Genomic DNA, 52,593 nt, shown 5'->3' with positions numbered 1-52,593 from the left:
AACCGCCTCTGACAAGGCCTGCCACCTCGTGCCGCCCTGCTGTGGTGCACAAAGACCCGCAGCATGCCCCGCCAGCACGGATTGATTAGATAAAAAGGCGAGGAAATTGCCGCGGCAGCCCACCCACTGAGGCGTTTTTCACCGCCATTCACACCGGCTTGCATCATTTCGGCGCCAACAACAAACCGTTCGTCGCACCACCGTGGATGCGGTATGCGCGCTGACCTAGGCTTCAGTCCGTGGCAGGACGCAGACAAAGACCACGCTAAAACAGCATCGAAAATCAGTTGAAGAAGGAGTTCGCCATGCGACTCAGGCAGATTGGGTTGGCCGCGCTATTGGCGGCAGGTGCCATGGCGGCAGGCGGCGCTTGGGCGCAGGCCAGCCGCGTGGAAGTGTTTGGCCAGGCAGCACTGGCCCAGCGGTTCGACGTGTACAGCGACGGCGCCCGCACCGGCCGTTTCGACACCTATACAGAAGGCGCGCGCAGCGGCCGCTTCGATCCGTACAGCGAAGGCATGCGCAGCGACCCCGCCGGCCGCTCCCGCGAGGGCGGCGGCACGGTCTACGGGTATCCAGTACCGAATTGAGGCCTTGATCGGCAGTACGACTTACGGGCCGGTCTCCAGGCATCCTCCGTTTTCCGCCTCTTGGCCCGCGTGCCCCGCCGGTGATGCGCCAGCGGGGCTTTTTCATGCGCGCTCGCTCAGATGAGCTTGTCGAGCGTGATCGGGAGTTCGCGCACACGCCGCCCGGTGGCGTGATAGACGGCGTTGGCAATCGCCGCCGGCACGCCCGTGATGCCGATCTCGCCGATACCCTTGGCGCCAAGGGGGTTGATGTGCGGGTCGGCCTCATCGAGCACGAGGATGTCGATGTCGGGCACGTCGGCGTTGACGGGGACGTGGTACTCCGCGAGGTTGTTGTTGACGATGCGACCGTAGCGCGGGTCGAGCAGGCTCGCTTCGAACAGGGCCATGCCCATGCCCCACACAATGCCGCCCAGTAGCTGGCTTCGCCCGGTCTTCGCGTTGAGCAGCCGCCCCACGCCATAGCTCGCCACGATGCGCGAGACGCGGATCACCCCCAGGTCCGCATCGACACGCACTTCGGCAAACACCGCACCGAACGAGTGCATCGAGAACTTCTGCTTCTCTTCGCCCGGCTGGACCTTGGCCGTCGCCTCGATGGGACGGCCGTGGCGCGCAACGACGGCCGCGACGGGCTCGCGCGCCCCGCTGCGGGCTGTGAGCATGCCGTCCGCCACGGTGATGTCGCCGGCGCCCAGCCCATGCAGCGGCGAGCTCGCATCGGCAATCGCCACGGCAATCAACGCATCGCGCGCCTGCTGGCCCGCTGCCTGCACGGCCGGCGCCACACTGGCCGCACTCTGCGAGCCGCCTGACACCGGCGCCTCCGGCATGCGCGTGTCGCCCAGATCGAAGTGCACGCGGTCGACGGGCAGCCCCATGGCATCGGCCGCCACCTGCGTCATCACCGTGTAGGTGCCGGTGCCGAGGTCCTGCGAGCCCGATTCGACCTGCGCCGTGCCGTCCGGCAAGTACCGCGCGGCGGCCCCGGCCGGACTGCGGTTGGCCGGGTACGTGGCGGTGGCCATGCCCCAGCCGATGCGCGTCTTGCCCTCGCGCATGCTGCCCGGCCGCGGATCGCGTCGCGCCCAGCCGAAACGTTCTGCACCGGAGCGGTAGCACGCCGCCAGCGATTTGCTCGACCACGGCAGGCGCTTTTCCGGATCTTGCCGGGCGTCGTTGCGCAGGCGCAGCTCAACAGGGTCGATGGCCAGCGCGTAGGCCATTTCGTCGAGCGCGACTTCGAGTGCAAACGTGCCGGTGGCCTCGCCGGGGGCGCGCTGGAACGTCGGCGTACCAATGTTCAGGCGCGCCAGCCGATGCGTGGTCCGCTGGTTGGGCGTCTCGTACAGCATGCGCGTGACGATGGCGCACGGCTCGGTCCAGTCTTCGATCATCGACGTGGTGGTCAGCGAATCGTGCGAGATGGCGGTGAAGCGGCCATCGCGGGCGGCGCCCAGTGCGATGCGCTGCTCGGTGCGCGGACGTCCGCCGACGGGGCCGAACATCTGCGGGCGCTCCAGCGCCACCTTGACCGGCCGTCCGACCTGCCGCGCCGCCATCGCCGCCAGCACCACATGCGACCACACCGAGCCCTTGCAGCCGAACCCGCCGCCCACGAACGGGCACACCACCCGCACCTTGTCGGGCGACATGCCCAGCGTCTTGGCGACGGTGCGGCGCACGCCCGAGACGTACTGCGTGCTGTCGTACAGCGTGAGCGCGTCGCCATCCCACACGGCGATCGTGGCGTGCGGCTCCATCGGGTTGTGCGTTTCCATGGGCGTGCCGTAGACGGCCTCGATGCGCTGCGCGGCCTGCGCCATGCCGGAGGCCATGTCGCCGCGCGTGGTGTCCGCCGATTGGTTCTGCACCTTGCCCGGCGAGTGCGCATCCGCGCGGGCCGTCTCGAAATCGAGCCGCGCCGGCTGCTGCGCGACCTCCACGCGCACCATGCGAGCCGCGGCCTGAGCGTGCTCGAGCGTGTCGCCCACCACCAGCGCGACCGGCTGGCCGTTGTAGTGCACCTGGTCGTCCTGCAGCAGCGACAGCACGCGGCCGGCCGGCGGCTCGAGCGCGGGCTTGCCGCCGTTGGGCAGGCGCGGCGCGTTCTCATGCGTCATCACCAGCAGCACGCCGGGCATGGCCTGCGCGACGTGCGTGTCGACCCGCGTGATGCGGCCGGCCGGTACGGTGCTCTGCACCAGGACCGCATGCACCAGGCGCGGCAACTGGAACTCCGCGGAGTAGCGCGCCTGCCCCGTCACCTTGAGCAGGCCATCGGTACGGTCCAGCGGTTGGCCGACGTTGCTCATGCCACACCTCCCGTCGGGTTGGCCGCGACAGCCAGCGCGCGCGCCACGGCGCGCCGGGCGAGCGGCACCTTGAAGCCGTTGTCGCGCAGCGGCTGCGCACCCTGCACCGCCAGCGCACCGGCCTGGGCAAACAGCTGCGGGTCGATGGCCTGCCCCGCCAGCATCTGCTCGGCCCCGTGCGCGCGCCACGGCTTGTGCGCCACGCCGCCCAAGGCGATGCGCGCCTCGCGGATCGTCCGCCCATCCGCCTGCAACGCCAGCGCCGCCGCCACCGACACCAGCGCAAACGCATAGCTCGCGCGGTCTCGCACCTTCAGGTAGTGCACATGCGTGCCGAACACCGGCGGCGGCAGATCGATGGCGACGATCAACTCGCCGGGTGCGAGCGTGGTGTCGGCTTCGGGGTGCGCTTCGGGCAGGCGATGGAAGGCCTCGATCGGAACGCGGCGCTCACCATGCGCACCGTGCACGACCACCGTGGCATCCAGGGCGGTCAACGCGACGGCCATGTCGGACGGATGTGTCGCGACGCACGCCTCGCTCGCGCCGAGGATGGCGTGCATGCGATTGAACCCTTCGCGCGCCGCGCAGCCGGAGCCCGGCTGCCGCTTGTTGCAAGCCGGATACGCAGTGTCGTAGAAGTAATGGCAGCGCGTGCGCTGCATCAGGTTGCCGCCGTTGGTCGCCATGTTGCGCAACTGGCCCGAGGCGCCGGAGACGATCGCCTCGGCCAGCAGCGGGTAATGCGTACGCACCAGCGGATGCGCCGCCGTGTCGGCGTTGCGCGCCATCGCGCCCAGGCGCAGGCTGCCGTCGGGCAACTGGCGGATGTCGGCCAGCGGCAGGCGGCTCACGTCCACCAGCCGCTGGGGCTGCTCGACGCCGCCCTTCATCAGGTCCAGCAGATTCGTCCCGCCGCCGATATAGCGCGCGCCGGGCTCACGGCCCAGGCGCACGGCGGCCTCGACGGAAGACGCACGGTCATAGGCAATCGATTGCATGGCGCCTCCTCAAACGGTGTTGCCCGGTTTGGCAGCCACCACGCGAATCGCCGCCACGATATTGGGGTACGCGCCGCAACGGCAGAGGTTACCGCTCATCCGTTCGCGGATCTCGTCCTCGGTGAGCGTCACCGGGCCTTGGTTGCCCAGCGCGACTGGCGACGTGACGGTGCTTGGCATGCCGCGCCGCGCCTCCTCCAGCACCGCCACCGCCGAGCAGATCTGCCCCGGCGTGCAATAGCCGCACTGGAAGGCGTCGTGCTCGAGGAACGCGGCCTGCATGGGATGCAGCGAGGCCCGGTCGACCGCCCCGTCATGCGCACGCGCCAGGCCTTCGATGGTGGTGACCGCGTCCCCTTCGTGCATGATCGCCAGCGTCAGGCAACTGTTGATGCGCCGGCCATTCACGAGGACGGTGCACGCGCCGCACTGGCCGCGGTCGCAACCCTTCTTGGTGCCGGTCAGGCCGAGCACTTCGCGCAGCGCGTCGAGCAGCGTCACGCGCGGCTCCAGGGACAGCGCATACGGCTTGCCGTTGATGTTGAGCGACACCGGCCGCGCCGGCGCAAGGGCGGCCGGCGCGCGGGCGGGCGCCGCCGCCGAGCGTTGTGCGCCAGGCGCATCGTGCGCCAGCGCCAGCGCCGTGGCCGCTACCGCAGCGCCTTGCAGAAAGCCACGCCGGCTCGGCCGCGTGGGTGATCCATCCGATTCATGGGCAGGGTCCGGCCGATGCTCTGTCATGTCGCGTGCTCCACCGGCGCGGGGGGCCGGAGTTGAAGACATGCGTCAGGGGAAAGCAAGCGGAATACCCGGCACCCGGGCAGTGGAAGCCACCGGACGGCGGCTTCGCGAGGGACGTGTACCGCGGCGCGTGTAAGGCTTACGCGCCGCGTTGCAGTGCGGTTACCTGGCGGCGCCGGTGCGGTCGCGCGACACGTCCATGATCATGCGGGTGAGCAGATACAGGCGCGGCACGATCGAATTGAGATCGACATATTCGGCATCGTTGGAGTGCGCGCCAAAGCTCGCCAGGCCGAAGCGCTCGATCACCGGCGCCTTGGTCTTCGACGCGGCAAACGCGGCATCGGTGCCGCCGCCTTCGGCCTTGTCGTCAATCTCGAGCGTCTTGCCCAGTTCGCCGTAGATCTTCTGCGCATGCTCGGCCAGCGCGCGCGACGCGGGCGTGGCTTCCAGCGGCGGGCGGCGGCGTTCGAAGCGGGCCGTCACCTGGGTGTCGGGGATCAGCTTGTTCTTGATGCGCTCGTTGATGGTCTCTTCCAGCTTGTCGGCGTCGGCCGCGCGCAGCAGGCGCACATCGGCCTGGGCGCTGGCCACAGCGGGGATCACGTTGCGGTTGGTGCCCGCCTGCGCCACCGTCCAGTTCACCTTCAGGCCGGTCTCGGGCCTGGAGAGATCGCGCATCTGCAGCACCTGGTGCGACAGTTCGTACAGTGCGTTGCGGCCCTGCTCCGGTGCGCCGCCAGCGTGCGAGGCCTTGCCCTTTACATCCAGCAGGATCGCGCCGATGCCGCTGGTCGCCAGCGACAGCTTGTCCGACGTCACGCGCGTGCCTTCGCACGAGAACACGGCGTCCTGCTCGGCGCCCAGCTTCGCCTGCATGGCGCGCGCGCCTGGCGAGCTGATCTCTTCGTCGCCGTTGATCAGCACCGTGAGCGTGCCGTACTGCTTGAAGTTGACGGCCTGCAGGATGGCGATGGTGTGCAGGATGACCGCCACGCCGTTCTTGTCATCGGCGATGCCCAGGCCGTAGGCGCGGTCGCCGTCGATGCGGAACGGCTGCTGCGCGAGCATGCCCTTCAGGTAGACGGTGTCCATGTGGGCGATCAGCATGATGTTGCGCTTGCCGTCGCCCTTGAAGCGCGCCAGCACCATCTTGCCGATCTTCTCGGGCGTGTCGGCCATGCGGTAAGCGTGGTCGCTCGGGTCGATCAGCTTGACCTCGCCGCCCAGGGCGCGCAAACGTTCCGCAATCACGCCGGCGATCTTGTCCAGGCCTTCGATGTCCTTGCTGCCGGATTCGATCGACACCAGCGTCTTCATGGTCTCGATGAGCGCGGGCTTTTCCTGCTGAGCCCGCTTGTAGATCTCGGCGGGCGGCACGGCTGCGGCCTGACCGGCCGCCAGCGCGCCGGCGGCCACCAGCACGGACAACATCAAGGGGCGCATTCGCTGCCCGAACGACGGAAGGTTCATGGCTGTTTCCTCACCTGTTCTTAGTTATGGTCTGCAACAAAACGGCGATTCTCGCACGCCGTCCTGAGCGTTGCCCGTGGGGTTATCCGCCCTTTCGGCAAGCACGATGACGCAGCGCAAGGGAATACCGCCAGACCTGCGCAAAACGAAAGCGAAGCGGCAACACTCTCGCTACAATTGTTGCCATGCAATACATCCATGTCGTCAACGGCGATGTTGCTGGCGCCACGCTCAAGCAGGCGCTCGCACAGGCTGGCCGCCCCGATTCCGTAGTCGTACTGCGCGACGATCTTGCCGTCGGGCCGCTGGCCGACGTCGACAGCGTGGCGATGGCGCGCTCGGGCTTCTGGCAGCGTGTGGCGCCGAGCAGCAACATCGACTTCGCTTCCGAGATGCGCGACGCCCTGGCGTCGCTGGCGGATCTGCGCGAAGCCGCCACCGAAGTCGCCATCTGGCACGGCCAGAGCGCCTCGGACCAGCTCATGCTGCGCCGCGTGGCGTTCCACCTGCATCAATCGCCCCAGCGCATCAATGAAGTCGGCATGGATGTGCGTGAACTTGAGGCGCCCAACGGCCAGGGGCCGCTCACGGCCATCGGCATGTATTCGGGGGCGCGGCTGGCGCGGCGGTTTTCGACCATCGCGCCGGTGTCGGTGCTGCGTATCGGGCGGCTGGCCTACGAATGGCAGCAGACCGTGCGCGAGAACGCCGACGTGCGCCTCTGGAAAGGCAACACGCTGGTGCCGGTGTCGTACGGCACCGTGGACGAGGTGATCCTTGAGCACGTGCCCACCGACTGGGCCAGCGCGCGCGACGTGGTCGGCAGCATCATGGGCGCCATCGACGGACTGCTCGCCAGCGACTGGTTCGTCTTCTGGCGCTGCCGGGAACTGATCGGCAACGGCCAGTTGCTGCTGCGCGGCGATGCGGACTCGCTTGCCACGTGCGAGCTGCGGCGCAATGTGAGCGTGGCGGTGTAGCGCGCCGCCCGATCGGCCCAAACAAAAAAGGAGCGCCGGGCCGCTCCTTTTTTTGTCTGGGCAGCCCCGCATCAGTCGTCCCGGCGGAGGCCCGCGCGCGCCGGGCAGTCGATCGGCGTGCCGGGCTCGCCGCCGTCGACTTCGTTGGCGAGGCCGGCGTCGGGCTGTGTGCTTTCCACCTCGCTGTGGACATCGCCCTCGCCCCACGGCATGCCGGATTCACGCAGGCGTTTGCGCTGCACGCGGTCGCGCTGGAACATCTCGGCCAGTTCATCGCGGCCCTGCTGGGCGAGCGAGACCAGCTTCTTCTGGTCGCGATACACGGGGTAGACCTGGTCTATCGAGTTGAGCGTATGGCGGCGGAAGGTCTGTGCGATGCGGTGCGCCTCGTACGGCGCCTTGCCCAGGCCCTCGAGCACACGACGCGCCAGCATGAGCGAGCCCTCGAACATCTCGCGCTCGATCACGTGCACGCCGCGGTCGCGCAGCTGATACACGTGCGACACGTTGCGCGCCCGCACGTACAGCTGCAGGTGCGGAAAGCGCTCGCGCACGCGGTCGACGACTTCCAGGCTGGTTTCCATGTCGTCGATGGCGACGACCATCATGCGGGCCCTGTCGGCACCGGCGGTTTCGAGCAGGTCCATGCGCGTGGCGTCGCCGTAGAACACCTTGAAGCCGAAGCGGCGCAGCATGTCGATCTGGTCGGGGTCGTGGTCGAGCACGGTCGCACTGTAGCCCTGGCTGTAGAGCATGCGGCCGACGATCTGGCCGAAGCGGCCGAAGCCGGCGATGATGACCTCGTTATCCTGCGGGCCGATGGCGTCGGGCGCGCGCTTCTTGCCGTCCATCAGCCGCGGCATCAGCACCTTGTCGTGGAGCAGCAGAAGCAGCGGCGTGGCGGCCATCGAGAGCGCCACGACCAGGTTCAGCGTGGCGGCCATCTCCTGGCCGAGCACATCGCCGGCGACGCCGGGGCCAAACACCACGAACGCAAACTCACCGCCCTGCGACAGCAGGAACGCGAACAGCCACGCCTGCCCGCGCGCAATACCGAAGCGCGTGGCGAGCACGCGCAGCGCACCGATCTTCACGACCAGGAACACCGCCACGAACACCGCCACCGCCAGCGGCTGGCGCATCAGCACGCCGAAGTCGATCGACATGCCGACGGCCAGGAAGAACAGCCCCAGCAGCAAACCCTTGAACGGCTCGATGTCGGTTTCCAGCGCGTGGCGGTATTCGGAATCGGCCAGGAGCACGCCGGCGATGAAGGCACCGAGCGCCATCGAGAGGCCCACGCTGTGCATCAGCAGCGCGATGCCCACCACCAGCAGCAGCGAGAAGGAGGTGAACATCTCGCGCATGTTGGTGCGCGCGATGGCACGCAGCACGGGCCGCAGCAGCGTGCGGCCACCAAAGATGACCGCTGCGACCACGCCCACCGCCTTGGCGGCGGCCATCCAGCTGTGTGCGCCCGAGGCGTCGCCCGTGTCGGGCGCCAGGAGCGGCAGCAGGGCGATCATGGGGATGGCCGCAATGTCCTGGAACAGCAGGATGCCGAAGCTGGCCGTGCCTGCCGGCGTGCGCATCAGGTTGCGTTCGGTGAGCGTGGCCAGCGCAATCGCCGTGGACGAGAGCGCGAGCCCCAGCCCCGCCACCACGGCCGCGCGCCACGGCTGTCCGACGGCCATCACCGCCAGGCCGACGGCCAGCGCGCATACCGCCAACTGCAGCCCGCCATAGCCGAAGATGCTGCGCCGAAGCGACCATAGCCGCGCCGGCTCGAGCTCCAGGCCGATCACGAACATCATCAGCACGACGCCGAATTCCGAAAAATCCAGGATCGACTGCACATTGGTGATGAGCCGCAGCCCCCACGGCCCGACGATGACGCCGGCCAGCAGGTAGCCGAGCACCGAACCCAACCCCAGCCGGCGCGCCAGCGGCACCGCGGCCACGGCCGCAGCCAGGTAGATGACGAAATTGACGAGCAGGTCGTGCGATTGCATGAGCGAAAAGGTCAGGGAGCGTCAGGCCCGGACGCTCGTGGCAGCGTGCCCTTCGGGCAGCCAAGGCTGCAGCGCGGCACGCACGCGGGCAATGTGGGCGTCGATGGCCTCGTCGGGCGCGTCGTCGGCGTCGTGCAGCACATGCGGAGGTTGCCAGTGCATGCCACACAGCGCGGCGGTCTGCTGCAGCGGCAGCAGGAACATGTCGAGCGCATGGCCATGGATGCCGTCCTGGCTGTACGCATGCGCCCGGCCACCGGCGGTGGCGAGCACCATCATGTGCTTGCCGCGCAGCGCCGTGCCGCCCGGCCCATAGGCCCAGCCCATCTCGAACACCACGTCGATCCACTCCTTGAGCAGCGACGGCGTGGCATACCACTGCACCGGAAACTGCAGGACGAGCACCTCGGCCGCCTCCAGTGCTTCCTGCTCGGTGCGCACATCGATATCGAAGTCGGGGTAATGCCAGTACAGGTCGTGCATGGCCACGCCGGGCAGGCCGGCCAGCATGCGCGCCAACGGCTTGTTGACGCGGGAGCGGCGCGGGGCAGGATGCGCGTAGACCACGAGAATGCGCGAAGAAGTCATGGAAAATCCGGAGACGGCGGCGGCTTGATGGCGCATCTTCGCACGGCTACTGTGGAGCGGCGTTGCGGGACCGGTCCCGCCGCTTGCAAAACGGAGAGGAAAACCTCGTCTGGAAAGCGCTCGCCGCTTCGCTTTTGCGCACCGCAGCATTGAGCGTTGCTTACACACAACATCTTGCGGGCCGGCACTCACCCGCGCTAGATCAAGGGGTGACGAGGCTTTCTCGGCAGGAAGCTGACACGAGGCTTACGGGAAATCCCTGATTGGCCTACAATCGCATGGTGCGTTGCACAACACGCGGGCGCATGCCGCTTGCGTGCCCCCAAGGCGGATGTTCCGCCTTCGGCTGATCACTTCGCGACCCCGCGTGGAGGGGCGCTCGGAATAGGAAACCCTGTCGTGAACCCGCTCGAATTGAGCAAGGCCATCGGCGTCGTCACCCAGGACGACATCGACAAGACCGAAGCGGCGCAAGGGGCGCCGCGCTCCACCGTGCTGGTGCGTGAGCTTGCCGCGCACCATCGGTCGCGCCTGCTCAAACACCTGCTGGCCCTGGGCGAAGAAGACCGCCTGCTGCGCTTTGGCCAGGTGGTGGGCAATCACGTGATCGAAGCGTACGTCGACAGCATCGACTTCGACCACGACAAGGTCTTTGGCGTGTATGACGACCGGCTGGAGCTGGTCGGCGTGGGCCACCTCGCGTATCTGCGCGACAACCCGCAGGGGCGCGTGGCCGAGTTTGGCGTGTCGGTGTCGGAATCGGCGCGCGGCAAGGGCGTGGGTAGCGCGCTGTTCCAGCGTGCCGCCATCCACGGCCGCAACACGAAGGTGCGCACGCTGTACATGCACTGCCTGTCGCGCAACGCGGCCATGATGCACATCGCCAAGAAAGCCGGCATGCGCGTGCAATACGCCTATGGCGAGGCCGATGCGTACCTGGAACTGCCGCCCGCCGACACGATGAGCGTACTGAGCGAGGCCATCGACGAACAGGTGGCCGACCTCGACTACCTGCTCAAGCGCAACCTGCGCAATGCACGCCGCTTCGGCCAGCGCTTCTGGCGCTCGCTGGTGCCGCAAAAGCGCACCGTCTGATCGATCCCGCCAAAGAAAACGCCCGGCTCTGACCGGGCGTTTTTGTTGGCGCGCCCAACTTCAGCCAGCGGCCTCGTCTTCCGGCGACGCGCCCACGTTTGCCGCCATCTTGCGCAGCACCGCACGAAACACGTCCAGATCGGCTTCGTCGATGCCGGCGCGCAGGCGCGCGTCGTATGCGATTGCCGCATCGCGCAGCTTGAAGAACAGGGCGCGGCCGGCGTCCGTGAGCGCCACCTGATGCACGCGGCGGTTCTCCGGCAGCGGGCTGCGGACCAGCAGGCCGCCCTTTTCCATGCCGTTGAGGTGGTGCGTCAGCGTCGGCCCCTGCACGCCGACCGTGGCGGCCAGCTCGGCCTGCGTGCGGTGTCCGCCCTGCATCAGCGCTTTCAGGATCAGCCAGACCGGGAGCGAGCCGCCGTGTGCCTGCAGCGCATCGTCAAATGCGCGGGCCGTGGTCTTGGCCGTCTGCGCGAGGAGGAATCCCACAGGAACGCTATGGGCTTGCATTGGCTTCATACCCGTCTATGATAGATATCGAACTATTCGATGTCAAAGAGTGGCACACCGGTCGGCGCGCTGTTCTGGCGTCAATCCATCACCTTCAAACGGGGAGTCGTCATGCAATTTGGATGGATTCTGCTGATTGCGCTTCACGCCATGGCCACGGTGTTCTGGGCCGGGTCCACTTTCATGCTCGCCCGCACCGGCGGCGCCAATGCCGCTGTCATGTTCCGCCCGCAGATGGGCGCGGCTACCGTGGCCGTGCTCACCGGCGTGGCGCTGGGCGCGTTCGTCCACGCCGGGCTGCTCGGCTGGCCGCGCACGGTGCTGATGATGGGCGCCCTGGCGGCCATCGTTGCGGTCGGCGTGCAAGGAGCGCTGCGCAAGCGGCCCGCATTGGCGCATCGCGTTGCGGCGCCGTTGCTGGCCGTGGCGCTGGTGTGCATGGTCATCGCTCGCTATGTCGGCTAACAGGAGATTCGCCATGATTGTGCTCGATCACACCATCTTGCGGGTGCGGGATACCGCCCGCTCCGTCGCCTTCTACACGCAGGTGCTCGGCTTCGCGCACGAGGGGCGCATGGGGCCATTCGATGTTGTGCGGGTGAATGACGACCTGACGCTGGATCTGCGGCAGGTCGACACGCTGGAGGTCGAACACCTCGCCTTCAGCCTCGACCGCGCGTCGTTCGATGCCATCCACGCACGGCTCATCGAGCGCGGCATCGTCTATGGCGGCTCGCCGTTCGACCGGCGCAACGGCCAGGTTGGACAAAGCCACGGCGCACGCGGCATGGCAACGGCCATCTACTTCGATGATCCGGATGGCCATGCGCTGGAGATCCGCGTCTATCCCGAGGCCATGGCCGCCTGAGACCGCGCGGCCGGGCGCCTGTGCCCGGCGCGCCCCGTCCCAAATGGACGGCCCTAGTGCAATTGCGCGCTTGTCAGCCGCACGGGTCGCTTCCCTACGATGAGGGCAAGGCACCTCTCGCCCTTCAAGGCGACCGCGCCGGTCGCCTGCGAGCCGATGCCAAGGCCAGAAGGAGACGACGATGAACACATCCTCCGTGCGATTGCCGCTGCTTGCTGCGGCCCTGCTGTACGCGGCCGCGTTGCCCGCCAACGCCCAGGACGCCGCCATGAGCAACATGGCGATGACAAACCCGTCCGCCATGAAGTGGGTCGACGCGCCGCCCGGTCTGCCCAAGGGCGCCAAGCTCGCAGTGCTGCAGGGCGACCCATCCAAGGAGGGGCCGTACGTCGTCCGCCTGAAGGCGCCCGGCGGCTACAAGGTGCCGCCGCACTGGCACTCGCAGACCGAGAACCTCACGGTGATCTCCGGCACGCTCTACCTCGGTGCCGGCGACACGATGGACATGGGCGCGGCGCACGCCCTCAAGGCAGGCGGCTACCACTACCTGCCCGGTGGCGCGCATCACTACGCGTTCACGAAGTCGACGACCGTGGTGCAGATCCACGGCACCGGCCCGCTGGATATCAAGTACGTCGATCCGAAGGACGATCCGACTGCCAGCCAGTAGCCGCTGAAGCGCCGACATCAACGCCCCTTAACCCTCCTGCGCCCCGCGCTGGCGACCCTGCCCCTCGACAGCAGAACTGCCAACGAGGGGCAGGGTCGTCCGCGCCCCCGCGTGCGGTGTAGAGTGAATGCCCCGCCCCACCGACACCCGCATCGCCATGACCGACGACGAACGCGCCATCCGCAACGTAGTGGACACCTGGCTCGCCGCCAGCAAGACCGGCGACGTCGCCACCGTGCTGAGCCTCATGACCGACGACGCGGTCTTCATGACGCCCGGCCAGCCGCCCTTCGGCAAGGAAGCCTTTGCCAAGATGTCCGGCGGTATGAAGGACGTGCAGGTCGACGGCACGAGCGACATTCAGGAGGTGCAGGTGTTTGGTGAGGTGGCGTATCTGCGGAACTTCCTGCGCATCAGCATGACGATGCCGGACGGAAAGACGGTGCGGCGGTCCGGCTATACGCTGACGATCCTGCGCAAGGGCGCGGATGGGAAGTGGCGGCTTTCGCGGGATGCGAATCTGGTACTGCAGTGATTCCCGGCATGATGGCAGGCGACGTGATCGTCGAGGGGGCACCGTCGAGCTACGGGGTATGGTGTCCGGCAACGTTCACAACAACGGCGGGAATCTTCAGACGGCGCCTACGGCCATGGTGCGCGGACAGATCATCCAGCGTTCCGCGCCAACGTGATTCGCCTCAAACCACCACCGGCAACGCCGTCGTATCCTTGATCCGTTCCAAAGCAAAACTGCTCTTCACATCGATCACCGCCGGGTGCGCGAGCAGCTGGTCGCGGATGAAGCGCGCGAAGTGCTCCATGTCTTCCACGAACACTTTGAGCAGGTAATCCATCTCGCCGGTCATGGCGTAGCACGTGACCACCTCGGGCCACGTCGCGACGGCCGCTCGGAACAGGTCGGACGGCCCCTTTCCCTTGGGCGCGCCGCCCTGCTTTTCCAGCCGCACGTTGATATACGCCGACAGGCCCAGGCCGATCTTGGCCGGGTCGAGCAGCGCGGCGTACTGCCGGATCACGCCGCTCTCCTCCAGACGGCGAATGCGTCGCAAGCACGGGCTGGGCGACAGATTGACCCGCTCGGCGACCTCCAGGTTGGTGAGGCGGCCGTTGTGCTGGAGAACCTCAAGGATCTTGCGGTCGATCTTGTCGAGCTCGACTTTATTCATTTTGTTGCTCCGCACCAATCAATTCGGCAATTTTCTTGCGCAAATTTAGCAAGGTGGGCACAACTTCGCAATTTTTGCTTTCCCTGACACTCCTACACTGCGAGGATCGTCAAAGCGCCAGCACCCCACACGTGCGGCCCCCGCAGGAGACATCGCCATGCAATTCACGCCTTGGGAAAACCCGATGGGCACCGCCGGCTTCGAATTCATCGAATACGCCGCGCCGGACCCCGTTGCCATGGGCAAGCTGTTCGAGAACATGGGCTTCACCGCCATCGCGAAGCACCGCCACAAGAACGTGACGCTGTATCGCCAGGGCGAGATCAACTTCATCATCAACGCCGAGCCGGATTCGTTCGCGCAGCGCTTTGCGCGCCTGCACGGCCCGTCGATCTGCGCGATCGCGTTCCGCGTGCAGGACGCCGCGTTCGCCTACAAGCGCGCGCTGGAACTCGGCGCCTGGGGCTTCGACACCCACAGCGGCCCGATGGAGCTGAACATTCCGGCCATCAAGGGTATCGGCGATTCGCTGATCTACCTGGTCGACCGCTGGACGGGCAAGAACGGCGCCAAGGCGGGCGACATCGGCAACATCAGCATCTACGACGTCGATTTCGTACCGATCCCCGGCGCCAACCCGAACCCGACCGGGCATGGCCTGACCTACATCGACCACCTGACGCACAACGTCTACCGTGGCCGCATGAAGGAATGGGCCGAGTTTTACGAACGCTTCTTCAACTTCCGTGAAGTGCGCTACTTCGACATCGAAGGCCAGGTCACGGGCGTGAAGAGCAAGGCGATGACGAGCCCGTGCGGCAACATCCGCATCCCCATCAACGAGGAAGGGACGGAGAAGCCGGGCCAGATCCAGGAGTACCTGGACATGTACCACGGCGAGGGCATCCAGCACATCGCCCTGGGCTCGACCAACCTGTACCACACGGTGGATGCACTGCGCGCCAACGGCATCAAGCTGCTCGACACGATCGACACGTATTACGAGCTGGTCGACAAGCGCATCCCCGGCCATGGCGAAAACGTGGCGGAACTCAAGAAGCGCAAGATCCTGATCGACGGTGCGCCGGGCGACCTGCTGCTGCAGATCTTCTCGGAAAACCAGCTCGGCCCGATCTTCTTCGAGTTCATCCAGCGCAAGGGCAACCAAGGTTTCGGCGAGGGCAACTTCAAGGCGCTCTTCGAGTCGATCGAACTCGACCAGATGCGCCGCGGCGTGCTCAAGGCCGACGATCAGCCGGCCTGACGCCCTCAACGTCGCGCTTGCTGGACCCGCACCCCGGTGGCTCGCCATCGGGGTGTTTTGTTTTGCGCGCATGAAAAACGGCGCCCGCAGGCGCCGCGTGTGCCGCAACGGTCGGGTTATTCGCCCTTCGTGGCAGACGGGCCGCCCGGCATGGCCGCGGCCGCAGGCGTGTTCTGCTGCGCCTTGCGGGCATCGTGGCGGGCCTTCATGTATGCGCGGATCTCGTCCGGCGTGATCTTGCCGTCGTGGTTGGCGTCGATCTGGTCGAAGTTCTTCGCCAGGCGCGGCATGCCGGCCTGCGCCTCGTCCTTGGTCAGGCTGCCGTCGTTGTCCTTGTCGGCGGCCTTGAACTTGGCGTCGAAGCGCTGCGCCATCTTTTCGCGCATTTCGCCCTTGTGCGCCTTGTGCCAGGCGGCCAGCTCGTCCTTGCTGAGTTGGCCGTCGTGGTTGGTGTCGATCTGGTCGAAGTTCTTCTCGAGCCAGGCATGACCCTTGGCTTCGTCGCGCGAGACCTGGCCGTCGCCGTTGGTGTCGATGGCCTTGAGCCCGCCGTGGTGGCCCGGCTTGCCGGCGCGGCCGGTCGACTGCGGCGCCGGTGCGGCAGCCGGTGCCTGGGCGCTGGCAGCGGGGGCGCTGGCCTCCTGCGCACGGACGTTCACACCGGACATGGCGAGGAACAGGGCCGAGGTGGCAAGAAAGGTTTGGACAGCACGTTTGTTGGTCATGGTCAGCTCCTTTTCACATGGACTGTGTAGCCGATTAGAACCCGACAATGACGGCACGTTGCCGTGTTTTACACGCTGTTACCCCAATGACATGCGCTGTAATATGCGCGCGCCGCCGCACGGCGGCGCCGCTGCGGGCTTACTCCTGGGGCGGCTGCGGAGCCCCCGGCTGCGTAGCCTCGCCCTTGCGCGCGGCGGCGGCCGCACGATGGCGCGGGCCGGCAATGCCGCCCTCGGCCACGCCGTTCTCGCCCGTATTCAGCTGCGACGGGGCGATCGGCAGCATGGCCCCCGGCATGGTCGTGTTGGCCGGGTTGTTCGCCACCGACGGCGCGGGCCCGGGTGAAGGCGGCGTGGCGGGGGTCGACAGCGGCGCCGCGGCGCCCGACGGCGGCAACGGCATGGCCGGGGCATTGCGATTGGCCGGCGAGACGCCCGCGGCGACGGCGCTGGCCGGCAGCGGAATCTCCTGGCGCGCACCGTTGCGCTCGATCACCACCGAGCGCGCCTTGATTGCGACCAGCTTCAGGTTCGACGACAGCGATTTGCCGGCCCGCACGGCCTGCGGTGCGCCGCCGTCCACCGACACGATCGCCGCGCCCGAGCCATCGGCCAGGTCCGCCACCACGCCGATCACCTGCACGTCGCGCGGGCCGTTCTGCGGGCCGCCACCGAACAGCGTGATGGCCGCCCCGGTCTCGAGTGCGTCGGTCTGGGCCACGCGGGCCTCGCGCGGCACACTCAGCGAGCGCAGCGACGACAGCGTCAGCACCCAATGCGTCAACAGCGCGCACAAGGCAGCAAACAGGACAAGGCTGAGCAGGCGAGACGACTGTCGAGCGTTCATGAAATGGCCGGAGCACCGTAGGAATGCGCTGATTCTATCCGCCATTCGTGCCGGCTCGGTGAACGGCCTGGAGGAGGGGCTCTACGGCGGGCGCTGCATGACCGTGCCGCGCGATCTATGGTCATATGTCACAGATATACTGTGTCTCTTACTCCCATTGCCAACTCTCTCGCCATGATGCAAGGCCAACTTCGCTCCTCTTTCCGCCAGCGCGCCCTCGCCGGACACGCCCGCCGCGCGGCGCGCGGCTTCACCCTCATCGAGATCATGGTGGTGGTGGTGATCCTGGGCATTCTCGCCGCGCTGGTGGTGCCGAAGATCATGAGCCGGCCCGACGAGGCGCGCATCATCGCCGCCAAGCAGGACATCGCTTCCATTTCGCAGGCGCTCAAGCTCTATCGCCTGGACAACGGCCGCTACCCGACCACCGAACAGGGCATCGCGGCGCTGGTCACCAAGCCGACCACCGAGCCCATCCCCAACAACTGGAAGGGCGGCGGCTATCTGGAACGCCTGCCCAAAGACCCGTGGGGCCATCCGTACCAATATCTGAACCCCGGCGTGCGCGGTGAAGTGGACGTCTTCAGCTTTGGCGCCGACGGCCAGGCCGGCGGCACGGGCAACGACGCCGACATCGGCAACTGGGACAACTGAGCCCGCGCCATCGGCCATCACCGTCCATGCTCGGCAACCGACACCGCGCCCGGCGCTTCCAGGGCTTCACGCTGCTGGAGCTGCTGGTGGTGGTGGTCATCATCGGCATCGTGCTGGGGGTGGTGGCAGTGAACGCCACCCCCAACCCGCGCTCGCAGCTGAACGATGACGCGCAGAAGCTGGCGCGACTCATCGAGCTGGCGCAGGAAGAGGCGCAACTGACCTCGCGCCCCGTGGCCTGGGAAGGCGACACGCAGGGCTGGCGCTTCTACGAATCGACACCCAACGGCTGGCGTCTGCTCACGCGCGACGTGCTGGCACCCGGCCACTGGCGGCAAGGCATGGATGGCGTTCAGATCGTCGCCGGTGCAGCGGCCGCACCCGGCGCCCCGCAGCGGCTGGTGTTCGGGCGCGAGGCCATCGGCCTGCCCTGGCGCGTGGCGCTGACCTCGCAGGGTTCGCGCGTCGATGTGGTGTCGGACGGCGGCCCCCGCGTGCTGACGGAAACGCAATGACCCGCCCGCGTGGCTCCGCCCTGCGGGGCTTCACCCTCCTCGAGGTGCTCGTCGCGCTGACCATCGTGGCCGTGGCGCTGACCGCCACCATGCGCGCGATGGGCAGCATGACCACCGCCAGCGATTCGCTGCAGACCCGCATGATCGCCACCTGGAGTGCCGAGAACCACCTCGCCAACCTGCGCCTGTCGCGCGCGTTTCCCGACCCGGGAGCGCGCGGCTTCGCGTGCCCGCAGGGCGATACGCAGCTGTGGTGCGAAGAAACCATCGCGACCACGCCCAACCCGGTGTTCCGCCGCGCCGAGGTGTCGGTCTATGCCGATGCTTCCAAGTCCGTGCGCCTGGCCTGGCTCGTGACGCTGCTACCGAACGACGCGCGCAATGTCTTCTAAGCACCGCGCACGCGGCTTCACCCTGCTCGAGCTGCTGGTGGCGATCACGCTGCTGGCCATCCTGGCCGTCATCGCCTGGCGCGGGCTGGACAGCATGACGCGCACGCACGAGGCGCTGGCCCAGCGCGACGAACGCATCGAGGCGCTCAAGACCGCCTACGCCCAGTTCGATGCCGATTGCACGCAACTGGCGGACCCCAACACGCTGTCGCGCGCACCGGTGGAGATGGACGCGAACCGCGTGCTACTGGTGCGCGACCGCCGCGACGATGGCCAGCCGCCCGCGTGGCAGGTCGTGGTCTACCGCATCGTCGACGGCCGGCTCGAACGTCTGCAGAGCGCGCCCATCACCAACCGCGGCGACCTGCGCGGCGCGCTGGACAGCTTGCGCCAGGGCGGCCCCGGTGCGGCGCGCTACGTGCTGGCGACCAACGTCGAAGGCATCAGCGCGCGCGCCTGGATCGAACCCGGCGGCTGGATGGACAACGCCGGGACGCTGTCGGCGGCGCTGTTTCCCGCCGGCAGCAATACGACCACGCTGAGCGGCCTGCCGTCGGCGTCCACCCCGGCGGCGTCGGGCGTGCCGGGCAACAACCCCGGTGTGGTCGTGCCGGCCGCTTCGGTGCGCGCCATGGAACTCGCCCTGCTCGTGCGCATGACGCCGCAAGGCACGCCGCAGCGCTTCACGCGCATCTGCATGACGGGGCTCTGACATGGCGCGATGCTCCCGTCGACGGCCCCAGCGTGGATCACGCCAGCGCGGCGCGGCCATCATCACCGCGCTGCTGGTCGTCACGCTCGCGGTGGTGATCGTCTCGGGCATGCTGTGGCGCCAGCAGGTGGAGATCCGCGCGGTCGAGAACCAGCGCCTCAAGGCACAGGCCACGTGGATCGCCCGCGCGGGCATCGACTGGGCGCGCCTGATCCTGCGCGACGATCAACGCCGCACCGGCGCGGTCGACCACCTCGGCGAGGTGTGGGCCGTGCCGATCCAGGAGACCAAGCTGTCGGACTTTCTCGGCAGCTCGCTGCGCACCGATACCGCCGGCGAGGCCTCGTACCTGTCGGGCCGCATCTTCGATGCCCAGGCGCGCTTCAACCTGATGAACCTGCTGACGATGCAGACGCTGGGCGCGCGCACCGTCGTCACCGCGCGCGACAAGGACGGCATCAAGGCGTATGGGCTGCTGCTGCAGTCGCTTAACATCGACCCGAGCCTGGCCAACGTCACGGCGACGTACCTGGCGCAGATGATGGGCGGTTTCCAGTCCGTTGAAGGAAGCCAGGGCGGCCAGCCAGGCGGCGAAGACAGCGGGGGCGGCAGCGAAGCGAGCAACGGCCCGCGCCCGCTCGACAGCGCCGACAGCCTGCTGACGATTCCCGGCTACACCGCCGACATCGTACGCAAGCTGCGCCCCTACGTGATCGTGCTGCCCACGCGCACGCCCATCAACGCCAACACGGCCAGCGCCGAGGTGCTGGCGGCCGTGATCCCCAACCTCGGGCTGGACCGCGCACGCGCGCTGGTGCAGGCGCGCGACCGCGCGTACTTCCGCAACATCGGCGACGTCACCAACCAGTTGCGCGGCATCGCGCCAGGGGCCGACACCACGGCTGCGGCCAACCTGCTCGACGTGCAGACGCACTATTTCCTGGTCTACGGGATGGCGCGCCACGAGCGTGCGCAGATCGGCGAAGTGGCGCTTGTTTCACGCGGCGACCCCGTGAACAATACCGCCACCCGTATCGTGTGGGTCCGCCGTATCGACGAGATTCCGTCATGACGACGCTGCAACACCCCTCTTTTTGTGTAGCCGCCAGTTATAGACAGGCCCCGACCTTCGCCGTATTGTCATCCGCATCGTTCAGCATCGCGGGTTTTGCGCGAGCGGACGGCTCTCTCGGCTCCGTGGATAGCCCGCACCCAAACTCTCAAAATCAATAGAGGAGCGGTTTGACGACCTCCCTGTACGTGCGCCTGCCGCACCGGCCCATTCAATCGCCCGAACGCTGGTCGGCGGGGGCACTGGCCTCCGTGCCGTTTGCGCTGGTGCGCGAGGAAGGCGCGCAAGGCGCCCAGCGCATCCAGCGCGAAGGCACGTCGCGGCCCGACGAGCTGCCCGGGGCCGACCGCCTGATCCTGCTGCTGCCCGCCGCCGACGTGCTGCTGGTGCCGGCCAACGTGCCGCCGCTGGCAACGCCCAAGCTGCGCCTGGCCCTGCCCAACCTCGTGGAAGACCGCCTCGTGCAGGACGCGCAGCAATGCCATATCGCCCTGGGCCCGCGCCTGCGTGCGGCACCGGCCCGCGGCTGGCGCGCGCCGCGCGAGCCGCAGTCGCGCGCGCTGATGATTGCCGACCGGGCATGGGTGCGCTTCATCCTGGATACCTTCGCCGTGCACAAACACCGCACGTGCCATCTATTGCCTGCGCAGCTTTGTGTACCGTTTGAAACGGCCGCCCCGGTGCCCGCGCCGACTGCGGAAGCGGCGGGCGAGCTCGTGCGCGCGGAGCCGTCGCTCGATGCGCCTGCCGAGGTGCCTGCGGTGGCGGCAGCAACGCCCGTCGCCCCGGCCACCATCGCACTCGACGCGGCACCGCCGACGGACCCGGACGCGCCCGTCGCGGTCGACATCACCGTACGCACCGGCCCTGCCGAGGGCTATGGCCTGCGCCTGCTGCCGGCAAACGTCGCCAACTGGCTCGCCATTGCGCCCACGCCGGCCACGCTGATGGTCTCGCCCGCGTTGCGCGCGCTGGCCCCCGGCCTCTCGGCAGACCCGGCCACCGCCACGCTGGACTGGTCCACCTGGGCCGCCGGCGCCCGCGACGCCCTCGCCTCAGGCGAAGCCGATCTCTGCCAGTTCGACTTTGCACGCGGCGGCGTGGCCGGCATGGACTGGAGCCTGTGGCGCCTGCCCATCGCGCTGGCCGTGCTCATCGTGGCCGTGCAGCTGATCGGCATGAACGCGCGCTGGCTCACGCTGCGCGCCGAGCAGAAGCGACTCGATACCGCCATGCGCGCGCAACTGCAGACGGCGTTCCCGAATACGCCGGTGATCCTCGACCCGCCCGCGCAGATGCGGCGCCAGGTCGAGCAGCTTCGCCTGGCCGCCGGCAAATCGGCGCCCGAGGATTTTCTGCCGCTGGCCGATCGCTTTGCCCAGGCAGCCACGGGCCTCGCGCCCGATGCGCTGCTCGCGCTCGACTACCACGGCCGCGCGCTCACCGTCACGCTCAAGGACGGCACCGACACCGCCGCCCTGCGCACCGCGGCCCGCAACGTCGGCCTGAACATGGACGCGGCCGCGGCCCCGCGCGGCGCCGAAGCCACCGTGCCGGGCTCGCGCTGGACGGTCTCCATCGCCCAATAACGCTTCCGACATGGCGACTTCCTCCCCCTCCTCCACGTCCCGCCGCCTGCCGCGCATTGGCGTGCCGGATTCCGTGCGCGATGCGGCCACGACGTTCTGGAACCAGCGCGAGCCGCGCGAGCGCCGCATCCTGGCCGGCGGCGGCGTGATCCTGCTGCTGGTCATCCTGTATCTGCTGCTCTGGGAGCCCGCCTTCGAAGGCCAGCGCCGCATCGAGAAAGCGCTGCCGCAAATGCGCACGCAGCTCGCCGAGATGGAAACGCTCGGCCAGGAGGCGCGCGCGCTGTCCGCCATTGCCGCCGCGCCCGTGCCGCACGGCGCCGAGTTGCAGCAGGCGCTCACCACGAGCCTCGCCAACCACGGCCTGAAGGCCACGCGGATGGCAATGTCGGGCGAGAGTGTGCAGGTGCAGCTCGACAAGGTGCCGTTTGGCGCCGTCGCCGAATGGCTGCAGGAAGTGCGGCAGGCCCAGCGCATGAAGGTGATCGACGCGAGCATCAGGTACGTGGGCGCCACCGCCCTGGTCAACGTGACGGCGACGCTGCAAGGCCCTGCCGCCGCCGGCCACTGACGAGCCGACCGTGCCGATGCGCATTGAATCGCTGCCGCCGCTGCGCCTGCGCCGCCGTGCCGACGCCGACGAGCGCGCGGGCCTCGGCTGGAGCGTGCTGTGGGCCGTCGCGGCGCTGCTCGCCGTTGCCGTGACGGTCGTGATGCAGTATCCGGCCGCGTGGGCTGCCGAGCGCGTGGCTGCGGCCACCGGGCAGCGCGTGCTGCTGGCCGACAGCCAGGGCACGCTATGGCACGGCAGCGCCACGCTGGCGCTCACGGCCGGCAACGGCGGCGCCGACGCGACCGTGCTGCCCGGCCGGCTGTCGTGGTCGATCGACATGCTGCCGCTGCTGACCGGCACGCTGCGCGCGCACCTCACGCACGACCGGGCGCTGGAAAAGGCCGTCACGTTGACGGTGTCGCCCGGCCATTGGGAGGCCGAAGCGGGCGCGATGACGCTGCCCGCCTCGCTGCTGCAGGGCATCGGCGCGCCGTTCAACACGCTGAACCTGGACGGCCGGCTGCGCGCGCAATGGACGCCGCTGTCGGGCCAGTTCGGGCGCGGCAAAGGCCAGCCGGACACCGCCCAGGGCGCGCTGACCGTCACGCTCGAGCAGGTATCATCCAGCCTCAGCCGCGTGCGGCCGCTGGGCAGCTACCAGGCCGTGGTGTCGTTTGGCGGCGTGGCGGGCGGGCCGATGCAGCTGTCCCTGTCCACGCTGGCCGGGCCGCTGTCCCTGCAGGGCCAGGGTACGCTTGGCCGAGGCGCACATTTTGACGGCGTGGCCAGTGCCACGCCGGAGTCGGAACCACAACTGATCGGCCTGTTGAGCCTGCTGGGCCCGCGTGACGGGTCGCACCATCGACTACGCTTTTGACCGAACGCCGGCGTGCGAGCCAGCGCGCCGACAACCATGAACGAGACCATGCACAACGCCTCTTCCCGACCCGCCGTCCGCGCCATCGTCCTGGCATGTTGCGCAGCGATGGTGGCCGGCTCGATGCCCGTCTATGCCGCGCCGCCCAGCGCCACCTCAGCGCAGAGCGGCAACCCCGGCAATCCGGGGGACGAGGTCTCGCTCAACTTCGTCAACGCCGATCTGGATTCGGTCGTCAAGGCGGTGGGCCAGGCCACCGGCAAGAACTTCATCGTCGACCCGCGCGTCAAGGGCACCGTCAACCTCGTCACCGAGAAGCCGGTGACGCGCGCGCAGGCGCTGGAATCGCTCGGCTCGATCCTGCGCATGCAGGGCTATGCGATCGTCGAGGGCAATGGGTTCACCAAAGTCGTGCCGGAAGCCGACGCCAAGCTGCAGGGCTCCCCCGTGGGCAACGCGGGCGCGCGCGGCGGCGAGCAGGTCGTCACGCAGGTCTTCCGCCTGCAGCACGAATCGGCCAACAACCTGGTGCCGGTGCTGCGCCCGATGATCGCGCCGAACAACACCATCACCGCTTACCCGGCCAACAACACGCTCGTCATTACCGACTACGCCGACAACCTGCGCCGCATCGGCCGCATCATCGCGTCGATCGACACGCCGGCCGCGGGCGAGACCGAGCTGATTCCGCTGAAGAACGCCGTGGCCATCGACGTGGCGGCCACGCTGCAGAAGCTGCTCGACCCGTCGGCCGGTGGCGCGGGCGGTGCAGGCGCCGGTGCGGCCTTGTCCGACCCGAGCCTGCGCACGTCGGTGGTGGCCGAGCCGCGCTCGAACAGCGTGATGGTCCGCGCCTCCAGCGCCGCGCGCCTCGCGCAGGCCAAGCAGCTCATCGCCAAGCTCGACATGCCCGCTGCACGCCCCGGCAACATCTGGGTGGTGCCGCTCAAGAACGCCAACGCCGTGCAGCTGGCGACCACGCTGCGCGCCATCGTCGCGGCGGACGCCACGCTGTCGGCCTCCGCCGCCACCGGCCCGGGCGGCCAGAGCGCCGCGCAGGGCGCCACCTCGCAGCCGACGGGCAGCACGACGGGCTCGCAGTTCAACCAGAACACGCAGAACAGCAATTACGGCAACGCCGGCTCGGGCAGCGGCATGGGCAGCGGCAACTCGTCGTTCCGCGCGTCGTTCGGGCAGAACAACACGCCCGCCACCGGCGGCATCATCCAGGCCGACCCGGCCACCAACGCGCTCATCATCACCGCCAGCGAGCCGGTCTACCGCAACCTGCGCGCCGTGATCGACGACCTCGACGCACGCCGCGCGCAGGTCTACATCGAATCGATGATCGTGGAGGTCACGTCGGACAAGGCCTCGCAGCTCGGCATCCAGTGGATGGTCGGCGCGGGCGGGCCCAACACCTACGGCTTTGGCGGCACGAACTTCGGCAGCGGCGTGGGCAACATCCTGAACCTCGGTGCGATTGCGGCCACGGTGGGCAGCGGCGGCATCGGCAGCACGGCGGCGCAGACGGCCATCGGCACCATCACCGGCAGCAACGTGTCCGGGCTCAACGGCGGCAACTTTGGCGTGTTCAACAAGAGCACGGGGCTCGGCGCGATCCTCTCGGCGCTGGGTTCGGACGGCTCGGTCAACGTGCTGTCCACGCCCAACCTGATCACGCTCGACAACGAAGAGGCGAAGATTCTCATCGGCCAGAACGTGCCGATCACCACCGGTGCGTACGCACAGACGGGCAGCGCCGCCTCGGTCACGCCGTTCCAGACGTTCGACCGCAAGGACGTCGGCATCACGCTGCGCGTCAAGCCGCAGATCACCGATGGCGGGCTGGTGAAGATGCAGATCTTCCAGGAGTCCTCCGCCGTGGTGAACGGCACGCAGAACGCCGTGCAGGGCCCGACGACCAACGTGCGTTCGATCGAGACCAACGTGCTGGCCAACGACGGCCAGATCGTCGTGCTCGGGGGCCTGCTCGAAGACAACTACCAGGACGGCGAGCAGAAGGTGCCGGGCCTGGGCGACATCCCCATCCTGGGGGCGCTGTTCCGCTCCGAGACCAAGCAGCGCAAGAAGACCAACCTGCTGGTCTTCCTGCGCCCGATCATCCTGCGCACGGCAGAAGCCACCGGCGCACTGTCCGACAACCGCTACAACTACATGCGCGAGACCCAGCAGGGCTTCGTCTCGCCCAACTGGCTGCCGACCACATCCGACAAGGACACGCCGGTGCTGCCCGCCCCCGAGACGGTGCGCCCCGCCCCCAACTACGGCGATGTGTCGGTCGTGCCGAAAAGCGCCCCGGGCGTGCAGGTGCCGCCGGGCGCCCCCCTGCCGATGCCGCAGTCGACCACACGCAGCCAACCACGCCTGCAGAACTTCGCGGCGCCCACGTCCGGTGGCTACGACAGCAACGCGCCGCGTAATGGTGGCTAAGAGCGGCTGAGAACGATATGGCCACGACCCAAGCTCCCATCACCGATGCCCGCACCCTCGAGCCGCCCTCGCAGTCGGCCGTGCGGCTGGTGCCGTACGCATTTGCGCGCGACGCCAAGCTGCTCGTGGCGCGACAGGATGTCGATACGCTCGAAGTGTGGGTCTGCCCGGAAACCTCCCGCACGGCGCTGGCCGAACTCGGCCGCGTGTTCGGCGCGCTGCATCTGGTGACGCTTGATGCCGCGGCGCTCTCGGCGGCCACGCAGACCGCCTACAACGCGCAGGACGGCAGCGCCGCCCAGGTGGTGGGCGAAGTGGAAGGCGAAGTGGATCTCTCGCGCCTGATGCAGGACATTCCGGCCGTGGAAGACCTGCTCGAATCCGAAGACGATGCGCCGATCATCCGCATGATCAACGCGCTGCTTACGCAGGCCGCGCGCGAAGGCGCATCGGACATTCACATCGAGCCGTTCGAGAACGCCTCGGTGGTGCGCTTTCGCGTCGACGGCACGCTGCGCGACGTGGTGCGCCCGAAGAAGGCGCTGCACGGCGCGCTCATTTCGCGCATCAAGATCATGGCGCAGCTCGACATCGCCGAGAAACGCCTGCCGCAGGACGGCCGCATCACGCTGCGCGTGGGCGGCCGCCCGGTGGACGTGCGCGTGAGCACCCTGCCCACCGGCCACGGCGAGCGCGCGGTGCTGCGTCTGCTCGACAAGGAGGCCGGCCGGCTCGACCTGGGCAAGCTCGGCATGGGCGCCGAGACGCTCGCGCGCTTCGACCACCTGATCAACCAGCCGCACGGCATCGTGCTCGTCACCGGCCCCACGGGTTCGGGCAAGACGACCACGCTGTACGCGGCGCTGTCGCGGCTCGACGCATCGTCCACCAACATCATGACGGTGGAAGACCCGATCGAATACGACCTCGACGGCATCGGCCAGACGCAGGTCAACCCGAAGATCGACATGACCTTCGCCAAGGCCCTGCGCGCCATCCTGCGCCAGGATCCGGACGTGGTGATGATCGGGGAAATCCGCGACCTGGAAACCGCGCAGATTGCCGTGCAGGCCTCGCTGACGGGCCACCTCGTGCTGGCGACGCTGCACACGAACGATTCCGCATCGGCCGTGACGCGCCTGATCGACATGGGGATCGAACCGTTCCTGCTGTCGTCGTCGCTGCTGGGTGTGCTGGCGCAGCGTCTGGTACGTCGCCTGTGCGTGCATTGCCGCCGCGAAGAAGTGCTCGAACTCACGCCCGCAGAAGTGGAAGCCGTGGCCGGCACGCCCGTGGCCGAGGGCGTGACACCGGCCACGCCGGCGCGCAAGTCGGTGTGGCACCACGTCGGTTGCGAGCGTTGCAGCAACTCCGGCTACCAGGGCCGGACCGGCGTGTATGAACTGCTGACCGTCACGCCCGAAATCCAGACCATGATCCATCGCCAGGCCCCGGAATCCGAGATCAAGGCCTTCGCCATCGGGCAGGGCATGCACACCATGCGCGCCGACGCGCAGCGCTGGATCGACACGGGCGTCACGTCGCTGGAAGAAGTGCTGCGCGTCACGCGCGATTGAGCGAGTCGCGCATGCCAGCCTTCCGCTACGAAGCCGCCGACGCCACCGGGAAGACCGACAAGGGCGTCATCGAAGCCGACAGCGCGCGCCAGGCGCGCACGCTGCTGCGTGCACGCGGGCTGACGCCGCTGCTGGTGGACGCGCTGGGCGCACAGGCCACCAAGCGCGGCGGGTCCAGCTTCGGCAAGCGGCTGTCTGCGCAGGAAAACGCGCTCGTCACGCGCCAGCTTGCCAGCCTGCTGATCGCCGGACTGCCGCTCGATGAAGCGCTGGCCGCACTGGCCGACCAAGCCGAGCGTGCGTACGTACATGAATTGCTGGCCGCCATTCGCGCCGAGGTGGTGGGCGGCAGTTCGCTGTCGGTGGCGCTGGCGCAGCATCCGAAGGATTTTCCGGACATCTACCGCGCGCTCGTTTCCGCGGGGGAGCACTCCGGCAACCTCGGCCTCGTGCTCTCGCGCCTGGCGGACTACATCGAGAGCCGCAACGCGCTCACGTCCAAGATCAAGCTGGCGTTTACGTATCCGGCCATCGTGACGGTCGTGGCGTTTGCGATCGTGATCTTCCTGCTGTCGTACGTGGTGCCGCAGGTGGTGAGCGTGTTTGCCAACACCAAGCAGAAGCTGCCAACGCTCACGATCATCATGCTGTGGCTGTCGGACTTCGTGCGGAACTGGGGGTGGCTGTCCGCGATCGTGCTGGCGGCAGTGGGCGTGCTTGTCCGCAACCTGCTCCAGCAGCCGGCGTTGCGGCTGTCGTGGCACAGATGGCTGCTGACCGCGCCGCTGTTCGGCAAGCTCGTCCGCGGGTACAACACGGCGCGGTTTGCGAGCACGCTCGCGATCCTGACCAGCGCCGGCGTGCCGATCCTCCGCGGGCTGCAGGCGGCGGGCGAGACGCTGAACAACGTCGCCCTCAAGACGAACGTGGAGGATGCGTCGACGCGCGTGCGCGAGGGGACATCGCTGGCGCGGGCGTTGGCGGCACAGAACCAGTTCCCGCCGGTGCTGGTGCATTTGATCCGCTCCGGCGAGGCGACGGGCAACCTGCCTGCCATGCTCGAGCGCGCCGCTCAGGGAGAAGCGCAGGAGCTGGAACGCCGGACCCTGTTCCTGACCGGGCTGCTGGAACCCGCGCTGATCCTGACGATGGGGGTGGTGGTGCTGCTGATTGTTCTGGCGGTGTTGATGCCCATCATCGAGATCAATCAATTGGTGCACTGACTTTTCTGTTGGGGGTGCATCTCTTGGTGTGTTTCCCTGCGGGGGCGGGTTCTTGTGGTGCATCCCTTGTTTCACCCCCTGCCGGGGGCGACTCACTTTCTTTGTCTTGCCAAAGAAAGTAAGCAAAGAAAGGCGCGCCCGATGCGGCGACCCCCTCCTTGAATTTCTGTGACCGTGCGGGGAAGGAGGCAAACTCGCTGCGCTCAGACAAGCCTCCTTCCTTTTTCCGCCCGCTCACACAAATTCAAGGCGCCGCATAGGGCAGGGAAAGGCCAAACCATCGATCACCAGTGTCGTAGCAATCCACAGCACAACGCGAAGCAAAGCGAGCAACACCAGCAGCAAACCAGTGCCACCGAGGCCAGCACACCGTCGGTGTGGCCTTTGACGTTCCTGCCCTAGATGGCGCCTTGGATTTTTGTAAGCGGGCGGAAAAAAGACGGGAAACTGTCTGAGCGAAGCGAGTTTTTCCCGTCTCCGCACGGTTACAAAAATCCAAGGAGGGGGTCGCCATCTCGGGCGCGCCTTTCTTTGGTTACTTTCTTTGGCAAGACAAAGAAAGTGACTCAGCCCCGGCAGGGGATGAAACAAGGGATGCACCACAAACAACAAAACCAACGCGCCCCTCACTCCCTCCCCCACTCCCGCACATACACAGGCGTCCCCACAGGCGCAGCCTCCACCACCGGCGCCAACGGCACCAACGCCATCGGCAACACCCCCGCCCACACGGGCAACGCCAGATCCTCCACCTCGTCCTTCGGCCCGCCCGTACGCACCTTGCAGGCCGCTTCGTCCAGCGAGATACGCAACACGGTCGTAGCCGCAAGCTCCTTGGCGTTGCCGGCACGCGCTTCCTGCGAGCGCCCCGGCGCAAGAAATTCCATGAAGGCATTCAGCACGGCAGGCTTCTGCTCGTCAGGCACCACCTCGAACGCGCCGTAGACCACCGCCGAGCGGTAGTTCATCGAATGGTTGAATGCGGACCGTGCCAGCACCAGCCCGTCCAGGTGCGTCACCGTCACGCACACCTGCGCGCCGCCGGCGGCGAGCCTGAGCATGCGGCTGCCGTTGGAGCCGTGGACGTAAAGATGATCGCCCTCGCGCCAGCAGGCGGTGGGGATGCAATGCACGCCATGCTCGTCCGCGAACGCGATGTGGCAGACGTACGCCGCGTCCAGGATGGCATGCAGGGTGGTGCGGTCGTAGTGGCCGCGGTGGGCGACACGGCGCACGCGCGTGCGTGCGGTCGGTGCGGTGGCTTCGTTCGTCATGGCAGGGCTGTCGGTCATGCATTGGTCTGCCGACGATAGAAAAAGCGTGGCACCATGCGTAGACCCACCTGAACGCACATTCCTGGAGCCACGATGGATTACGGCGTCCTGCTGTCGAACTACGAGCGCACAGCCGCGCGCGGCAACGGCGAGGGTGCCCGCATGTCGCAGCAGCATCGCCTGTATGCGTGCCTGCGCGCGGCCATCCTGAGCGGGCAGATCGAAGAAGGCACGCGCCTGGCGCCCTCGCGCACGCTGGCCGAAGAACTCGGTATCGCCCGCAATTCGGTGCTGTATGCCTACGAGCAATTGGCCGCGGAGGGCTTTGTGCTGACCCGGCGGCAGGGCACGGTGGTCGCTCGCGTGGGGTTGCAGCAACCGCCCGTGCAGGCGACCGAGATGTCGCCCGTGCTGTCGAACCGCGTGCGCGAGCTCGAGCGCCCGCGCGGCGGCATGGATGACCCCCTGCCATTCCTGCCTGGCACGCCGGCGCTCGATGAATTTCCGCTCGCGCAGTGGCGGCGCTGCATCGAGCGCGGCTGGCGTCGTATCGGGCCTGGCCAGATGGGCTACGGCCCGGTGGAAGGCAACGTGGCGCTGCGGCAGGCGGTGGCGGAATACCTGCGTGTTTCGCGCGGCGTGCGGTGCGACGCGGCGCAGGTGTTCATCACCGACGGCACGCAGAACAGCCTGGACCTGTGCGGACGCACGCTGGCCGATGCGGGCGACACCGCCTGGATCGAGAACCCCGGCTACTACGGGGCACGTGCCGCCCTGCAGGCCGCCGATCTGCGGCTGGTGCCGATCGGTGTGGACGCCGACGGCCTTGCCCCGCACGAGGGCGACTGGCGCCGCACGCCCCCGAAGCTCATCTACATCACGCCGTCGCACCAGTACCCGCTGGGCGCCGTGATGAGCCTGGAGCGGCGCCTTGCGCTCATCCAGCATGCCCGCGCGGCCGGCGCGTGGATCATCGAAGACGATTACGACAGCGAATTCCGCCACACGGGCGCACCGCTGTCCGCCGTCCAGGGCCTCACCGCCGATGCCCCCGTCATCTACCTCGGCACGTTCAGCAAGATGCTGTTCCCAGCGCTTCGGCTCGGCTACATGGTGGTGCCGCCAGCCCTCGTGCCCGCGCTGCAGAAGACAGCGGGTGCGCTGATGCTGCGCGGGCGCGTGGCCGACCAGCTGGCGCTGGCTGAATTCATCGAGGCCGGGCATTTCACGCGGCACCTGCGGCGCATGCGCCGCTTGTACGGCGAGCGCCGCGACGCGCTGCAGGCGGCCATCGAGCGCCATCTGCAAGGCATCGTGACGGTGTCGGGCGGTGCGGGCGGCATGCACCTGTCCGCACGGCTCGATGCGCCCGTGGCCGACACCGACGTCAGCCGCGCCGCGCGCGAACGCGGCATGGTGCTGCGGCCGCTGTCGCGCTTCTGTCTGCCCGGCACGTTCAGTCCGCAGTACAACGGCCTGGTGCTCGGCTACGGCAATGTGCCTGCCGCGGCGATGGACGGCCTGGTCCTGCGCATGCGCGACGTGATTGAACAGGTCGCCGCCGTCCGATCCGATGCGGCGATGAGGCGCTGAAGGCCGGGGTATCCGGCAGAACGGCGGCAACCACATCGTCCAGGCAGACGCGGCTTGTCGGCGCGCTTCGCCGTGCACGGCGCTTGTCGCGTCAGGCGTTGCATGCGCTGCAACATCGGCGTGGCTGCCCCGTCCAATGCGCCACTTCTGTGCCGAAAACGCCGCAACCTCGGGAAAACCCGCCCCCGTTCTTGCTGCGTTGCACGGTGTTGCGCGTGTCACGCAGTGCTACGATGCCCAGACCCACGGCTGTCCTCCGGTTTCCACAAGAAACGGCGGGGGCGGCATCAAAAGAGACCTGCTGCTGGTGATCCCGGCACACCCACACGGAGCACGCATGAATGCCCCTCTGAACGACGCGCTACGCCGCGCGCTCGAAACCGTTTCCCTGGACGACAAGTACACGCTCGAGCGTGGCCGCATTTACATCAGCGGCACGCAGGCACTGGTGCGTCTGCCGATGCTGCAGCAGGAGCGCGACCGCGCCGCTGGGCTGAACACGGCGGGCTTCATCTCCGGCTACCGCGGCTCGCCGCTGGGTGCGCTGGACCAGGCCTTGTGGAAGGCCAAGAAGCATCTGGCCGCGCACAACATCGTCTTCCAGGCGGGGCTCAACGAAGACCTGGCCGCCACGGCGGTCTGGGGCTCGCAGCAGGTGAATCTGTATCCGAATGCCAAGTTCAGCGGCGTGTTCGGCATGTGGTACGGCAAGGGGCCGGGCGTCGACCGGACGATCGACGTGTTCAAGCATGCCAACTCGGCCGGCTCGTCCGCGCATGGCGGCGTGCTGGTGCTGGCAGGCGATGACCACGCCGCCAAGTCGTCCACGCTGGCGCACCAGTCCGAGCACGTCTTCAAGGCGGCCGGCATTCCGGTGCTGTATCCGTCGAACGTGCAGGAGTACCTCGACTACGGCCTGCACGGCTGGGCGATGAGCCGGTACTCCGGCCTGTGGGTGGCCATGAAGTGCGTGACGGATGTGGTGGAATCGTCCGCCTCGGTGGATGTGGATCCGCACCGTGCGCAGATCCTCCTGCCCGAAGACTTCGTCATGCCCCAGGGCGGCCTGAACATCCGCTGGCCCGATCCGCCGCTGGTGCAGGAAGCGCGGCTGCTCGACTACAAGTGGTACGCCGGCCTCGCCTACGTGCGCGCCAACAAGCTCGACCGCGTGGTGCTCGATTCGCCGCAGGCCCGCTTCGGCATCATGACCGCCGGCAAGGCGTACCTGGACGTGCGCCAGGCGCTGGTCGATCTCGGCCTCGATGAGGACACCTGCCGCCGCATCGGCATCCGCCTGTACAAGGTCGGCTGCGTGTGGCCGCTCGAGGCCCAGGGCGCTCGCGCCTTTGCCGAAGGCCTGCAGGAAATCCTGGTGGTGGAAGAGAAGCGCCAGATCCTCGAATACCAACTCAAGGAAGAGTTGTACAACTACCGCGACGACGTGCGTCCGCGCGTGTACGGCAAGTTTGACGAGCGCGACAACGCGGGCGGCGAATGGTCGGTGCCGATGGCCAACTGGCTGCTGCCCGCGCATTACGAACTGTCGCCGGCACTCATCGCGCGCGCCATCGCCACGCGCCTGGAGAAGTTCGAGCTGCCCTCGGACGTGCGCGCCCGCATTGCCGCGCGCATCGCCATCATCGACGCCAAGGAGAAGGCGCTCGCCAAGCCGCGCATCACCGCCGAGCGCAAGCCGTGGTTCTGCTCGGGCTGCCCGCACAACACGTCGACCAACGTGCCGGAAGGCTCGCGCGCGCTGGCCGGCATCGGCTGCCACTACATGACCGTGTGGATGGACCGCCGCACCGACACCTTCAGCCAGATGGGCGGCGAAGGTGTGGCGTGGATCGGCCAGATGCCGTTCTCGGGCGACCAGCACGTGTTCGCCAACCTCGGCGACGGCACGTACTACCACTCGGGCCTGCTGGCGATCCGCGCGTCGATTGCAGCCAAGGTGAACATCACCTACAAGATCCTCTACAACGACGCCGTGGCCATGACGGGCGGGCAGCCGGTCGACGGCCCGCTTTCCGTCCCGCAGATCGCCGCGCAGGTCTACGCCGAAGGCACGTCGCGCATCGTCATCGTCACGGACGAGCCGGAGAAGTACAACGCCGCCATCAAGCTCCCGGAAGGCGTAACGGTGCATCACCGCGATCGCCTCGATGCCATCCAGCGCGAGCTGCGCGAGGTGCCGGGCACCAGCGTGCTGATCTACGACCAGACCTGCGCGACCGAGAAGCGCCGTCGCCGCAAGCGCGGCACGATGGCCGATCCGGCACGCCGGGCGTTCATCAACGACGCCGTGTGCGAAGGCTGCGGCGATTGCTCGGTCAAGTCGAACTGCCTGTCGGTCGAGCCGCTGGAAACGGAGCTGGGCACGAAGCGCAAGATCAACCAGTCGTCGTGCAACAAGGACTTTTCGTGCGTGAACGGCTTCTGCCCGAGCTTCGTGACGGCAGAAGGCGCGCAGGTGCGCAAGCCGGAGTCGCACGGCGTGTCGATGGACGGCCTGCCGCTGCTGCCGCATCCTGAGCTGCCGGCCATCCACCGCGCGTATGGCGTGCTGGTGACCGGCGTCGGCGGCACAGGCGTGGTGACGATCGGCGGCCTGCTCGGCATGGCCGCGCACATCGAAGGCAAGGGCGTGACCGTGCTCGACATGGCGGGCCTGGCGCAGAAAGGCGGCGCGGTGCTCTCGCATGTGCAGATCGGCGAGCGCCCCGATTCGATCCACGCCACGCGCATCGCCATGGGCGAGGCGGACCTCGTGATCGGCTGCGACGCGATTGTCTCGGCGTCGGACGAAGTGCTGTCGAAGGTGCAGCACGGCCGGACGCGCGCCATCATCAACAGCACCGCATCGCCCACGGCCGACTTCATCAAGAACCCGAACTGGCGCTTCCCGGGCAGCTCGGCCGAGGCGGACATCCGCGCGGCCGTCGGCGATGCCTGCGCATTTGAAGACGCCAACACGCTGGCCGTGCGCCTGCTGGGCGATGCCATCTTCACCAACCCGCTGGTGCTGGGCTTTGCCTGGCAGAAGGGCTGGGTTCCGCTGACGCACGACGCGCTCATCCGCGCGATCGAACTCAACGGCGTCGCCGTCGAGAAGAACAAGACCGCGTTCGAATGGGGCCGCCACCTCGCGCAAGACCGCGAGGCGGTGCTCAAGCTGGCAGGCGACGCACCGCGTGCCAAGGCCGACGTCATCGCCCTGCCCTCGCTCGACACGCTGATCGCCCGCCGCGTCGATCTGCTGACCGCATACCAGAACGCCGCGTATGCCGCTGAATTCCGCGCGGTGGTCGAGCGCGTGCGTGCAGCAGAGGCCGCCGTGGTGGGGGCCGGCCAGCCGCTGGCGCTCACGGAAGCGGTGGTGCGCAACCTGTCGAAGCTGATGGCGTACAAGGACGAATACGAAGTCGCCCGTCTGTACACCGATCCGGCCTTCCTCGACAAGCTGCGCGCGCAGTTCGAAGGCGAACCCGGCCGCGACTACCAGCTCAACTTCTGGCTCGCGCCGCCCATGACGGCCAAGCGTGACGAGAAGGGCCACCTGGTCAAGCAACGCTTTGGCCCGAACACGATGCGCATCTTCAAGCTGCTCGCCAAGCTCAAGGGCCTGCGCGGCACGGCGCTCGACATCTTCGGCAAGACCGAAGAACGCCGCACCGAGCGCGCGCTGATCGGCGAATACCGCGCGCTGGTCGATGAACTGGTGCAGGGCCTGACGGCGCAAAAGCTGGCCCAAGCCGTGGAACTGGCTCGTCTGCCGGAGGACATCCGCGGCTTCGGCCATGTGAAGGAGGCCAACCTGGCTGCGGCGCGCATCCGCTGGAACAAGCTGCTGGCCCAGTGGCGCGATCCGGCGGCGGCACAGCAGGCGGCCTGATCGGCGCTAAGCGTTCGGCATCGCCAATAAAAAACGGAGGCTTCGGCCTCCGTTTTTCTTGATGCGTCGGCTTCGTCAGCCCGGCACGATCTGCTGCGCGTAGTCGTACAGATCCTGCAGGATGCCCTGCGCACGCGTGTCGCCGTTCTCTGCCGCTTCCGCGCCCAACTGTTGAAGCCGCTCGCCGAACATTTCGAAGGTCATGTAGCCGTCACGGCCTTCGAACAGCCGCTCGGCGCGCAACTGCTCCCACTGCTCGTATTCCTCCTCGTTCAGCGTGTCAGGGAAGTTGCGTGCGCGGTAATGGAACAGCAGTTCGGGCAGGCGCGCGTCGGCAAACTCCGCATGCAGGCGCGCGAGCTGTTCGCCGCTGAGCGTGCGCAGCTCGTTGAGCAGGCGGCGGTCGTCGTTGCCGACGAATCCGCCGTAGAGGTTCTGGTCGACGTCTTCGATCGGCTCCAGTTCGCGGGCGTACACCTGACGCCAGGTTTCGCGCATGTCCGGCGCGGCTTGCGCGATGGCGGCGTGGCGTTCGATCGTGGCGAAGTCGATGCCCCAGCGTTCTGCCTGCGCGGGCTGCAGCGTCTTCATGTTGCTGATGACGATGGGCGACTTGTTGATATGGATCGACTTGATCGGCAGTCGCGTGGTGCCTTCGGCCAGATCGGCCGTGCGCGTGAACATGCGCTCGCGGATCGTCGCCACATCCATGTGGAACAGCTCGGACGGGTCGAACGCCAGATCCCAGACGATCAGTTCGTTCTTGTTGGTCGGATGCCCACCCAGCGGCCACACCACCGCCATGCAGCCGCGCTCCACGCCATACATGCCGGAGATGTGCAGCAACGGCCGCGGCGCATCGCCAATCTCGGCCACCACGCGGTCTTTCTTGCGCAGCGCCAGGCAGAAATCGAACAGGCGCGGCTGCGCATTGCGAATCAGGCGCGCCAGCGCAATCGTCGCGCGCACGTCGGACACCGCATCGTGCGCCGCCTCGTGCACCAGGCCGTTGGCCTTGGACAGATGCTCCAGCTTGAAACTCGGCCGGCCGTCTTCGTGCGTCGGCCATTGAATGCCTTCCGGGCGCAGGGCCCACGTCGTGCGGACCACATCGAGCAGATCCCAGCGTCCGCAGTCGTTCTGCCACTCGCGCGCGTACGGGTCGATCAGGTTGCGCCAGAACAGGTGGCGCGTCACCTCATCGTCGAAACGGATGGTGTTGTAGCCGACGCCGATGGTGCCGGGCGTGCCGAGTTCGCGCTCGATGGCCTGGGCGAAACGGTATTCCGGAATGCCTTGCCGGGCGCATTGCTGTGGCGTGATGCCGGTGATGAGGCACGACACCGGATCGGGCAGCCAGTCGTTGGACGGCTGGCAGAACAGTTCGACCGGCTCGCCGATCTCGTTCAGCTCGGCATCGGTGCGGATGCCGGCAAACTGCGCGGGGCGATCACGGCGCGGCACGGCGCCGAACGTTTCGTAGTCGTGCCAGAGAAAGGTGGGAGTGACGGGCAAGGCAGCGGCTCGCTGGAAAACACTGAAGATGCCGGCATGTTAACAGTGTTGCCCATCCCGCTCGCCCTCCTTGGCGGTTGACTCACATCAACCCGCATCGGGCAGGCGTCGACCAGACTGGTATCTCCCCCAACCCGGAGATGTCTCATGGCCCAGTCGATGAAAGCCGCGGTAGTCCATGCGTTTGGCGAACCCTTGCGCATTGAGGAAGTGCCGGTTCCGACACCTGGGCGCGGGCAGATTCTTGTCAAGATCGCGGCCTCGGGCGTCTGCCATACAGACTTGCACGCCGCCGAGGGCGACTGGCCCGTCAAGCCCAGCCTGCCGTTCATCCCCGGGCACGAAGGCGTGGGTTATGTGGCAGCCGTGGGCGAAGGCGTAACCGCCGTCAAGGAAGGCGACCGCGTGGGTGTGCCCTGGCTCTACACCGCCTGCGGCCACTGCGAGCACTGCCTGAGTGGCTGGGAAACCCTCTGCCACGAGCAGCAGAACACCGGCTACTCCGTCAACGGCGGCTATGCCGAATACGTACTGGCCGACCCGAACTACGTCGGCCACCTGCCCGCGCAGGTCAGTTTCGAAGAGATCGCACCGATCCTCTGCGCGGGCGTGACGGTCTACAAGGGCATCCGCATGACGGATACGCGCCCCGGCCAGTGGATCGCCATTTCCGGCATTGGCGGGCTGGGACACGTGGCGGTGCAATACGCGATTGCGATGGGCCTGCACGTGGTGGCCGTCGACGTCGCGCCCGACAAGCTGGCGCTGGCACGCGAGCTGGGGGCCAAGCTCGTCGTCGATGCCTCGCAGCAAGACCCGGCGGCCGTGATCCAGAAAGAGATCGGCGGTGTGCACGGCGTGCTGGTGACGGCGGTGTCACGCAGCGCCTTTGCGCAAGCGTTGGGCATGGTGCGGCGCGGCGGGACGATCTCGCTCAACGGGCTGCCGCCGGGCGATTTTCCGCTGCCGATCTTCTCCACGGTGCTCAACGGCATCACCGTGCGGGGCTCGATTGTGGGCACGCGGCGCGACTTGCAGGAGTCGCTGCAGTTTGCCGCCGAGGGGTTGGTACGCGCCCACATTCACCGCGACAAGCTCGACAACATCAACCAGGCGTTCGCCGATCTGAAGGCCGGCAAGGTAGATGGCCGCATCGTCCTGACGCTCTGAGCGCCGCCACCCGGCGGTGCGAGTAAGCTGCAGGCATCACGTCCGCTTGCCCCACCGCCATGCGCATTCTCTTTTTCAGCAGCCACCGTTACGACGAAGACAGCTTCCGCGCCTCACTCGCGCGTGGCGGCCACGGCTTCGACCTCGTCTTCCAGCGCGCGCACCTCGACGCGCAGACGGCATCCCTCGCGGCCGGCTTTGAAGTGGTATGCCCGTTCGTGAATGATTGCCTCGATGCGGAAGTGCTCGAGGCGCTGGCAGCGGGCGGCACGCAGCTGATCGCGCTGCGCTCGGCGGGCTTCAACCATGTCGACCTGGCGGCCGCACAGCGTCTGGGGCTGACGGTGGTGCGCGTGCCGGCGTATTCGCCGCACGCGGTGGCCGAACACGCGGTGGGCATGATCCTCACGCTGAACCGGCGGCTGCACCGCGCCTGCAATCGCACGCGCGAAGGCGATTTCTCGCTGGACGGATTGCTGGGGTTCGACCTGGCCGGCAAGACTGTCGGCGTCGTCGGCACGGGGCAGATCGGCCAGGTGTTCGCGCGCATCATGGCGGGTTTCGGCTGTCACGTGCTGGCATTCGATCCGTTTCCGCAAGCGGCGCTGACGGCGCTGGACGTGCGCTACGTGCCGCTGCCGGAATTGCTGGCGCAGGCCGATATCGTCAGCCTGCATTGCCCGCTCAACGCCGGCACACACCACCTCATCGACGCCAGCGCGCTCGCCAGCATGAAGCCGGGCGCCATGCTCATCAACACGAGCCGCGGCGGGCTGGTGGACAGCCCCGCCCTGATCGACGCGCTCAAGAGCGGCCAGCTCGGCCACCTTGGGCTCGACGTCTACGAAGAAGAGGCCGATCTGTTCTTCGAAGACCGCTCCGCCGACGTGCTGCAGGACGACGTGCTGGCGCGCCTGCTGAGCTTTCCCAACGTCATCGTCACCGCGCATCAGGCGTTCTTTACGCGCGAGGCGCTGGCGGGCATTGCCGACACAACGCTTGCCAACGTGGCGGCGTGGGCGGCCGGCGCGCCCGTCAATGTGGTGAGGTCCTAGCCCGGCACGTCACACTGCCGCGGCTTTCGGCTGCGACAGTTCGCTCTCGCCTTCCTTCACGTAGATGGAGTTGCGTGGCTTGGCCAGCACGCGCCGCACCATCGGCTCGAAGAACGACAGCGGCAGGTTGTCGTAGTCGGGCATGAAGGCGGCGGCGTCGTATTTGGCGCAGAACTCGGCGGTGCGCTCGAACAGCTCGGGCTGGTTGCGGTACTGCTCGCGCAGGTTGCGGTCGAGTCCGAGATGGTGGAAGAAGTAGTAGCCCTGGAAGATGCCGTGCTTCTCGACCATCCACAGGTTTTCCGGGCTCACGAACGGCTTGAGGATGGCCGCGGCGATGTCCGGGTGGTTGAAGCTGCCCAGCGTGTCGCCAATGTCGTGCAACAGCGCACAGACGACGTATTCCTCGTCGCGGCCGTCTCGGTGGGCGAGCGTGGCGGTTTGCAGGGAATGCGCGAGACGGTCGATCGGGAAGCCGCCGCAATCGCCGTCGAGCAGCTTCAGGTGCGCGAGCACCCGGTCGGGCAGCGCGCGGGCATAGGGCATGAACTCGGCCGAGATGGCGGCCCAGTCTTCGCGCGTGCCGTGCTCCATATGGGAAAACGTCGCGCGCGCGGCGGTGTGTTGGGGATCGGTCATTGGGGTGTCTCCTTCGTCGCCGGAATGGTCGCGTCGGGTACCGCGTCGTATGGACGGCGTTTGCGCGGCTGAAGGGCCATTCTGTGCCCGGCGCTTGCACGCAGACTGTCAAGCGCTTGACAATGGGCCGGTCGCCCATCGCTGCACCATGCCGCCATGCCTGCAGACGTCTCCCATACCGCTCCGGCGCCGACGCCCGCCCAACTGGCCCAGGGCTGGCTGCGCGATGCGCCGGCCGAACTGCTGGCCGAGATCGCCCCCACCACCCGGCTCGTCACCTACCCCGACGGCGAATGCATCCACCCGCACGGCGGGCCGGCGCAGGGCATGTTCCTGATCGTGCGCGGCCGCGTGCGCATCAGCCGCACGACCGGCGGCGGCAGCGAACTCGTCTACGGCGTGCTGCGCGCCGGCGAATGGTTTGGCGAGATCGCCCTCATCGACGGCGGCGGCCGCACCCACAGCGCGCACGCCCAGGGGCCGACCACGCTGATCCTGCTCGGCAGCGCGGCATTTGCGCGGGTGGTATCCGTCTACCCGGCCGCCATGTGGGCGCTGATGCAGCAGCTCTGCCAGCGCATCCGCCTGATCTTCGACGAGTTCGAGCGCGCCAGCGAGATGCCGGCCGATGCGCGCCTGGCCCAGCGCCTGCTGCAGCTCGCCCGGGCGGGCGACGGCCGCACCGTAGCCGCCAGCAACGAAGAACTGGGGCGCATGCTGGCACGCTCGCGGCAGACGATCTCGAAGTACCTGCAGGCATGGCAGCGTGCCGGATGGGTGCGGTGCCACTACCGGACGGTCGAGCTCGTCGATACGGCGGCACTGCGCAGGCTGTTCGGCGGCAACGCCTGAGCATGCCCCGCCGACGGGGCACGCGCGATCGGAGCAGCGTCGCTAGAATGCGCGTACGCCGGGCGTTCGTCCGGCGCCAACGCGTCTTCTCCATGCCCCCCATGCTCTCGCCGGCCTCGGCTGAAGGCCGGCGCCTTGTCGTGCTGCTCGGCCTCGCACAAACGGTCTCGTGGGGCACGCTGTATTTCACGTTCACCGTGTTTCTGGCGCCGATGCACGACGCGCTCGGCTGGGCGCGGCCGTTCCTGGCGGGCGGCTTCTCGCTGGGGTTGCTGGTGTGGGCGTTGTGCTCGTTCTGGGTCGGGCGCATGCTGGACCGCTGGCCGGCGCGGCGCGTCATGGGCGTCGGCACGGTGCTGGCGGCGGCAAGCCTGCTGGCGTGGTCGCTCGTGGGCAGCGAGGCCGCCTTCCTGCTGCTCTGGCTGCCCATGGGGGTCGCGATGGCCACGACGCTGTACGACCCCGCCTTCGTCGTGCTGCGGCAGGCGTTCGGCGATGCGTATCAGCGCCCGATCATCGGCCTCACGCTGATTGCGGGGTTCTCCAGCACGATCTGCATCCCGCTTGCGCAGTGGGGCGTGAACTCCATCGGTTGGCGGCACACGCTGCAGCTGTTTGCGCTGGCGCATGTGGCGGTCTGCCTGCCGATCCACGCGCGGCTTCGCGTGCGGCCGGCGGCCCACGCCGCGACGACACTGGATCCGACCACGCCGATCCATGTATCGGCGTGGCGCATGGCACTGCACATGCCGGTGTTCTGGGCGGTGGTCCTGGCGTTCGTGGCCACGAGCCTGGTCGCCACCGTACTGGGGGCCCACCTGATTCCGCTGCTGACCGAAAAAGGCGTGCCAACCAGCCGCCAGTTGCTGATCGCTGCCCTCATCGGCCCGGCGCAGGTGCTCGGGCGCCTCGCCATGATGCGGCTGCACTCCACGCGGCCGGTGCGCATCGCACCCTGGACGTATGCCGCCATGGCCCTCGCCCTCGTGCTGCTGGCCGTCTCCACCGGGCCGCTGCTGATCGGCTTCGCCCTCGTCTACGGCGCGGCCAACGGCATCAACACCATGGTCCGCGCGATCGCCATGCCGGAGCTGGTCTCGCGCAACCAGTACGCCACGCTCAATGGGCTGATGATGACGCCCGTGCTGCTCGCACAGGCCGGCGCGCCGTGGCTCGGCGCGCTGCTGTGGAAGGCCACCGGAGGCTATGCCGCCGTGGAGTGGGCGATGGTGGCAGCCGCGCTGGTCGCACTCGCGGCATTCAGCTATGGCCTGCGGCGGGCCCAGCGTCGCCCCGCGCGTACGGTGCTTCCCGGTCGCGACGTGACGCAATCGCCGTAACTTCGACGCCACTTGACGCGCAGAAGATTGCTGTCAGGAACCTTTACGCGAGCCAATCTGTCTTGAAACCTGGTACGTGATGTCTCATTCTCACGTTAGAGGCGGCCCGCTTTTTGCGGCCACGCCAACGGAGGACGCGCCGTGTCACAGGTTCATCTACAAACCGAATCCGCGAGTGGACAGCTGCCCTGGACGATCCAGGAGATCGCCTACGACAGCATCGACGTCGCACGCGTGCGGGAAAACCGCACGCTGTTCTACCTCGTCGCCAGTGCCTCGTTCATCGAGAGCGGCTCCGATCTCTACGCCGGCAACCTCGCCCAGTACTACGCCGACCGCCCGGAAACAGCGCACTGGCTGATCTCCCATTGGGAGCGCGAAGAGCTCCAGCACGGCCGTGCGCTGCGCCGCTACGTCGAAACGGTCTGGCCCGAATTCGACTGGGAGCGGGGCTACGCGCGCTTCTTCGAGGAATACTCGGTCACCTGCTCGGTCGACCACTTCGAGCCCACGCAGGCACTGGAGATGGTTGCGCGCTGCGTGGTCGAGACCGGCACCGCCACGTTCTACCGCGCCATCGCCCAGGCCGCCGCCGATGCCGACGAGCCCGTGCTGCGCGACCTGGCCAGCCGCATCTCCGCCGACGAGGTCCGGCATTACAAGCACTTCTTCCGCTTCTTCAACGAATGCAACGCATACGAAGGCGTCGGCCGCACGCGCGTACTGAAGGCGCTCGCCTCGCGCCTGCGTGAGATCAAGAACGAAGACTCGATGATCGCCCTGCGCAATGTGCTGCGCATCGAACGCGGCCAGGAAGACGTGCCCGAAGCCGATGTGCGGGCCCTGAATTCGCGTGTGAGCGCGCTGGTACGCTCGCATCTGCCGATCGACATGGCGGCCAAGATGCTGCTCAAGCCGCTGCGCCTGCGCCCGGGGTTCGAGCGCTCGATCCGGCCGCCGCTGGTCGCGCTGGTGCGGCGCGTCATGCTGCACTGATCGGCAATTCGGACGCCAAAGAAAAAACCCGGGCAGTGCCCGGGTTTTTTTTTGCAAGCCGATCAAGCGCACTCAGAACTTGTGGCGGATACCAACCATGGCGCCCATCTGGTTGTTGCTGCTGCCGTCCGTGCTGGTGAAGACGTCGCCCAGGCCGGCCACGCCCAGCGGCAAGGCTGCATTGCTGCTGTTCTTGGCGTAGGCGAGATTCAGGTAAGCGTCGGTGCGCTTGGACAGCGCATAGTCGCCGCTCAGGACAAACAGCCACGGGTTGCCTGCACCGGTGGTCTTGAAGTTCTGGTAGTAGGCCGTACCCGTCAGCGTCAGGGCCGGAGTGGCCTGATAGCCGGCGCCCAGCCAGTACAGGTTCGAACGCAGCACCGATTCGGACGCCAGCGGGTGCGTCGTGTTGAGCCAGCGATAACCCGCAAACAGCTTGGCCGGGCCGTACACGTAGGTACCGCCGATCGTCGCGCGTTGCACCTTGAGGTCGGAGACGATGCCGTAGGCGGCCGGCACGTCCGTGTTCCCGCGCATCTGGTCATACACGGCGCCCACGGAGAACGGGCCGATCGCGTAATTCAGCCCCAGGCTCCACTCGCGGCCCAGCTTGCTGGCGCCGGCGATCTCCTGGCCGTCGTTGCGCGTCGAGTACAGCGCCGACGCGGTCACGCCAGCGAACGTACCGACGTATTTCACCGCGTTGTCTGCGCGGCCCGCCATGGCGACATCCTGCGAAGCCAGCGAATAGCGCGAAACGGCCATCGGGTCGTACTGCAGGCCGAAGTCATACAGCAGGGTCTGCTGGCGCCCCAGGGTCAGTCGGCCCCACTGGCCTTCCAGCCCGACGTAGGCGTTACGACCGAACAGGCGATCGCCCTCGCCCATCTTGCCGTCGTCCAGGTTGAAACCGCTTTCCAGGTTGAAGATGCCCTTCAGGCCGCCGCCCAGGTCTTCAGCGCCGCGCAGGCCCCAGCGCGAACCGGACAAGCCGCCCGACTGCACGGCACCGCGAGAACCGCCATTACCCGGCGCCTTGTTCACCCACTCAACGCCGGCATCAACCACACCGTACATCGTCACGCTCGATTGAGCGAACGCGCCGGCGCAAACCAGAGCGGCAGCAGCGGCCGCAAACAGCTTGATCTTCATATCGTTTTCCTTGAAAAACACTATCGCGGGGAATTGCGATGGGTGGCAATTATGTATGCCGAAGGAATGGGGGCGATACTGAAAGCGATCACGCTGTGGTAAATACGAAACCGAAATGAATACGCAAACTTTTTTCTTTGAAATCAATACCTTACATTGTATGAAGCCAAACCGTAAGGCACGCTTGTACGCGTGAAATCCAATGCCTTACGATCTGTAATCCAGAATATGCGCAATGTAATCAAAAAAACGATGAAAAATAAAGTCTAATGGGCCGGCAATTCTCGATTATGATTCCGGCCGAAGCTTGAATGACAGTTTCACAGCTTCATATCGACCTTAAGAGGCCGCCGACCCGCGGCCTCTTTTTTTTGCCTGCGCTGAGCGTTGGGAGCACTCACTCAGGCAGTCCAATCTTGCGGGAAATCCGGTGCTTGAAGGTGGACACCGTCTTCGGGGAGATGCCCAGGCGCCTGGCGATTTCCGTGTTCCGATACCCCTCGGCTAGGAGCTGGTTCACGCGCATTTCGCGTTTGGTGAGCGTATCGAGGCCCGAGCCTTCGGACGCGCCGATGGCCGAACGGGGGAACGACAGGTACCCGCGCGCGGCCAGCTGCAGCGCTGCGGTCAGCACGGAGGTCGCTTCGGATTTCGGCACATAGGCGTTGGCCCCGGCGAGGAACGCGAGCCGCGCCTCGTGGCCCGTCGTGTCAGCGGACGTGACGACCAGGCCGATGTCGTGCCGCTGGGCGCGCACGCGCCGCACGAGCTCAAGCCCGTCGAGGCTCGGCAGGTTGATGTCGACGATGGCGAGCTTGGGGCGCGCCGACCGGATCAGCTGCAGACCCTCGGCGCCATCCGCCGCAGTGGCTACGAGACGCAGGTGCGGCGAGCCGGCCAGCAGAGCGTGAATGGATTCCAGGACGATGGGGTGATCGTCGATGGCAACGACGGAATGGAAAGAGGAATCTGCGGTGGACATGAACGGTGGCGCGCTTGCGGGTTCGTCTTTCCGCCACGTTCTGTTGCAAAAAACAGCGGCGGATATCGTGCTGCGAGCGCCCCTGCCGCGCTGCAGTTCCGCCACGTACAGGTTTGCATCGATCGGGCGCCTGATTCTCGCTAATTGCAACGCAACGTGACAGACGCCGCCACCCTATGCTTCAGGCAAGGCGGAACACGTCCACCGCGCCGCGCAGCTCCTGCGCCTGCTGGCGCAGGCTTTCCGCGGCGGCGGCGGCCTCCTCCACCAGCGCTGCGTTCTGCTGCGTCACCTCGTCCATCGACGTCACGGCGCGGTTGACCTCTTCAATGCCCTGAGACTGCTCGCGCGAGGCATGGCTGATCTCGCCCATCAGGCCGGTAATGCGCTCGACGCGCGTGACGATGTCCTGCATCGCTTCGCCGGCGCCGCGGGCAGCCTCGTTACCCGATTGCACTTCCTCGACCGAGCGGTTGATGAGCGCCTTGATCTCCTTGGCGGCGGCCGCGCTGCGCTGCGCGAGGCTGCGCACTTCGCCAGCCACCACCGCGAAGCCGCGGCCCTGCTCGCCTGCGCGGGCCGCTTCGACCGCGGCGTTGAGCGCCAGGATGTTGGTCTGGAAGGCAATGCCGTCGATGATGCCGGTGATGTCGGCAATCTTCTGCGCTGTGGCGTGAATGCCCGACATGGTGCCGACCAGCCGCTCCACCGTCTGCCCGCCCATGCGCGCCGCTTCGCTGGCGGCTTGCACCATGTCGTGGGCATGCTGGGCGCTGTCGGCGTTCTGGCGTACGGTGGCGGCCAGTTCTTCGATGCTGGAGGCCGTGCGCTCGAGGTTGCCGGCCTGGGCTTCGGTGCGGGCGGAGAGATCCGCATTGCCGGCGGCGATCTGGCCGGTGCTCGAGGCGATGGTGGAGGCGCTCGCGCGCACCTTGTCGACGATGCCCGTCAGGCCATCGCCCACGCCGTTGATGGCGCGCATCAATTGGCCGATTTCGTCGCGGCGCGCGGTGGGCAGGCGGTGTGTGAGGTCGCCGGCGGCCACGCGCTGGGCCACGTTCACCACTTCGGCCAGCGGCGCGCTTACCGCGCGGCGCAACATCCAGTAGAGGCCGCCAGCGAGGAGCGCGCCCAGCGCCAGCCCGAGCAGCAGGAACCGGTTGCGCGCCGAGATGAGGTCGGCTTCAAGCTCGTCCACATACGCCGTGCCGGCGATCACCAGCTTCCAGTCCGGATACTGCGTGAAGACGGTGAAGCGCTCGCGCGCGGGCCCGCCTTCGGTATCGGGCAGCGTATGGCGCAGCGTGCCTTCCTTGCGCTCGATCATCTCGCGCACCCAGGCCAGGCCGGCGGCGTCCTTCACGTCGATCAGGTTCTTGCCTTCGCGGGCCTGGTTGCGGTCGATGAGCACCTTGCCCTGGTCGGCGCCGGGCTTGCCGTCGATGACGAAGTAGCCGCCCGTCTTGCCGATCCCGTGCGCGCGGATCTTGTCCTTGAGCAGCGCCAGTTCCGAGCGCACGTCCACACCCACGTACAGCGCGCCGATGACCTTGCCCGAGGCGTCGCGCACCGGCTCGTACTTGCTCATGTAGGGCACGCCAAACAGCCACGCCAGGCCGCGGAACGGCTCGCCGGCCATCAGCGCCTTGTAGCTCGGGTGTGCCCGGTCGAGCAGTGTACCGATGGCGCGCTCCCCGTTTTCCTTTTTCAGCGAGGTGGTCACGCGGACGAAATCGTCGCCCGTGCGCGCAAAGACGGTGGCGATCGTGCCCCCCGTGCGTGCGAAGAACTTGTCCGGCACCGAGAAGTTCAGGTTCAGCACCGTGTCGCCGCTCCTGAACGTGGGCGTGGGCTTGCCGGCGATCTCCACGGTCTGGGCAGGATCGACGCTGTACGGGCCGGGCGCGGCATCGGCGAACGCCGTCAGGAAGCGGTCGGCTTCCGTGCGCATGGTGCCGTCGAACAGGCCGATCATGTCGCGCATGGCGGCTTCCTGGTCGTGCATGGCCGACTGCGCATTGGCCTCCAGCGTACGCAGGCTCGATTGCGAAATCGCAAACGCGAACAAGCCGAAGACCAGCACCAGCGCGGCCAGGCCGATGAGGGCCAGCCGGGTGCCGAGGCTCGCGGCGGGTTGTGAAGACGCAGACAGGGGCGCAGACGCTCGCATGTTGTTTTTCCTCGGGATCGTCAGTCGGGTTAACAACGGATCAACGAGGAAAAGCTTGAGCGCAAACGTTTTCTTTGGGCTTTGTTGAGCTTTGCTACCCGAGGGCGGTCATCGGCGACGGCTGCGCACCGTCAACCGCCGCAGTGCAGCTCCACGTGCTGGGGTTTCGGCGCGGCGGCATGGCCCGGGCCGAGATCGATCCGCCAGTCGGGGCCGGGCGCGCTGCCGGCGTCCCGCCCGTCCACGCTCGCGCGGCAGCCCCCGGCGTTGGCAAAGCGGATGAACGGGCGCGTATAACCGGCCACGTCGACCGCCACCGAGCGGCCATCGGCCGCGCGTTGCCAGTTGGACAGGCGGCCGTTGGCCTCGCGCACGTAGGGCAGCGCCTCCGGTGCGCCGCTGATCGTGAACCGCGCCGAACCGCTGGCCAGGTGGATATACGTGCCGCCCGGGCCAGGCCGATAGCCTGCCACGTCGCGTGCGTCGGACAGACGCGGCGTGCCGGTACCGGTCCAGCGCACGGTACGCAGGTCGCCCACTCCGCGCACGACCCAGGCGTCGCCGTCCCGCGCGATGGAAAACGCGCGGAAATCCAGCACCTTGCGGATGTAGTCCGACGCGTAGACCGGCATGACCGGCTGCCCGAGCGCCCAGTCGTACACCTGGCGCAATGCATTCAGCGAGGCGAGCTTGGTGCCTGAATACATGTGGTAGTAAATGCCGATCGGCTTGAATCGGTAGGGCCTGTCGGTCAGCTCGTACGTCTCGATGGCGCGCGCAAAGCCGTAGTACGGGCCGTGCCAGAGGTTGGTGTAGACGTTCTCGTTCTGCTGCGGCGCGAACACCTGGAACAGGCCGTTGCCCTTGTCCACACCCAGTGGCGCCACCGCCGTCCAGCTCGGGTTGGAGCGCGTGATGTAGGTGTCGCCGCCGTTCATGTTCAGCACGCCGGCCTCGTTGGCCTTTTGCACGGCGATGGGCGGCACCTGCCCGTTTCCGCTCCAGAGCAGCACCTTGACGCGTTTGTCCGCCGGCGCCAGACGGCGGTTGATGTAGCTGATGGAGCCGGCAATCTCGCGGTCCAGGTCGAACCGGTAGTTTGGGATGTTGAGCGTGAAGACATCCGCGCCCGAGGCCGTGGCGGTGGCGCCCGGCTCGAGCGGATTCGCCACGCGCAGCCAGTTGAACGGATGCGAGAACGTGTGGCTGGCCAGCTCGACATACGGCTGCGCAAAGAGGCTGCGTGCGATGGGCTCGAGCTGCGGCGTGAGCTTCGGATAGATGCCGTCGGCCGCCACCTCCCCTTCGATGACCGACACGGTGGTCGGCACCTTGTAGCGCGCCAGGATCTCGCGCAGCAGCGCCTGGCCCGAAAACTCGCCCGGCGGAAACTCGGTGCGCGAGGCAAACCCGTCGCCGTCGATATGCACGGTCATCAGGCGGCGGCCGTTCTCGGTGGTGGTGTCGGGCACGGGCATGGCGGGCAGCGCGAGCGCACGCCGCAGGAAATCGAGCGGCTGGATCACCCATCGCGCCTGATCCACGTCGGGCATGCGGAAGACGCCGAACGGCTGCAGCACATAACCGCCCCATGGCGTGATGGCCGCCCCATCGTAGACATAGCTGCCGGCCGACAGGCGCAGCAGCGATTGCATGCCCGGCACCTCCGGGTCGACCTGCACGCCCACGGCCAGGCGCCGGTCGGGGTGCGGCTGCAGCTCGAAACCGACCATCGGGTCGCGGGACACCACCGAGATCGCTTCGGCCGGCGCACCGGGCACCGTCTTCAGGCCGAGCGTCTGGGCCATGGCGGCATCCAGCGTCATGCCGAAGCGGTTGAACATCGCCACCCGGATGCCGGCGCCGATGGTCCGCTTGAGCCAGGCGGCCCAGGCGCCGGGGCGCGGGGCATTGGTATCGAACCACGTGACGACGCCCGCGTAGCGGTCCGGCGTCAGGGTCGGCAGGGGCTTGTTGGCGTCCGCCACTTCGACGCGGTAGCCGAGATAGTTCAGCGGCATGGCCAGATACAGCACCGAAGGCTGCGTGTTGGCGCTCGTGTCCGGCGCTTGCGGCTCGACCAGTAGCACGCGACGCGGCATCACTTCGAGCCGGCCGATGCCGACCGCGTCTGCTCCCGGCGTGGTGGCATAGCTCGACACGCCGGCCGCGCGGGCAACGTTGGCGGTCTCGCGCAGGCAGGTGCGCGAATAGCTCGGGCAGTAGTCGAGCGCGAGCGCAGGCAGGTGGTACTGCTCGGCGATGCTGCGCAGCGTTGCAATGCGGGCGGCGCGCGCATCGGGCGCCACATCGCGCAGCGCGTCGCTGCCATCGGCACGCTCGCGCACCAGGCCTGGCGTCACCACGCCCGCCAGTTGTGGCGCAATCTGATCCAGCCACGCAGTGCCCCCGGCCAGCAGCCTCGCGTGCGATGCACGCCGGTGCAGCGCTTGCGCGAGCGCCGCCACGGCTTGCCCGGCGTCGGGTGCGGAGCGTTGGAGGCGGTCGAGCCCATCCAGCAGGAAGCCGTGGTAGCCCTGCGCGAGCAGCGGCGCAAAGACGGTGTCGACAACGCTGTCCGGGGCGCCGGCGGCGCGCATTGCGTCGGCCAGCGGCAGGAGGTCGACCCGCGCAAGCCATTGCGTGGGCGACGGCTGCTTGGGGTTGAAGTCACCCGCGCTGGCCGGGTCCAACACCACCCAGTCGAACGCCTGCAATTCCGGCACGGGCACATCGCGGCCGTAGTACACCGCGATATGCGGGGCGGGTTCGGAAGTTGAAGCCACCGGCTGCGCCCATGCGCTCGCCCCCAACATGCCCAACGCGGCTGTTGCGAGCCACGCCACGCAACGCCGTTGCCAACCCTCCCAACCCTGCCAATCACCCTTCACCGCGTGTCTGCGCTCCATCCGGACCCTCAAAAGCTGCTCGAAGATGCATTGTGGCGGTCGCGCGGCCGATTGCAACATTTGCGGCCCGGCATGCAGCCCGACGCGGTGCCTAGAACGCCGACTTGACCACGCCGCCATCGACGCGCAGCGCAGCGCCCGTGGTCGCCGAGGACAACGGGCTTGCCACATAGGCCACGAGGTTGGCGACTTCCTGCGTCGTCGCAAAGCGCTTGATGAGCGAGGTCGGCCGCGCGGTCTCGAAGAACGTCTTCTCGAACGCCTCGAAGCTCTGCCCGCCCGAGAGCTTGCCGACGAATTCGTCCACGCCTTCGGAACGCGTGGGCCCCGGCAGCACGGCATTCACCGTGACGTTGGTGCCGGCGCACAGCTCGGCCAGTCCGCGTGAGAGGCCCAGCAGCGCGGTCTTGGTCACGCCGTAATGGACCATCTCGGCCGGAATCTGCACGCCGCTTTCGCTGCTGATGAAGACGATGCGGCCCCAATCCTGCGCACGCATGGCGGGCAGGTATGCGCGCGACAGCCGCACGCCGCTCATCACGTTGACATTGAAGAAGCGCAGCCATTCGGCGTCGTCGATCTCTTCGAACGGCTTCGGATCGAAGATGCCGAGGTTGTTGACGAGGATGTCGACCTTCGGAAAGCGCCCCACCAGCGCGTCGGCCTGCAGCGGGTTGGACAGATCGCCGGCAAACGCCTCGACCTGCGCGCCGGGCACCTCGGCCTGCAGGCGTGCAATGGCATCGGCGACGGAGGCCTCGGTGCGCCCGTTGACGATCACGCGGGCGCCCTCTGACGCGAGTGCTACAGCGATGGCATGACCGATGCCCTTGGTGGACCCGGATACGAGAGCGAGCTTGTTCTGAAGGTGGAGGTTCATGGCGTTGAAAACAGGAAGATGGACGAGGACAGGCACGCCGCGCCACTTCGGACAACCCACGCGCAGCCGCGACGTTTCAAGCATGATACGAACCACCCCACCCCCGGGCAGCCGCAATCGTTTTGCAGCGGTATCCAACCAGATTTGATGATGAGCGTTGGTGTCGATCCCGGCTTGACGGCCTGGGCAAGCGACGATTAGTGTGCAATGAAGCACGCCCGCGCGAACGCGCAGACAGGCAGGGCACGGACGGCAAGCCTTACAAGCCGGATCACCGGCAGAACGGGGAGCACCACCATGAACATCGACGTACAGACACCTGAGGCTGCCGCAGGTGGCGCCACCGGTGGCGCCTACCAGCTTGACAGCATGGACCGGGAAAACAACGTGGGCCGACTCGTGCATCGGGTCCGGCATGCGCTGGTCACGCATATCGACAGTGCCCTCGCATCGCTGGACCTGACGGCGGCGCAGTGGACCGTGGTCGTCTACCTGGCCGAAGACCTGGCCAGCACCCCGGCCGAGCTGTCACGGCTGCTGCACTACGATCCAGGCGCGATGACCCGGCTCATCGACCGGCTCGAGAAGAAAAACATCGTCAAGCGCGCCCCGAGCGACGCCGATCGGCGTTCGGTCGTGGTCTCGCTCACCGAGCAGGGCCGCGCGCTGTACCCCGAAATCCAGCCCTTGATCATCGACGTGCTCAATCACCTGCTGCGGGGCTTCTCGCAGGCCGAGGTGAAGCAGCTGGAGAACCTGCTGCTGCGGGTGCTCCACAACGCTTGAGCGGGACGCCGCGGGGCCGGTCGGCCGGTCGGGACGTCCGCGTGCACCGCGCGGCGCGCGACAGCGATGCCGGCGCCGGTCAGCGCCTGCGCCAGGCTGCGCAGGCCCGCACGGGCGGTGCGCTCACTGGCCTTGGACCTCGTGCTTGATCTTGAAGAGCTCGGTGTCGTTCTGGATGCCCAGCTTGCGGTAGGCCGACTGCTTCTGCGAGCTGATCGTCTTGATGCTGCGCGCGAACTTCTCGGCAATGTCCGTCACCGACATGCCGGCGAGGCAACAGCGCAGCACTTCGCTCTCGCGCGGACTCAGCTCAGGACGGTCGACCAGCGGCGACAGCTTGTCGCCTGTCTTGACGGACGCCGCGGGCGCGTCGGCCAGCGCGTCGCCTTCCATCTCGGCGGCCAGCGCGGCGTTCAGCCGCTTGCCGCCCGTCGCCACGGTGCGGATGGCCGCCACCAGTTCCGACAGTTCCTCTTCCTTGCCGACAAACCCGCGCGCGCCCGCATGCATCGCCATGCCGACGGTCGCCTTGTTGTGATGCGCCGAGGCGACGAGGATCTTCACATCCGGATACCGCACGCGGATCAGGCGGATCAGGTTCAGGCCGTCGATCTCGGTCGGCCCGAGCGCGTAGTCCATCAGCAGGACGTCGGCCTCGGCGGCGCCGCGCTTGAGCGCCTGCACCAGATCGCGGCCCGATTCGAACACGCCGGTGATCTCGATGTCCGCTTCCTGCGTCAGACGCGCAACCGTGCCGTGACGGACGACGGCATGGTCGTCTAGCACGACCACGCGGATCGGTCGGATCGCGGTCCAGTTCATGTTGGCGGGTCCTCTTCGGCTGATGTTGGGACAGCTGCGGCGGCCGGCAGAAGGGGCCGGAACATGGCGCCGCAGG

General features: G+C 67.6%; 46 protein-coding genes. 27 read left to right on the top strand and 19 right to left on the bottom strand.

Annotated features, from left to right (window positions below; all coding sequences use genetic code 11):
• Positions 1–305: 305 nt before the first annotated feature.
• A complete protein-coding gene (locus A6M56_RS03395; protein ID WP_045787681.1) occupies positions 306–590 on the top strand; it encodes a hypothetical protein in 285 nt (94 codons plus the stop codon).
• A gap of 116 nt (positions 591–706) precedes the next feature.
• Here the strand turns inward: A6M56_RS03395 and A6M56_RS03390 are convergent, their stop codons facing one another.
• From A6M56_RS03390 to A6M56_RS03375, 4 genes are all read right to left on the bottom strand, one after another.
• Positions 707–2,905: a xanthine dehydrogenase family protein molybdopterin-binding subunit gene (locus A6M56_RS03390; RefSeq protein WP_102080192.1), complete on the bottom strand. Its 2,199-nt coding sequence runs from the start codon at positions 2,903–2,905 to the stop codon at positions 707–709.
• Positions 2,902–3,906 (bottom strand): FAD binding domain-containing protein, encoded by a 1,005-nt coding sequence (locus A6M56_RS03385; protein ID WP_102080193.1) that lies wholly within the window; start codon positions 3,904–3,906, stop codon positions 2,902–2,904. The genes A6M56_RS03390 and A6M56_RS03385 overlap by 4 nt, the downstream gene beginning before the upstream one ends.
• 9 nt (positions 3,907–3,915) lie before the next feature.
• The gene (locus tag A6M56_RS03380) at positions 3,916–4,647 is read right to left on the bottom strand and encodes a 2Fe-2S iron-sulfur cluster-binding protein (RefSeq protein ID WP_102080194.1); all 732 of its coding nucleotides are present in this window, start codon (positions 4,645–4,647) and stop codon (positions 3,916–3,918) included.
• A 162-nt stretch (positions 4,648–4,809) separates the two neighbouring features.
• Complete coding sequence (locus A6M56_RS03375) at positions 4,810–6,120, bottom strand: M20/M25/M40 family metallo-hydrolase (protein WP_045785119.1); 1,311 nt, start codon at positions 6,118–6,120, stop codon at positions 4,810–4,812.
• Between the two features lie 185 nt (positions 6,121–6,305).
• Between A6M56_RS03375 and A6M56_RS03370 the strand changes: the two genes are divergently transcribed.
• Positions 6,306–7,100 (top strand): DUF1835 domain-containing protein, encoded by a 795-nt coding sequence (locus A6M56_RS03370; RefSeq protein WP_045785120.1) that lies wholly within the window; start codon positions 6,306–6,308, stop codon positions 7,098–7,100.
• Positions 7,101–7,171: 71 nt separating this feature from the next.
• Here the strand turns inward: A6M56_RS03370 and kefC are convergent, their stop codons facing one another.
• Positions 7,172–9,112 carry a glutathione-regulated potassium-efflux system protein KefC gene (gene kefC / locus A6M56_RS03365; RefSeq protein WP_102080195.1) on the bottom strand — a complete coding sequence of 647 codons (1,941 nt, stop codon included), beginning with the start codon at positions 9,110–9,112 and terminating at the stop codon, positions 7,172–7,174.
• A 21-nt stretch (positions 9,113–9,133) separates the two neighbouring features.
• Positions 9,134–9,700, bottom strand: coding sequence for a glutathione-regulated potassium-efflux system oxidoreductase KefF (gene kefF, locus A6M56_RS03360; protein WP_045787682.1), 567 nt, complete (start codon positions 9,698–9,700; stop codon positions 9,134–9,136).
• 399 nt (positions 9,701–10,099) lie between these two features.
• Here kefF and A6M56_RS03355 point away from each other — a divergent pair, with 399 nt between their 5' ends.
• Positions 10,100–10,795, top strand: coding sequence for a GNAT family N-acetyltransferase (locus A6M56_RS03355; RefSeq protein ID WP_102080196.1), 696 nt, complete (start codon positions 10,100–10,102; stop codon positions 10,793–10,795).
• A 60-nt stretch (positions 10,796–10,855) separates the two neighbouring features.
• On the opposite strand, the gene A6M56_RS03350 is transcribed toward A6M56_RS03355, so the two are convergent.
• Complete coding sequence (locus tag A6M56_RS03350) at positions 10,856–11,284, bottom strand: MarR family winged helix-turn-helix transcriptional regulator (RefSeq protein WP_197742967.1); 429 nt, start codon at positions 11,282–11,284, stop codon at positions 10,856–10,858.
• A gap of 132 nt (positions 11,285–11,416) precedes the next feature.
• Here A6M56_RS03350 and A6M56_RS03345 point away from each other — a divergent pair, with 132 nt between their 5' ends.
• From A6M56_RS03345 to A6M56_RS03330, 4 genes are all read left to right on the top strand, one after another.
• On the top strand, positions 11,417–11,770 hold the full coding sequence (locus A6M56_RS03345) for a hypothetical protein (RefSeq protein ID WP_045785124.1): 354 nt from the start codon (positions 11,417–11,419) through the stop codon (positions 11,768–11,770).
• A 13-nt stretch (positions 11,771–11,783) separates the two neighbouring features.
• A complete protein-coding gene (locus A6M56_RS03340) occupies positions 11,784–12,173 on the top strand; it encodes a VOC family protein (protein ID WP_045785125.1) in 390 nt (129 codons plus the stop codon).
• A gap of 181 nt (positions 12,174–12,354) precedes the next feature.
• Positions 12,355–12,843 (top strand): cupin domain-containing protein, encoded by a 489-nt coding sequence (locus tag A6M56_RS03335; RefSeq protein ID WP_045785126.1) that lies wholly within the window; start codon positions 12,355–12,357, stop codon positions 12,841–12,843.
• A 157-nt stretch (positions 12,844–13,000) separates the two neighbouring features.
• Positions 13,001–13,378 carry an SgcJ/EcaC family oxidoreductase gene (locus A6M56_RS03330; protein ID WP_102080292.1) on the top strand — a complete coding sequence of 126 codons (378 nt, stop codon included), beginning with the start codon at positions 13,001–13,003 and terminating at the stop codon, positions 13,376–13,378.
• 163 nt (positions 13,379–13,541) lie between these two features.
• On the opposite strand, the gene A6M56_RS03325 is transcribed toward A6M56_RS03330, so the two are convergent.
• Positions 13,542–14,030, bottom strand: coding sequence for an Lrp/AsnC family transcriptional regulator (locus A6M56_RS03325; protein ID WP_045785129.1), 489 nt, complete (start codon positions 14,028–14,030; stop codon positions 13,542–13,544).
• Positions 14,031–14,187: 157 nt separating this feature from the next.
• On the opposite strand from A6M56_RS03325, the gene hppD reads away from it, so the two are divergent.
• Positions 14,188–15,294: a 4-hydroxyphenylpyruvate dioxygenase gene (gene hppD, locus A6M56_RS03320; protein WP_062737728.1), complete on the top strand. Its 1,107-nt coding sequence runs from the start codon at positions 14,188–14,190 to the stop codon at positions 15,292–15,294.
• Positions 15,295–15,410: 116 nt separating this feature from the next.
• Here the strand turns inward: hppD and A6M56_RS03315 are convergent, their stop codons facing one another.
• A complete protein-coding gene (locus A6M56_RS03315) occupies positions 15,411–16,019 on the bottom strand; it encodes an EF-hand domain-containing protein (protein ID WP_045785131.1) in 609 nt (202 codons plus the stop codon).
• Positions 16,020–16,158: 139 nt separating this feature from the next.
• Positions 16,159–16,866, bottom strand: a complete 708-nt coding sequence (locus tag A6M56_RS03310; RefSeq protein ID WP_045785132.1) for a type II secretion system protein N — start codon at positions 16,864–16,866, stop codon at positions 16,159–16,161.
• Between the two features lie 174 nt (positions 16,867–17,040).
• Between A6M56_RS03310 and gspG the strand changes: the two genes are divergently transcribed.
• From gspG to gspF, 11 genes are all read left to right on the top strand, one after another.
• The gene (gene gspG / locus A6M56_RS03305) at positions 17,041–17,520 is read left to right on the top strand and encodes a type II secretion system major pseudopilin GspG (protein ID WP_045785133.1); all 480 of its coding nucleotides are present in this window, start codon (positions 17,041–17,043) and stop codon (positions 17,518–17,520) included.
• A gap of 26 nt (positions 17,521–17,546) precedes the next feature.
• On the top strand, positions 17,547–18,035 hold the full coding sequence (locus tag A6M56_RS03300) for a GspH/FimT family pseudopilin (RefSeq protein WP_045785134.1): 489 nt from the start codon (positions 17,547–17,549) through the stop codon (positions 18,033–18,035).
• On the top strand, positions 18,032–18,427 hold the full coding sequence (gene gspI, locus A6M56_RS03295) for a type II secretion system minor pseudopilin GspI (protein ID WP_045785135.1): 396 nt from the start codon (positions 18,032–18,034) through the stop codon (positions 18,425–18,427). The genes A6M56_RS03300 and gspI overlap by 4 nt, the downstream gene beginning before the upstream one ends.
• Entirely contained in the window at positions 18,417–19,139 is a 723-nt protein-coding gene (locus tag A6M56_RS03290) for a PulJ/GspJ family protein (protein WP_045785136.1), read from the top strand. The genes gspI and A6M56_RS03290 overlap by 11 nt, the downstream gene beginning before the upstream one ends.
• A 1-nt stretch (position 19,140) precedes the next feature.
• A complete protein-coding gene (gene gspK, locus A6M56_RS03285; RefSeq protein WP_045785137.1) occupies positions 19,141–20,211 on the top strand; it encodes a type II secretion system minor pseudopilin GspK in 1,071 nt (356 codons plus the stop codon).
• A gap of 170 nt (positions 20,212–20,381) precedes the next feature.
• Positions 20,382–21,800, top strand: a complete 1,419-nt coding sequence (gene gspL, locus A6M56_RS03280; RefSeq protein WP_102080197.1) for a type II secretion system protein GspL — start codon at positions 20,382–20,384, stop codon at positions 21,798–21,800.
• 10 nt (positions 21,801–21,810) lie between these two features.
• Positions 21,811–22,371: a type II secretion system protein M gene (locus A6M56_RS03275; protein WP_045785139.1), complete on the top strand. Its 561-nt coding sequence runs from the start codon at positions 21,811–21,813 to the stop codon at positions 22,369–22,371.
• Positions 22,372–22,387: 16 nt separating this feature from the next.
• Positions 22,388–23,230, top strand: coding sequence for a type II secretion system protein N (locus tag A6M56_RS03270; protein WP_045785140.1), 843 nt, complete (start codon positions 22,388–22,390; stop codon positions 23,228–23,230).
• Between the two features lie 36 nt (positions 23,231–23,266).
• Complete coding sequence (gspD, locus tag A6M56_RS03265; RefSeq protein WP_045785141.1) at positions 23,267–25,684, top strand: type II secretion system secretin GspD; 2,418 nt, start codon at positions 23,267–23,269, stop codon at positions 25,682–25,684.
• A 17-nt stretch (positions 25,685–25,701) separates the two neighbouring features.
• Positions 25,702–27,261, top strand: coding sequence for a type II secretion system ATPase GspE (gene gspE / locus A6M56_RS03260; protein ID WP_102080199.1), 1,560 nt, complete (start codon positions 25,702–25,704; stop codon positions 27,259–27,261).
• Positions 27,262–27,272: 11 nt separating this feature from the next.
• Positions 27,273–28,484 carry a type II secretion system inner membrane protein GspF gene (gspF, locus tag A6M56_RS03255; RefSeq protein WP_045785143.1) on the top strand — a complete coding sequence of 404 codons (1,212 nt, stop codon included), beginning with the start codon at positions 27,273–27,275 and terminating at the stop codon, positions 28,482–28,484.
• 626 nt (positions 28,485–29,110) lie between these two features.
• Here the strand turns inward: gspF and A6M56_RS03250 are convergent.
• On the bottom strand, positions 29,111–29,776 hold the full coding sequence (locus A6M56_RS03250) for a pyridoxamine 5'-phosphate oxidase family protein (RefSeq protein ID WP_373271737.1): 666 nt from the start codon (positions 29,774–29,776) through the stop codon (positions 29,111–29,113).
• A gap of 75 nt (positions 29,777–29,851) precedes the next feature.
• Here A6M56_RS03250 and pdxR point away from each other — a divergent pair, with 75 nt between their 5' ends.
• A complete protein-coding gene (pdxR, locus tag A6M56_RS03245; protein ID WP_102080200.1) occupies positions 29,852–31,351 on the top strand; it encodes a MocR-like pyridoxine biosynthesis transcription factor PdxR in 1,500 nt (499 codons plus the stop codon).
• A gap of 337 nt (positions 31,352–31,688) precedes the next feature.
• Positions 31,689–35,249, top strand: coding sequence for an indolepyruvate ferredoxin oxidoreductase family protein (locus A6M56_RS03240; protein WP_115044129.1), 3,561 nt, complete (start codon positions 31,689–31,691; stop codon positions 35,247–35,249).
• A 75-nt stretch (positions 35,250–35,324) separates the two neighbouring features.
• Here A6M56_RS03240 and sbcB read toward each other — a convergent pair whose 3' ends face one another.
• Positions 35,325–36,764: an exodeoxyribonuclease I gene (sbcB, locus tag A6M56_RS03235; RefSeq protein ID WP_102080202.1), complete on the bottom strand. Its 1,440-nt coding sequence runs from the start codon at positions 36,762–36,764 to the stop codon at positions 35,325–35,327.
• Positions 36,765–36,911: 147 nt separating this feature from the next.
• Between sbcB and adhP the strand changes: the two genes are divergently transcribed.
• Complete coding sequence (gene adhP / locus A6M56_RS03230) at positions 36,912–37,934, top strand: alcohol dehydrogenase AdhP (protein WP_102080203.1); 1,023 nt, start codon at positions 36,912–36,914, stop codon at positions 37,932–37,934.
• Positions 37,935–37,993: 59 nt separating this feature from the next.
• Positions 37,994–38,989, top strand: a complete 996-nt coding sequence (locus A6M56_RS03225; RefSeq protein ID WP_045785148.1) for a 2-hydroxyacid dehydrogenase — start codon at positions 37,994–37,996, stop codon at positions 38,987–38,989.
• Between the two features lie 9 nt (positions 38,990–38,998).
• On the opposite strand, the gene A6M56_RS03220 is transcribed toward A6M56_RS03225, so the two are convergent.
• On the bottom strand, positions 38,999–39,628 hold the full coding sequence (locus A6M56_RS03220) for an HD domain-containing protein (protein ID WP_102080204.1): 630 nt from the start codon (positions 39,626–39,628) through the stop codon (positions 38,999–39,001).
• 156 nt (positions 39,629–39,784) lie between these two features.
• On the opposite strand from A6M56_RS03220, the gene A6M56_RS03215 reads away from it, so the two are divergent.
• From A6M56_RS03215 to A6M56_RS03205, 3 genes are all read left to right on the top strand, one after another.
• Positions 39,785–40,480, top strand: coding sequence for a Crp/Fnr family transcriptional regulator (locus tag A6M56_RS03215; RefSeq protein ID WP_045785150.1), 696 nt, complete (start codon positions 39,785–39,787; stop codon positions 40,478–40,480).
• A 92-nt stretch (positions 40,481–40,572) separates the two neighbouring features.
• On the top strand, positions 40,573–41,820 hold the full coding sequence (locus tag A6M56_RS03210) for an MFS transporter (RefSeq protein WP_102080294.1): 1,248 nt from the start codon (positions 40,573–40,575) through the stop codon (positions 41,818–41,820).
• 141 nt (positions 41,821–41,961) lie between these two features.
• Complete coding sequence (locus tag A6M56_RS03205; protein ID WP_233902652.1) at positions 41,962–42,816, top strand: ferritin-like domain-containing protein; 855 nt, start codon at positions 41,962–41,964, stop codon at positions 42,814–42,816.
• 72 nt (positions 42,817–42,888) lie between these two features.
• Here the strand turns inward: A6M56_RS03205 and A6M56_RS03200 are convergent, their stop codons facing one another.
• The 5 genes from A6M56_RS03200 to A6M56_RS03180 form a co-directional block, all read right to left on the bottom strand.
• Complete coding sequence (locus tag A6M56_RS03200; protein WP_045785151.1) at positions 42,889–43,968, bottom strand: porin; 1,080 nt, start codon at positions 43,966–43,968, stop codon at positions 42,889–42,891.
• Positions 43,969–44,365: 397 nt separating this feature from the next.
• Positions 44,366–44,950: a response regulator gene (locus A6M56_RS03195; protein ID WP_062737717.1), complete on the bottom strand. Its 585-nt coding sequence runs from the start codon at positions 44,948–44,950 to the stop codon at positions 44,366–44,368.
• Between the two features lie 181 nt (positions 44,951–45,131).
• On the bottom strand, positions 45,132–47,120 hold the full coding sequence (locus tag A6M56_RS03190) for a methyl-accepting chemotaxis protein (protein WP_045785153.1): 1,989 nt from the start codon (positions 47,118–47,120) through the stop codon (positions 45,132–45,134).
• Positions 47,121–47,251: 131 nt separating this feature from the next.
• Complete coding sequence (locus A6M56_RS03185; RefSeq protein WP_373271741.1) at positions 47,252–50,011, bottom strand: bifunctional glycoside hydrolase/polysaccharide deacetylase family protein; 2,760 nt, start codon at positions 50,009–50,011, stop codon at positions 47,252–47,254.
• 109 nt (positions 50,012–50,120) lie between these two features.
• Complete coding sequence (locus tag A6M56_RS03180; RefSeq protein WP_045787687.1) at positions 50,121–50,909, bottom strand: SDR family NAD(P)-dependent oxidoreductase; 789 nt, start codon at positions 50,907–50,909, stop codon at positions 50,121–50,123.
• Positions 50,910–51,206: 297 nt separating this feature from the next.
• Here A6M56_RS03180 and A6M56_RS03175 point away from each other — a divergent pair, with 297 nt between their 5' ends.
• A complete protein-coding gene (locus A6M56_RS03175; RefSeq protein ID WP_045785155.1) occupies positions 51,207–51,695 on the top strand; it encodes a MarR family winged helix-turn-helix transcriptional regulator in 489 nt (162 codons plus the stop codon).
• Between the two features lie 123 nt (positions 51,696–51,818).
• Here A6M56_RS03175 and A6M56_RS03170 read toward each other — a convergent pair whose 3' ends face one another.
• Positions 51,819–52,517, bottom strand: a complete 699-nt coding sequence (locus A6M56_RS03170; RefSeq protein ID WP_045785156.1) for a response regulator — start codon at positions 52,515–52,517, stop codon at positions 51,819–51,821.
• Positions 52,518–52,593: the final 76 nt, after the last annotated feature.

The organism is Ralstonia sp. RL, assembly GCF_001683835.1.
Taxonomy (GTDB): Bacteria; Pseudomonadota; Gammaproteobacteria; order Burkholderiales; family Burkholderiaceae; genus Ralstonia; species Ralstonia mannitolilytica.
This window is presented reverse-complemented; position numbering and strand designations above follow the sequence as displayed.

Bases quoted from the DNA above. Each gene is read 5' to 3' on its own strand.
- A6M56_RS03395 (WP_045787681.1), top strand. From the start codon at position 306: ATGCGACTCAGGCAGATTGGGTTGGCCGCGCTATTGGCGGCAGGTGCC.
- A6M56_RS03390 (WP_102080192.1), bottom strand. From the start codon at position 2,905: ATGAGCAACGTCGGCCAACCGCTGGACCGTACCGATGGCCTGCTCAAG.
- A6M56_RS03385 (WP_102080193.1), bottom strand. From the start codon at position 3,906: ATGCAATCGATTGCCTATGACCGTGCGTCTTCCGTCGAGGCCGCCGTG.
- A6M56_RS03380 (WP_102080194.1), bottom strand. From the start codon at position 4,647: ATGACAGAGCATCGGCCGGACCCTGCCCATGAATCGGATGGATCACCC.
- A6M56_RS03375 (WP_045785119.1), bottom strand. From the start codon at position 6,120: ATGAACCTTCCGTCGTTCGGGCAGCGAATGCGCCCCTTGATGTTGTCC.
- A6M56_RS03370 (WP_045785120.1), top strand. From the start codon at position 6,306: ATGCAATACATCCATGTCGTCAACGGCGATGTTGCTGGCGCCACGCTC.
- kefC (WP_102080195.1), bottom strand. From the start codon at position 9,112: ATGCAATCGCACGACCTGCTCGTCAATTTCGTCATCTACCTGGCTGCG.
- kefF (WP_045787682.1), bottom strand. From the start codon at position 9,700: ATGACTTCTTCGCGCATTCTCGTGGTCTACGCGCATCCTGCCCCGCGC.
- A6M56_RS03345 (WP_045785124.1), top strand. From the start codon at position 11,417: ATGCAATTTGGATGGATTCTGCTGATTGCGCTTCACGCCATGGCCACG.
- A6M56_RS03340 (WP_045785125.1), top strand. From the start codon at position 11,784: ATGATTGTGCTCGATCACACCATCTTGCGGGTGCGGGATACCGCCCGC.
- A6M56_RS03335 (WP_045785126.1), top strand. From the start codon at position 12,355: ATGAACACATCCTCCGTGCGATTGCCGCTGCTTGCTGCGGCCCTGCTG.
- A6M56_RS03330 (WP_102080292.1), top strand. From the start codon at position 13,001: ATGACCGACGACGAACGCGCCATCCGCAACGTAGTGGACACCTGGCTC.
- A6M56_RS03325 (WP_045785129.1), bottom strand. From the start codon at position 14,030: ATGAATAAAGTCGAGCTCGACAAGATCGACCGCAAGATCCTTGAGGTT.
- hppD (WP_062737728.1), top strand. From the start codon at position 14,188: ATGCAATTCACGCCTTGGGAAAACCCGATGGGCACCGCCGGCTTCGAA.
- A6M56_RS03315 (WP_045785131.1), bottom strand. From the start codon at position 16,019: ATGACCAACAAACGTGCTGTCCAAACCTTTCTTGCCACCTCGGCCCTG.
- A6M56_RS03310 (WP_045785132.1), bottom strand. From the start codon at position 16,866: ATGAACGCTCGACAGTCGTCTCGCCTGCTCAGCCTTGTCCTGTTTGCT.
- gspG (WP_045785133.1), top strand. From the start codon at position 17,041: ATGATGCAAGGCCAACTTCGCTCCTCTTTCCGCCAGCGCGCCCTCGCC.
- A6M56_RS03300 (WP_045785134.1), top strand. From the start codon at position 17,547: ATGCTCGGCAACCGACACCGCGCCCGGCGCTTCCAGGGCTTCACGCTG.
- gspI (WP_045785135.1), top strand. From the start codon at position 18,032: ATGACCCGCCCGCGTGGCTCCGCCCTGCGGGGCTTCACCCTCCTCGAG.
- A6M56_RS03290 (WP_045785136.1), top strand. From the start codon at position 18,417: ATGTCTTCTAAGCACCGCGCACGCGGCTTCACCCTGCTCGAGCTGCTG.
- gspK (WP_045785137.1), top strand. From the start codon at position 19,141: ATGGCGCGATGCTCCCGTCGACGGCCCCAGCGTGGATCACGCCAGCGC.
- A6M56_RS03275 (WP_045785139.1), top strand. From the start codon at position 21,811: ATGGCGACTTCCTCCCCCTCCTCCACGTCCCGCCGCCTGCCGCGCATT.
- A6M56_RS03270 (WP_045785140.1), top strand. From the start codon at position 22,388: ATGCGCATTGAATCGCTGCCGCCGCTGCGCCTGCGCCGCCGTGCCGAC.
- gspD (WP_045785141.1), top strand. From the start codon at position 23,267: ATGAACGAGACCATGCACAACGCCTCTTCCCGACCCGCCGTCCGCGCC.
- gspE (WP_102080199.1), top strand. From the start codon at position 25,702: ATGGCCACGACCCAAGCTCCCATCACCGATGCCCGCACCCTCGAGCCG.
- gspF (WP_045785143.1), top strand. From the start codon at position 27,273: ATGCCAGCCTTCCGCTACGAAGCCGCCGACGCCACCGGGAAGACCGAC.
- A6M56_RS03250 (WP_373271737.1), bottom strand. From the start codon at position 29,776: ATGACCGACAGCCCTGCCATGACGAACGAAGCCACCGCACCGACCGCA.
- pdxR (WP_102080200.1), top strand. From the start codon at position 29,852: ATGGATTACGGCGTCCTGCTGTCGAACTACGAGCGCACAGCCGCGCGC.
- A6M56_RS03240 (WP_115044129.1), top strand. From the start codon at position 31,689: ATGAATGCCCCTCTGAACGACGCGCTACGCCGCGCGCTCGAAACCGTT.
- adhP (WP_102080203.1), top strand. From the start codon at position 36,912: ATGGCCCAGTCGATGAAAGCCGCGGTAGTCCATGCGTTTGGCGAACCC.
- A6M56_RS03225 (WP_045785148.1), top strand. From the start codon at position 37,994: ATGCGCATTCTCTTTTTCAGCAGCCACCGTTACGACGAAGACAGCTTC.
- A6M56_RS03220 (WP_102080204.1), bottom strand. From the start codon at position 39,628: ATGACCGATCCCCAACACACCGCCGCGCGCGCGACGTTTTCCCATATG.
- A6M56_RS03215 (WP_045785150.1), top strand. From the start codon at position 39,785: ATGCCTGCAGACGTCTCCCATACCGCTCCGGCGCCGACGCCCGCCCAA.
- A6M56_RS03210 (WP_102080294.1), top strand. From the start codon at position 40,573: ATGCCCCCCATGCTCTCGCCGGCCTCGGCTGAAGGCCGGCGCCTTGTC.
- A6M56_RS03200 (WP_045785151.1), bottom strand. From the start codon at position 43,968: ATGAAGATCAAGCTGTTTGCGGCCGCTGCTGCCGCTCTGGTTTGCGCC.
- A6M56_RS03195 (WP_062737717.1), bottom strand. From the start codon at position 44,950: ATGTCCACCGCAGATTCCTCTTTCCATTCCGTCGTTGCCATCGACGAT.
- A6M56_RS03190 (WP_045785153.1), bottom strand. From the start codon at position 47,120: ATGCGAGCGTCTGCGCCCCTGTCTGCGTCTTCACAACCCGCCGCGAGC.
- A6M56_RS03180 (WP_045787687.1), bottom strand. From the start codon at position 50,909: ATGAACCTCCACCTTCAGAACAAGCTCGCTCTCGTATCCGGGTCCACC.
- A6M56_RS03175 (WP_045785155.1), top strand. From the start codon at position 51,207: ATGAACATCGACGTACAGACACCTGAGGCTGCCGCAGGTGGCGCCACC.
- A6M56_RS03170 (WP_045785156.1), bottom strand. From the start codon at position 52,517: ATGAACTGGACCGCGATCCGACCGATCCGCGTGGTCGTGCTAGACGAC.